Annotated in this window: 56 protein-coding genes and 1 pseudogene; 34 read left to right on the top strand and 23 right to left on the bottom strand. The window is 68.5% G+C overall.

Annotation, left to right across the window (positions count from 1 at the left end):
• On the bottom strand, positions 1-245 hold a 245-nt coding region (locus FCI23_RS37930), incomplete at its 3' end, for a helix-turn-helix domain-containing protein (RefSeq protein WP_136728720.1).
• A gap of 237 nt (positions 246-482) precedes the next feature.
• Positions 483-1,985 carry a chitinase gene (locus FCI23_RS37925; RefSeq protein ID WP_136728719.1) on the bottom strand — a complete coding sequence of 501 codons (1,503 nt, stop codon included), beginning with the start codon at positions 1,983-1,985 and terminating at the stop codon, positions 483-485.
• 216 nt (positions 1,986-2,201) lie between these two features.
• Here FCI23_RS37925 and FCI23_RS37920 point away from each other — a divergent pair, with 216 nt between their 5' ends.
• From FCI23_RS37920 to FCI23_RS37875, 11 genes are all read left to right on the top strand, one after another.
• A complete protein-coding gene (locus tag FCI23_RS37920; protein WP_211265635.1) occupies positions 2,202-3,080 on the top strand; it encodes a hypothetical protein in 879 nt (292 codons plus the stop codon).
• Positions 3,081-3,117: 37 nt separating this feature from the next.
• Positions 3,118-3,834: a Flp pilus assembly protein CpaB gene (cpaB, locus tag FCI23_RS37915; RefSeq protein ID WP_136728718.1), complete on the top strand. Its 717-nt coding sequence runs from the start codon at positions 3,118-3,120 to the stop codon at positions 3,832-3,834.
• A 43-nt stretch (positions 3,835-3,877) separates the two neighbouring features.
• The gene (locus tag FCI23_RS37910) at positions 3,878-5,476 is read left to right on the top strand and encodes an AAA family ATPase (protein WP_136728717.1); all 1,599 of its coding nucleotides are present in this window, start codon (positions 3,878-3,880) and stop codon (positions 5,474-5,476) included.
• On the top strand, positions 5,473-5,868 hold the full coding sequence (locus tag FCI23_RS37905; RefSeq protein WP_136728716.1) for a TadE/TadG family type IV pilus assembly protein: 396 nt from the start codon (positions 5,473-5,475) through the stop codon (positions 5,866-5,868). The genes FCI23_RS37910 and FCI23_RS37905 overlap by 4 nt, the downstream gene beginning before the upstream one ends.
• Complete coding sequence (locus FCI23_RS37900) at positions 5,865-7,199, top strand: CpaF family protein (protein WP_136728715.1); 1,335 nt, start codon at positions 5,865-5,867, stop codon at positions 7,197-7,199. The genes FCI23_RS37905 and FCI23_RS37900 overlap by 4 nt, the downstream gene beginning before the upstream one ends.
• Positions 7,196-8,125, top strand: coding sequence for a type II secretion system F family protein (locus FCI23_RS37895; RefSeq protein WP_136728714.1), 930 nt, complete (start codon positions 7,196-7,198; stop codon positions 8,123-8,125). The genes FCI23_RS37900 and FCI23_RS37895 overlap by 4 nt, the downstream gene beginning before the upstream one ends.
• Before the next feature lie 16 nt (positions 8,126-8,141).
• Positions 8,142-9,053, top strand: a complete 912-nt coding sequence (locus FCI23_RS37890) for a DUF5936 domain-containing protein (protein WP_136728713.1) — start codon at positions 8,142-8,144, stop codon at positions 9,051-9,053.
• A gap of 296 nt (positions 9,054-9,349) precedes the next feature.
• Positions 9,350-9,550: a hypothetical protein gene (locus tag FCI23_RS57040; RefSeq protein ID WP_169317110.1), complete on the top strand. Its 201-nt coding sequence runs from the start codon at positions 9,350-9,352 to the stop codon at positions 9,548-9,550.
• Positions 9,547-10,137 (top strand): pilus assembly protein TadG-related protein, encoded by a 591-nt coding sequence (locus FCI23_RS57035; RefSeq protein ID WP_265737797.1) that lies wholly within the window; start codon positions 9,547-9,549, stop codon positions 10,135-10,137. The genes FCI23_RS57040 and FCI23_RS57035 overlap by 4 nt, the downstream gene beginning before the upstream one ends.
• Before the next feature lie 14 nt (positions 10,138-10,151).
• Entirely contained in the window at positions 10,152-10,751 is a 600-nt protein-coding gene (locus FCI23_RS37880; protein ID WP_136728711.1) for a hypothetical protein, read from the top strand.
• 3 nt (positions 10,752-10,754) lie between these two features.
• Positions 10,755-11,420 (top strand): OmpA family protein, encoded by a 666-nt coding sequence (locus FCI23_RS37875; RefSeq protein ID WP_136728710.1) that lies wholly within the window; start codon positions 10,755-10,757, stop codon positions 11,418-11,420.
• 121 nt (positions 11,421-11,541) lie between these two features.
• Here the strand turns inward: FCI23_RS37875 and FCI23_RS37870 are convergent.
• The 3 genes and pseudogenes from FCI23_RS37870 to FCI23_RS37860 all read right to left on the bottom strand — a co-directional run.
• Positions 11,542-11,973: pseudogene (locus FCI23_RS37870) on the bottom strand (GNAT family N-acetyltransferase); the annotation flags it as partial.
• Between the two features lie 10 nt (positions 11,974-11,983).
• On the bottom strand, positions 11,984-12,376 hold the full coding sequence (locus tag FCI23_RS37865) for a hypothetical protein (protein WP_136728708.1): 393 nt from the start codon (positions 12,374-12,376) through the stop codon (positions 11,984-11,986).
• A 176-nt stretch (positions 12,377-12,552) separates the two neighbouring features.
• Positions 12,553-12,948 (bottom strand): ATP-binding protein, encoded by a 396-nt coding sequence (locus FCI23_RS37860; protein ID WP_136728707.1) that lies wholly within the window; start codon positions 12,946-12,948, stop codon positions 12,553-12,555.
• A gap of 188 nt (positions 12,949-13,136) precedes the next feature.
• On the opposite strand from FCI23_RS37860, the gene FCI23_RS37855 reads away from it, so the two are divergent.
• The 8 genes from FCI23_RS37855 (at position 13,137) to FCI23_RS37820 (ending at position 16,947) form a co-directional block, all read left to right on the top strand.
• Positions 13,137-13,991, top strand: a complete 855-nt coding sequence (locus FCI23_RS37855; RefSeq protein WP_136728706.1) for a helix-turn-helix domain-containing protein — start codon at positions 13,137-13,139, stop codon at positions 13,989-13,991.
• A 15-nt stretch (positions 13,992-14,006) separates the two neighbouring features.
• Positions 14,007-14,213: a DUF397 domain-containing protein gene (locus tag FCI23_RS37850; RefSeq protein ID WP_136728705.1), complete on the top strand. Its 207-nt coding sequence runs from the start codon at positions 14,007-14,009 to the stop codon at positions 14,211-14,213.
• Between the two features lie 57 nt (positions 14,214-14,270).
• The gene (locus FCI23_RS37845) at positions 14,271-14,477 is read left to right on the top strand and encodes a DUF397 domain-containing protein (RefSeq protein ID WP_136728704.1); all 207 of its coding nucleotides are present in this window, start codon (positions 14,271-14,273) and stop codon (positions 14,475-14,477) included.
• 57 nt (positions 14,478-14,534) lie between these two features.
• The gene (locus FCI23_RS37840) at positions 14,535-14,738 is read left to right on the top strand and encodes a DUF397 domain-containing protein (RefSeq protein WP_136728703.1); all 204 of its coding nucleotides are present in this window, start codon (positions 14,535-14,537) and stop codon (positions 14,736-14,738) included.
• A 140-nt stretch (positions 14,739-14,878) separates the two neighbouring features.
• A complete protein-coding gene (locus FCI23_RS37835; RefSeq protein ID WP_136728702.1) occupies positions 14,879-15,091 on the top strand; it encodes a DUF397 domain-containing protein in 213 nt (70 codons plus the stop codon).
• Positions 15,092-15,280: 189 nt separating this feature from the next.
• Complete coding sequence (locus FCI23_RS37830) at positions 15,281-15,694, top strand: VOC family protein (protein WP_136728701.1); 414 nt, start codon at positions 15,281-15,283, stop codon at positions 15,692-15,694.
• A gap of 51 nt (positions 15,695-15,745) precedes the next feature.
• A complete protein-coding gene (locus tag FCI23_RS37825) occupies positions 15,746-16,135 on the top strand; it encodes a VOC family protein (RefSeq protein WP_136728700.1) in 390 nt (129 codons plus the stop codon).
• 329 nt (positions 16,136-16,464) lie between these two features.
• Entirely contained in the window at positions 16,465-16,947 is a 483-nt protein-coding gene (locus FCI23_RS37820; protein ID WP_169317109.1) for a Uma2 family endonuclease, read from the top strand.
• Positions 16,948-17,001: 54 nt separating this feature from the next.
• Here FCI23_RS37820 and FCI23_RS64660 read toward each other — a convergent pair whose 3' ends face one another.
• Together FCI23_RS64660 and FCI23_RS37815 are read right to left on the bottom strand one after the other, a co-directional pair.
• Positions 17,002-17,157 (bottom strand): hypothetical protein, encoded by a 156-nt coding sequence (locus tag FCI23_RS64660; protein ID WP_169317108.1) that lies wholly within the window; start codon positions 17,155-17,157, stop codon positions 17,002-17,004.
• A 189-nt stretch (positions 17,158-17,346) separates the two neighbouring features.
• Positions 17,347-17,733 (bottom strand): DUF192 domain-containing protein, encoded by a 387-nt coding sequence (locus FCI23_RS37815; RefSeq protein WP_136728698.1) that lies wholly within the window; start codon positions 17,731-17,733, stop codon positions 17,347-17,349.
• Between the two features lie 103 nt (positions 17,734-17,836).
• Here FCI23_RS37815 and FCI23_RS37810 point away from each other — a divergent pair, with 103 nt between their 5' ends.
• The gene (locus FCI23_RS37810) at positions 17,837-18,496 is read left to right on the top strand and encodes a prepilin peptidase (protein WP_246144467.1); all 660 of its coding nucleotides are present in this window, start codon (positions 17,837-17,839) and stop codon (positions 18,494-18,496) included.
• A gap of 143 nt (positions 18,497-18,639) precedes the next feature.
• Here the strand turns inward: FCI23_RS37810 and mgrA are convergent, their stop codons facing one another.
• Positions 18,640-19,668: an L-glyceraldehyde 3-phosphate reductase gene (gene mgrA / locus FCI23_RS37805; protein WP_136728696.1), complete on the bottom strand. Its 1,029-nt coding sequence runs from the start codon at positions 19,666-19,668 to the stop codon at positions 18,640-18,642.
• 105 nt (positions 19,669-19,773) lie between these two features.
• On the opposite strand from mgrA, the gene FCI23_RS37800 reads away from it, so the two are divergent.
• The 4 genes from FCI23_RS37800 to FCI23_RS37785 all read left to right on the top strand — a co-directional run bounded on the left by FCI23_RS37800 (position 19,774) and on the right by FCI23_RS37785 (position 24,919).
• Entirely contained in the window at positions 19,774-20,535 is a 762-nt protein-coding gene (locus FCI23_RS37800) for an isoprenyl transferase (RefSeq protein WP_136728695.1), read from the top strand.
• A 369-nt stretch (positions 20,536-20,904) separates the two neighbouring features.
• Entirely contained in the window at positions 20,905-22,224 is a 1,320-nt protein-coding gene (locus FCI23_RS37795) for a PhoH family protein (protein WP_136728694.1), read from the top strand.
• Between the two features lie 445 nt (positions 22,225-22,669).
• Complete coding sequence (locus FCI23_RS37790; RefSeq protein ID WP_246144466.1) at positions 22,670-23,362, top strand: aggregation-promoting factor C-terminal-like domain-containing protein; 693 nt, start codon at positions 22,670-22,672, stop codon at positions 23,360-23,362.
• A 135-nt stretch (positions 23,363-23,497) separates the two neighbouring features.
• Positions 23,498-24,919: an AI-2E family transporter gene (locus FCI23_RS37785; protein WP_136728692.1), complete on the top strand. Its 1,422-nt coding sequence runs from the start codon at positions 23,498-23,500 to the stop codon at positions 24,917-24,919.
• Positions 24,920-25,318: 399 nt separating this feature from the next.
• Here FCI23_RS37785 and FCI23_RS37780 read toward each other — a convergent pair whose 3' ends face one another.
• The 9 genes from FCI23_RS37780 to FCI23_RS37735 form a co-directional block, all read right to left on the bottom strand.
• On the bottom strand, positions 25,319-25,843 hold the full coding sequence (locus FCI23_RS37780; protein WP_136728691.1) for a PadR family transcriptional regulator: 525 nt from the start codon (positions 25,841-25,843) through the stop codon (positions 25,319-25,321).
• Positions 25,844-25,988: 145 nt separating this feature from the next.
• On the bottom strand, positions 25,989-27,443 hold the full coding sequence (locus FCI23_RS37775; RefSeq protein WP_136728690.1) for a catalase: 1,455 nt from the start codon (positions 27,441-27,443) through the stop codon (positions 25,989-25,991).
• A gap of 513 nt (positions 27,444-27,956) precedes the next feature.
• A complete protein-coding gene (locus FCI23_RS37770; RefSeq protein ID WP_407646088.1) occupies positions 27,957-30,170 on the bottom strand; it encodes an ATP-binding SpoIIE family protein phosphatase in 2,214 nt (737 codons plus the stop codon).
• Positions 30,171-30,461: 291 nt separating this feature from the next.
• Positions 30,462-31,148, bottom strand: a complete 687-nt coding sequence (locus FCI23_RS37765) for a class I SAM-dependent DNA methyltransferase (protein ID WP_246144465.1) — start codon at positions 31,146-31,148, stop codon at positions 30,462-30,464.
• Between the two features lie 127 nt (positions 31,149-31,275).
• Positions 31,276-31,956, bottom strand: coding sequence for a cytidylyl-2-hydroxypropylphosphonate hydrolase (gene fomD, locus FCI23_RS37760; RefSeq protein WP_136728689.1), 681 nt, complete (start codon positions 31,954-31,956; stop codon positions 31,276-31,278).
• Positions 31,957-32,014: 58 nt separating this feature from the next.
• Complete coding sequence (locus FCI23_RS37755) at positions 32,015-33,409, bottom strand: class II fumarate hydratase (protein WP_136728688.1); 1,395 nt, start codon at positions 33,407-33,409, stop codon at positions 32,015-32,017.
• A 204-nt stretch (positions 33,410-33,613) separates the two neighbouring features.
• Complete coding sequence (locus FCI23_RS37750) at positions 33,614-33,961, bottom strand: GntR family transcriptional regulator (RefSeq protein WP_136728687.1); 348 nt, start codon at positions 33,959-33,961, stop codon at positions 33,614-33,616.
• Positions 33,962-33,978: 17 nt separating this feature from the next.
• Positions 33,979-34,248 carry a winged helix-turn-helix domain-containing protein gene (locus FCI23_RS37745; protein ID WP_136728686.1) on the bottom strand — a complete coding sequence of 90 codons (270 nt, stop codon included), beginning with the start codon at positions 34,246-34,248 and terminating at the stop codon, positions 33,979-33,981.
• 362 nt (positions 34,249-34,610) lie between these two features.
• Positions 34,611-36,272: a fumarate hydratase gene (locus tag FCI23_RS37735; protein ID WP_136728684.1), complete on the bottom strand. Its 1,662-nt coding sequence runs from the start codon at positions 36,270-36,272 to the stop codon at positions 34,611-34,613.
• Between the two features lie 191 nt (positions 36,273-36,463).
• Here FCI23_RS37735 and FCI23_RS37730 point away from each other — a divergent pair, with 191 nt between their 5' ends.
• Complete coding sequence (locus tag FCI23_RS37730) at positions 36,464-37,102, top strand: DUF1707 SHOCT-like domain-containing protein (RefSeq protein ID WP_136728683.1); 639 nt, start codon at positions 36,464-36,466, stop codon at positions 37,100-37,102.
• 298 nt (positions 37,103-37,400) lie between these two features.
• Complete coding sequence (locus tag FCI23_RS37725; protein WP_136728682.1) at positions 37,401-37,748, top strand: WhiB family transcriptional regulator; 348 nt, start codon at positions 37,401-37,403, stop codon at positions 37,746-37,748.
• Between the two features lie 29 nt (positions 37,749-37,777).
• Here FCI23_RS37725 and glpX read toward each other — a convergent pair whose 3' ends face one another.
• Entirely contained in the window at positions 37,778-38,809 is a 1,032-nt protein-coding gene (glpX, locus tag FCI23_RS37720) for a class II fructose-bisphosphatase (protein ID WP_136728681.1), read from the bottom strand.
• A 466-nt stretch (positions 38,810-39,275) separates the two neighbouring features.
• Here glpX and FCI23_RS37715 point away from each other — a divergent pair, with 466 nt between their 5' ends.
• Complete coding sequence (locus tag FCI23_RS37715) at positions 39,276-39,806, top strand: DUF4245 domain-containing protein (protein WP_246144464.1); 531 nt, start codon at positions 39,276-39,278, stop codon at positions 39,804-39,806.
• 18 nt (positions 39,807-39,824) lie between these two features.
• On the opposite strand, the gene FCI23_RS37710 is transcribed toward FCI23_RS37715, so the two are convergent.
• The 3 genes from FCI23_RS37710 to xseA form a co-directional block, all read right to left on the bottom strand.
• Complete coding sequence (locus FCI23_RS37710) at positions 39,825-40,418, bottom strand: malonic semialdehyde reductase (RefSeq protein ID WP_136728679.1); 594 nt, start codon at positions 40,416-40,418, stop codon at positions 39,825-39,827.
• Positions 40,419-40,612: 194 nt separating this feature from the next.
• A complete protein-coding gene (locus FCI23_RS37705; RefSeq protein ID WP_136728678.1) occupies positions 40,613-40,840 on the bottom strand; it encodes an exodeoxyribonuclease VII small subunit in 228 nt (75 codons plus the stop codon).
• Positions 40,841-40,849: 9 nt separating this feature from the next.
• Positions 40,850-42,064 (bottom strand): exodeoxyribonuclease VII large subunit, encoded by a 1,215-nt coding sequence (xseA, locus tag FCI23_RS37700; RefSeq protein ID WP_136728677.1) that lies wholly within the window; start codon positions 42,062-42,064, stop codon positions 40,850-40,852.
• Between the two features lie 82 nt (positions 42,065-42,146).
• Here xseA and FCI23_RS37695 point away from each other — a divergent pair, with 82 nt between their 5' ends.
• Together FCI23_RS37695 and ppgK are read left to right on the top strand one after the other, a co-directional pair.
• Positions 42,147-43,130, top strand: a complete 984-nt coding sequence (locus tag FCI23_RS37695; protein ID WP_136728676.1) for a 4-hydroxy-3-methylbut-2-enyl diphosphate reductase — start codon at positions 42,147-42,149, stop codon at positions 43,128-43,130.
• A gap of 67 nt (positions 43,131-43,197) precedes the next feature.
• Positions 43,198-43,935 carry a polyphosphate--glucose phosphotransferase gene (gene ppgK / locus FCI23_RS37690; protein WP_136728675.1) on the top strand — a complete coding sequence of 246 codons (738 nt, stop codon included), beginning with the start codon at positions 43,198-43,200 and terminating at the stop codon, positions 43,933-43,935.
• A 40-nt stretch (positions 43,936-43,975) separates the two neighbouring features.
• On the opposite strand, the gene FCI23_RS37685 is transcribed toward ppgK, so the two are convergent.
• Positions 43,976-44,380, bottom strand: a complete 405-nt coding sequence (locus FCI23_RS37685; protein ID WP_136728674.1) for a DUF6542 domain-containing protein — start codon at positions 44,378-44,380, stop codon at positions 43,976-43,978.
• A 262-nt stretch (positions 44,381-44,642) separates the two neighbouring features.
• Here FCI23_RS37685 and ychF point away from each other — a divergent pair, with 262 nt between their 5' ends.
• Positions 44,643-45,731: a redox-regulated ATPase YchF gene (gene ychF, locus FCI23_RS37680; RefSeq protein ID WP_136728673.1), complete on the top strand. Its 1,089-nt coding sequence runs from the start codon at positions 44,643-44,645 to the stop codon at positions 45,729-45,731.
• A gap of 673 nt (positions 45,732-46,404) precedes the next feature.
• Here the strand turns inward: ychF and FCI23_RS37675 are convergent.
• A complete protein-coding gene (locus FCI23_RS37675) occupies positions 46,405-46,953 on the bottom strand; it encodes a hypothetical protein (protein ID WP_136728672.1) in 549 nt (182 codons plus the stop codon).
• A gap of 458 nt (positions 46,954-47,411) precedes the next feature.
• Between FCI23_RS37675 and FCI23_RS37665 the strand changes: the two genes are divergently transcribed.
• The 4 genes from FCI23_RS37665 to FCI23_RS37650 form a co-directional block, all read left to right on the top strand.
• A complete protein-coding gene (locus FCI23_RS37665) occupies positions 47,412-47,789 on the top strand; it encodes a hypothetical protein (RefSeq protein WP_136728670.1) in 378 nt (125 codons plus the stop codon).
• 965 nt (positions 47,790-48,754) lie between these two features.
• Positions 48,755-49,135 carry a reverse transcriptase N-terminal domain-containing protein gene (locus FCI23_RS37660; protein WP_136728669.1) on the top strand — a complete coding sequence of 127 codons (381 nt, stop codon included), beginning with the start codon at positions 48,755-48,757 and terminating at the stop codon, positions 49,133-49,135.
• 37 nt (positions 49,136-49,172) lie between these two features.
• Positions 49,173-49,421, top strand: a complete 249-nt coding sequence (locus FCI23_RS37655; RefSeq protein ID WP_136728668.1) for a DUF5372 family protein — start codon at positions 49,173-49,175, stop codon at positions 49,419-49,421.
• 133 nt (positions 49,422-49,554) lie between these two features.
• A partial coding sequence (locus FCI23_RS37650) for a recombinase family protein (RefSeq protein ID WP_211265632.1) occupies positions 49,555-51,412 on the top strand: 1,858 nt, incomplete at its 3' end.

Below are 51,412 nucleotides of genomic sequence, written 5' to 3'. Positions count from 1 at the left end.
AGCTCGGCCTCCTGCGCGGCCAGCGACGACTCCTGCCCGCTGGTGCCCGAAACCCGCACATACAGCGCCTCACGACGCCCGGCCACATCCGGGCAGCCGGTCAGGACATCCAACGCCTCCCTGGAGAAGCGCCGTTCACGCCCCACCCACACCACCGGAACCCTGCCCTCGTTCGCCCACAACCGCAGCGTGCCAGGGTGCACACCCACCCACCGCGCAGCCACCGCCAACCGAAGAAGTTCCACGCGAGGAGCCTACGGCCCCAAGCGCACCCACCACCCCAAACCAGCACGAACATCACACCATCGCTGGAAACAGGGCAGAATTACCCACAGATCCACACACACTCCGCTACGCAGCATCCACAAGGCCCCCTAAGCGAAACCCCCAACAGTTGAAGACCCTGGATTGCCGGGACGTCGGAACACCGCGCCCCCCGTGGGGGTGGGGGCGCGGTGACCCGGCTGCCGGCTACTACCTTGCTACGGCAGCGTGCTGAGGTGCCCTCCGACGGTGTTGGAGAAGCTGTTGCCGTTCGACGCGTCCCAGTTGGTGGACCAGGTCATGGCGCCGCGAAGGGACGGCCACGTCGTGGACGGCTTGAACGAGCCGCAGTTGGTGCCCCTGGTGAGGCAGTCCATCGCGTTGTTCACGACCGACGGCGACACATAGCCGCTTCCCGCGGCGCTCGTCGAGGCGGGAAGGCCCAGCCCGACCTGCGACGGGGCGAGGCCGCCCTGCAACTGGATGCAGGCGAGCGCGGTGAGGAAGTCCACCGAGCCCTGTGAGTAGACCTTGCCGTCGCACCCGAGCATCGAACCGCTGTTGTAGTACTGCATGTTGACGACGGTCAGGATGTCCTTGATGTTGAGCGCCGTCTGGAAGTAGGAGTTCGAGGTCGACTGCATGTCGATGGTCTGCGGGGCCATCGTGATGATCAGGCTCGAGCCCGCCTTCGCGGACAGGGAGCGCAGCGCCTGCGTCATATAGGTCGCGTTGAGCCCGTTCTCCAGGTCGATGTCGACACCGTCGAACCCGTAGGTCTGCATCAGCGAGTACACGCTGTTGGCGAAGTTGGTGGCGGAGGCCGAGTCGCTGATGCTGACCGTGCCGTTCGCGCCACCGATCGAGATGACGACCTTCTTGCCGGCTGCCTTCTTCGCCGCGATGTCCGCTTTGAACTGCGAGACGGAGTAGCCCAGGCTCGGGTCGAGGGTGAAACTCACCGCGCCGGGCGTGGTGGTGGCGTCGGCGAAGGCCACGGCGATGATGCTGTATTGGCTCTGGACCTGGGCGATGGTCTGGACGGTCGCGCCGTTGTTGAAGTCCTGCCAGTAGCCGGTGAGGGCGTGGGTCGGTATGGATGCGCCGGGGCCGGTGGGCGTCGGTGTGGGCGTGGGGGTCGGAGTCGGAGTCGGCGTGGGGGTGGGGGTGGGCGTCGGGGTCGGGGTGGGTGTGGCGGTGCCCGCGGCTCCGCTCAGGGTCACGTCGTCCGCGTAGTAGGCCGGCTGCGCGTACCAGCCGTGCACGTAGACGGTGACGGACGTGGTGCTCGCGCCGGTGGTGAAGCTGGTGCTGAGCTGGGTGTACGAGGTGGCGGACGGCGTCCAGGTGGAGGGGTCGGTGGTGCCGGTGCCGCTCGCGCCGAGGTAGACGTAACTGCCCTGGACCCAGGCGCTCAGCGTGTAACTGGAGTTCGGCTGCACGCTGATGGTCTGCGAACACTGGGCGTTGTCGGAGCTGGACGGGGTGCCCTTCAGGGCCGAGGAGCCACCGTGCACCGGGCTGCTGACCGCGGTACCGCTGCCGGCGGTGCAGGTCCAGCCGGAAAGGGCGCTCTCGAAGCCGGAGTTGGTGACGAGGTTGGCGGCCGCCGCGGAAGCGCTGCCGGCCCCGCCGATGGCCATGAGCCCGGCGGCGGCGAGGGCGGCGGCGCCGGTCACCGCGGCCGTTCTCAGGGCAAGTCTCGAATGTGCCTGGTCCATTACTGCCTCCTGGGGGCGAGGAGTTGGCCGTGGAGTGGGCCGTACTGCGAGGCGCAATCGCAGTTTGGTCCAGACCAATCCAACGGTCAAGACCACCTGGCTCCCCGACTCCACGGCGGGGCAACGATCCGCACCCATTCCGCTACCCGCAGGGATAAGCTCTGCCCCGCAGGGGCATATGCGCGGGGAGGCCGGGAATACCGGGGAGGTCACGACGTGTCGAGCGTTGTAACGGTCACGGCGGACGATCTGGCGCTCCCGCTGGAGCAGCATCTGCTCCGCATAGTCGCGGGATTGGAGGCGCACGGGCATCTTGTGGTGCTTGTACCGCCCGAACCGACCGATCCGGTAAGGCGCCGGATGCACACCCTGCGAGCAGCGCTGGAGTCCGACCGCCTCGCGCTCGTGCCGGTAGACCTGCCGCCGCTGGCGACGGCCCTGCTCGGTGAGCAGCTGCGCCAGCTGTCGGCCACCGACCTGGGGCCGGGAGTACTGGCAGGGGCGGCCCGGCTGCTCTCGTACTACCTCTACTCGGGCGCGCTGCTGGGCTCGATCGCGAAGCTGGACCGCATCGAGGTGCCGGTGGGCGCGCACCTGAAGTCCCTGGTGCCGGGGCGGTACTTCGTGGCCCTCGCGCACCCCGAGCCCTATCTCGCGGAGGCCGACGAGGCGAAAACCCCGCCCGGACCGGCGTTCGTGACGCAGCTGGCGGTCGCGCCGGGCCATGGCATCGATCCGGGGTGGGTGACAGGACCGCTGGCGCGCGCGTGGCGGGTCCAGCATGTGCGCGAGGTGCCGTTGGCGCCGGAGGCGGGAAAGTGGTGGGGGACCGGGCGGTTGGTGGAGTTCGCGGCGTACATCGGGGATGTCGGGGTGCTGTACCAGCTGGTGACCTCCGTGCGGCGCGACCGCTGCTCCTGGTGCGGCCTTGAAGTCATCGGCGACCGCTGTCTTTTCTGCTCGGCGAAGGTCGACAATCGGATCCGGCCCCCGATGGAACCCAAAGGTCCGGGAGGACCGAACGGACTCAAGGGACCCAAGGGGCCGAACGGGCCCAGGGAAGTCGCGCACGCCAGCCGGCGAGCGCTCGAATAAGCAGCAAGCGAAGCGAAAGCGATAGGGCACCAAGCCGATGAACTCACGTCAGCGTCGTGGCGTCGTCCTCCTCGTGGTCTCCGCGCTGTGCGCGGTGGCCGCCTTCGCCGGCGTGCTGTCGGTCATCGGCGACGCCCGGTCCGAGGTGGGACCGAAGATCACCGCGTACCGCCTCACCCAGGACATACCCGCGTACAAGACCATCACCTCGCAACAGCTCACGAAGGTTCAAATCCCCAAGCGCTGGCTGCCGACGACGGCGGTACGGGACCTCGTGGAGCTGAACGGGAAGATCGCCGCGACACCACTCAAGAGCGGCTCGCTGCTCCAGACGGACATGGTGGAGGCCAGGCCCGCCCTCCAGGCCGGCCAGATGGAGATCGCCATCATGATCGACGCGGAGACCGGCGTCGCCGGCAAGATCACCCCGGGCGCGAAGGTCAACATCTTCGCCACCTTCGCCGGGAAGAAAGACACCGACCCGGACGTCTCCAGGATCATCGTCACGGGTGCGCCGGTCATCGACGTCGGCCAGATCAAGGCCTTCGACACCAGCGACAACAGCCTGCGGTCCTCCACCCAGGGCGTCCCCATCACCTTCGCCCTGGGAGCGCAGGACGCCCAAAGGGTCGCCTTCGCCGAGTCCTTCGCCAAGCACGTACGACTGGCCCTGGTCGCACCGGGCGACACGAGCAGCCCGCCGACGAGCGACCGCACGTACACCCTCGCGGGTGACACGGGGAGCCACGGATGACCACGTCGATGACCACCCCCACCGTGCTCCAGGGAGGCCGACCGTGATCGTACGGATCCTGTCCGGCGTCGCCGACCCCGATACCGCCCGCGCACTGGCCGGGCTGCTCCACCAACTGCCCGGCGTCGAACCGGCCCCCGCCGTCCCCGACTCCACCACGCTCCTGGACGCCCTCGCCCGCGCCGCCGAGGCGGGCCTCGACGAACTCCCCGAGGCCGTCGTCATCCACGACCTCATCACGCCCATGCCCGCCATGGAATTGGTCCGCGACATCGCGCTCCGCTTCCCGGCGGTGGGCGTGGTGCTGCTGACCGCCGACCCCAGCCCCGCTGTCCTCGCCGCCGCCATGGATTCGGGCGCCCGTGGCGTCGTCGGACTCCCGCTCACTTACGCCGACCTGGGCGCCCGCGTCGAGGCCGCCGCCAGCTGGGCGGCCGGCGTCCGCGCCCACCTCAACCCCCAGCGCGCCCTCCCCGTCATCCCCGGCGGCACGATGCTCGCCGTGGCCGGATCCAAGGGCGGCGTAGGGACCACCGTCACGGCCGTCCAGCTGGCCCTGGCCGCCCACAGCGCCGGACGGTCCACAGCCCTGGTCGACCTCGACCTCCAGGGCGGCGACATCGCCTCCTACCTCGACGTCCAGTTCCGCCGCTCCATGGCCGACCTCGCCGACATCGGCGACGTATCGACGCGGGTGCTCCAGGACGTCATGTACGTCCACGAATCCGGCCCCGCACTCCTGCTCGCCCCCGGCGAGGGCGAGCGCGGCGAGGAGGTCACCGACCGCGCCACCCGGCAGGTGCTGCACGCCCTGCGGCAGAGATACGAGGTCGTGGTCGTCGACTGCGGCACCCAGATGAACAGCGCCAACGCCGTCGCCGTGGAGACGGCGGAGGCGGCGGTGCTCGTGACGACGCCGGACGTCGTCGCCGTACGCGCCGCCAAACGCATGGTGCGGATGTGGGACCGGCTCCAGATACGCAAGCCGCAGGACATCACCGTCGCCGTCAACCGCTACACCCGGGGTACGGAGATCCAACCCTCGCTGATCGCCCGCATTACGGGGACCAAGGTCGCCACTTCCGTCATCCCGGCCGCGTACAAGGAGCTCCAGGCCGTCGTTGACGCGGGGCGGCTCCAGGACCTCGACAACCGGTCGACGGTGAAGCAGGGCATATGGGCGCTGGCGGCCGAGGTGGGTCTGGTCGCCCCGGCCGAGCCCAGACCGGCGGCGGGGCGGCGCGGCAAGCGCGGTGAGCGGGCGGAGCGGGGTGAAAGGGGCGAGCGGGGCGGCCAGGGTGACCGGGGGCAGGTGACCCTGGAGACGCTGGGGATGACCCCGATCATTCTCGTTACGCTGATCCTCATCTGGCAGGCGGTGCTTGCCGGTTACACCTTCACCCTGGCGGGGAATGCGGCGGACGAGGCGGCTCGGGCTCAGGCGGTCCGCAAAGACGCGCGGGCCGCCGCCCAGCAGGACCTGCCGGGCGCCTGGGACATGACCTCCTTCGACGCCGGGTCGGCCGGTGGCATGGCGACGGCGAACGTCGGCCTCAAGGTCCCCGTCCTCTTCCCCGGCATCAACTTCGGGCTCACGGTCACGGGGCATGCCTCGGCGGTGGACGAGGAGACGGCCCCGTGAGACGGCGGGCCCGCAGGCGCCGGGACCAAGACCGGGACCGGGGCAGCGCATCGCTGGAATTCCTTGGCGTACTGCCGATCCTGCTCCTCATCGCCCTGGCCGGCATCCAGCTGGGCCTCGCCGCCTACGCGGCCTCCGAGGCCGGGACGGCCGCCCGTGCGGCGGCCCGTGCCGAAGCGAAGTACAAGGCGGGGGTTACCGGCAAGGCGGCCGGTGACGCCGCCGTCAGCAGCTGGCTGCAGGTGACGATTTCCGATCCCAGTGCGGGAGCGGCGCCCCACTCCGTCCAAATGACGGCGACCATTCAGATTCCCGCAGTCATCCCGCTCTTCAACCCCGGCTCCGTAAGCCGATCCGCGACGATGCCCAAGGAGGACACGACCACCCCATGAGCCTCCGCGACCGCCTCGCTCCCGAGGAATCCGCTCCGCAGACCCAAGAGGGCAACCTCGTCGCCGTCTACCGCACCAAGCTGCTCCAGGAGATCGACCTCGCCGAGATGTCGGCCCTCGCCGCCGCCGAACGTCGGCTCCGCCTGGAGCGTGTCCTCGGCCACATCATCAGCCGCGAAGGTCCGGTGCTCTCCACCAAGGAGCGCACCGGCATCATCCGCCGCGTCGTGGACGAGGCCCTCGGCCTCGGCATCCTGGAGCCGCTCCTCGAAGACCCGACCGTCACCGAAATCATGGTCAACGGCCCGGACAAGATCTACGTCGAACGGGCCGGCCGTGTCGAGCCCGTCGCCGCCCGCTTCTCCTCCGCCGACCAGCTCCTCCAGACCATCGAACGCATCGTCTCGACCGTCAACCGCCGCGTCGACGAGTCCAATCCGATGGTCGACGCCCGCCTGCCCTCCGGCGAGCGCGTCAACGTCATCATCCCGCCGCTGTCCCTCACCGGCCCGATCCTTACCATCCGTCGCTTCCCGCGGGCATATACGTTGAATGAGCTCATCGCCCTCGGCACGCTGGACGAGCACATGCTGGTGCTTCTCGCGGCCCTCGTGCGCGCCAAGTTCAACGTCATCGTCGCGGGCGGCACCGGCGCCGGCAAGACGACCCTGCTCAACTCCCTGTCGGGGCTCATCCCGGACGGCGAGCGCATCATCACCGTCGAGGACGCCGCCGAACTCCAGCTCCAGCAGGAACACGTCATCCGGCTCGAAACCCGCCCCCCGAACGTCGAGGGCCACGGCCGCATCACCATCCGCGACCTCGTACGCAACTCGCTGCGCATGCGCCCCGATCGCATCATCGTCGGCGAGGTCCGTGGCGGTGAGACCCTCGACATGCTCCAGGCCATGTCCACCGGCCACGACGGCTCCCTCGCCACCGTCCACGCCAACTCCGCCGAGGACGCGGTGCTGCGGCTCCAGACCCTCGCCTCGATGAGCGAAGTGAAGATCCCCTTCGAGGCGTTGCGGGATCAGATCAACAGCGCCGTGGACGTCATCATCCAGCTGAGGCGTGACGTCGACGGCGCCCGGCGCGTATCCGAGATCGCCATCCTCTCCTCCCGGGGCCGCGACACCTTCCGGCTCACCACCGCCAGCCGCTTCCGCGCCGAGCCCCTGGGCGCCGACCGGATCGTACGCGGCTGGTACGAGCACTTCCCCGTACCCCGGGAACTGGCCGAGCGGATGTACTTGGCCGGTGAACACGTCCCGGCCGCCTTCGGCGTCGGCGACACGGAGCTGGAGCTGGCCAGCAGGGAGGCGAAATGAGTCTGGCTCTTGCCGCACTGGGGGCCTCCGCGCTGGCCCTCGCCCTCGGCGTCTGGGGCCTGCACGCCTGGGCCGGCGGCCGCGCCGACCGGGCGGCCCTGGTCGACCGCCTCGCCGACATCCCGGGCATGGAGCGCAGCACCGTCCCCTTCGCCGGGCTCGACCGCCGCGTACGCCGGACCCAGTGGGGCAAGCGCCTCGCCGGGCGCCTCGCCGCCACGGGGACCAACCTCACCCCGGGCCAGTTCACGGCGGCTGCGGTGGGGGCCGTGGGCGGTGCGTGGCTGGTCGCCGGCACACTCCTCGCACCCTTCTTCGGGCCCGTCGCCGCGATCCTGACCGGATGGACGGTCTCCTCCTTCCTGGCGTGGCGCCAACGGATCCGTACCGAACGCTTCATCGCCCAGCTCCCGGACTTGGCACGGGTACTCGCGAACGCCACCCACGCCGGGCTCGCCCTCCGCACGGCGGTCGGCATGGCGGCGGACGAGCTGGAGGCCCCGGCGGGCGAGGAGCTCAGGCAGGTCGCCGACGCGATGGCTATGGGCCACTCCGTAGAGGACGCTCTGAACGAGCTCCAGGCACGGCTGCCGAGCCGCGAGCTGATCGTCCTGGTCACGACCCTCGTGCTCAGCAGCCGCGCGGGCGGTTCGGTGGTGGAGTCGTTGCGCAATCTGACGGTGACTCTTGAGGAGCGCAAAGAGACCCGAAGGGAAATCCGCACCCAGCTGTCCCAGGTGACGGTCACCGCTTATGCGGTGCCGGTGATCGGCATCGGGTCCTTGTTCCTGCTCAACCAGATCCTGCCGGGCTCCCTGAGCGCCATGACCGGGTCCGGGACCGGTCGGATCGCCGTGTTGATCGCCCTTGGGCTGTACGTCGTCGGCTTCGTCCTGATCCGCCGTATGTCGCGGATCGACGTCTGAGGGGCGGGCACTCGTAATGAATTCCCTGAATCCGCTGATCGGGCTCGCCCTGGCCCTTCTCGTCGCGGCCGGCGTCGTCGGCATCGTCTACGGCGTGGGTATCTACCGCGCCGACGTCAAGCTCCCCAGCGACTTGCAGCTCGCCCTGGAGGTCGGCCGCACCCGAACGACCAGAGTCGGCAACGCCGTCGACCGCATGGGCATCCGCTGGGCGCCCGTGGTGCTCCGCATGCTCGGGCCCGCGAGGGTGAACAAGATCCGGGCCCGCATCGACCATGCCGGTCACCCGCACGGCCTGACGGTGGACAGGTACGCCGCCCGGCGCGCCGTGTACGGGATGCTGGGCGGGGCGGGTGCTTTGGCGGTGCTCTCGTCCGGGCACTGGTTCCTGGCGCTGCTGATGATCGGATACGCGTGGGGCTGGACGGATCTCGGCATCTGGCTGGCGGTGCGTAAGCGGCGCGAGGAGATTGAACGTACACTTCCGGACTTTCTGGACGTCCTCGCGGTCGTCGTCAGCGCGGGGTTGGGCTTCCGTCAGGCCCTGGAGCGGGTGGCGGCGGTCTACTCCGGGCCGTGGTCGGACGAAATCCGGGTCGCCCTGCGCCAGATGGATGTCGGCGTCAGCCGCCGCGACGCCTTCGACCAGCTGCGCCAACGGAACCGCAGCGCCCAGGTCAGCCAGTTCGTGACCGCCCTCCAACAGGGCGAGGAGCTGGGCGCGCCCATTGCCCAGACACTGCTCCAGATCGCGCAGGACATGCGGCGCACCGAAGCCCAGAACGCCCGGCGGCGGGTGGCCCGCACCGTGCCCCGTGCGACTGGCGTGATTACGACGCTGCTGGTGCCCGCGACCATGATCCTGCTGATGACGGGCACCATCCTCGGTTCGCGGGTCAACTTCGGTGACCTCTTCGGGAATGGCTGAGGCGGGTGGTGGGTAGTGACGGAAGCCGTCATATTGGGTGTGTCAGTTGGCTCGGAATGGGCTGCGGGAGCGAGCAGTTGCGGTGTACGTTTGCAGTCGCAACCGAATTTGCACCTGCAACCCCGAACGAATCGCTACGGGTCGGACCGGCGAGAGGCGGTGGGCCATGGCTGACGTCAACGTCAATGTCAAGGTCGCCGTCCAGGCCGACGGCCCCCGTAGCGGCAGCGAGAAGGCGGTACGCGCAAGGCGCGCGGCCGGCGTTCGTCGGGTGACAAGGGCAGGGAGCCGGAGCCATGAGCAGATGGGTTGTGAAGCGGATCACCGTGCTGCAGTTGTGGGCGCGGGACCGTGGCGACAGTGGGCAGACGTCCTTCGAATACCTGGGGATCGCGGTGGTGATCGCGATCATCATCGCGGCGCTGGCGACCACGAACATCGGCGGCACCGTGGGGCAGGCGATCCTCGACGCGATCGGGAAAATCGCCAAGATCTGAGCCGCTACGCCTGTAGGGACGAAGGCCAGACCCTGGGGATCTACATCGTTGCCGTAGCGGCGCTGTTCTTCCTCGCGTTCGCCTTCTTCGCGGTCGGCCAGGCATCCGTCTTGCGGAACAGCTCCCAAACCGCCGCCGACGCGGCGGCGCTGGCTGCTGCCCGTGGTGGCCGGGACGGCATTGAGGGGAAATTCCTGGACGCGCTGAAGGCAGGCGATCTCGGCACGTTGAAGGGACTCCTCAATGGGACCGGCATCGACGGCACTGGCGCGTGTGCCGCCGCCGGTACCTATGCCGCTGGCAATGGCGCTGAAGTGACCGGCTGTCCGGGGACGAACAGCCCGCTCAGCTACACCGTCGGAGTCCGTACGCTCGGAACTGTCGGCAAGTCCGTGGTCAAAGGCACTGAGGATATACACGCCACGTCCAAGGCCACTGCCGTCATTGCCCCCCGCTGCACGGACGTTCATAAAGGCCCCAACGCCATCATCTTTACTTGCACCGCTGGGGAGCTGTCCGTCGATCCGACGGCCAGTAACTTCAAACTGAACCTGGCGGAGTTCTTCTCCGTACATCTCAGCGAGTAAAGGAACGGGGACGCATGGGCATCCAGCAGACGGCGAGGGGCCGCAGGCCTGCGGTCGCTGTCGCACTCGTCGCCAGCGCAGCCTTGATGGTGTCCGGGTGCGGCGGGAACAGCGACAAGGGGACGAAGAGCCAATCCAGCGCCACGAAGTCCAGCAGCACCAAAAGCACCGGCAGTTCGACCCAGGACTCATCGCCCCCAACGCCTGAACCAACTGCAACACTGGCACAGATCAAGGGCGGCCAGGGCATCACCGTCACCATCAACTCGGCTACGCGTGATACCGGTGGCTTTGTCACGGTCAGCGGCACGCTGACCAACAACGGCCAGTCGGTCTTCAACGCCCTCGGCTGGAGGGGCCAGGAGGTCGCAGTCCAGAAGTCCGGCTCGTCGCTCGCTGGAGCAACCCTCGTCGACGAGGCGGGCAAGAAGCGCTACTACGTCCTCAGGGACACCGAGGGCCTGTGCCTCTGCACCATGGGGCTGACCCTCATCAGCCCCGGCGAGACGCGGCCCATCTTCGCCCAATTCCCCGCCCCGCCAAAGTCCACCACCGAGGTCGACTTCCAGCTCCCCACCATGCCCCCGGCCAAGATCACGATCTCGGAGGGGTGACCGATGCCTCGTACCGGTCGCCCGGGATCCGCCGCCGCCACGCTGGCGCTCGCCCTCACGCTGCTCCCGGTGTTCCCCGTCGCCGCCGCCCGCGCGGACACCGTCAACCCCACCGCCCTGCCCACATCCTCCGCCCCCACCAAGATCGACCCGAACGCCCCTGGCCTGAAGCTCCCCGCAGGGGCCACACTCGCCGCCCCCAAGGTCCTGGACATCGTCTCCGTAACGGACTCGTCCTCCTCCTCGACCGCCACCGCCAGCTCCGGCGAGGAGCGTCACCAGGAGTCCAATTCCACCATCACGTACGCCCTCCAGGCCGACGTCACCTTCGGCAAGGACAGCGCCAAGCTCAGCCCCACCGCCGCCGCCCGCATCAAGGCCATCGCATCCGACATCGCGACGAAGAAGGTCACCGACCCCATCCGCGTCTTCGGATTCACCGACAACCTCGGCAGCAGCGCCCACGGCGCCGTGCTCTCCAAACAGCGCGCCGACGCCGTCTACAACATCCTCGCCACGCAGCTCGCCGCCAGCGGCTCCAACACCGCCTACTCCTTCCAGGTCCGTGGCTACGGCGAGGACTACCCCATCGCCGACAACTCCACCGAACCCGGCCGCAAGCAGAACCGCCGCGTCGAGATCACCTTCACCCCGCCGTCGGCTTCCTGAAGGCAGCCCCGGCCTCGCCCGGCTCCTCGCGCTCCTACTCGGCCGAAGGATCGGCCGTCCCCTCGGCGATCATCCGCCGCATACGGTCAATGGCCGCCGGCCGGCGTTTCGGGGCGCTCATCGAGAACCGGTAGACCGTCGATTCCCGGGCCTCGAAGCCAAGGCGTTCGTACAACCGATTGGCCGCCTCGCGCGCTGGTCGCGACGTGAGGTCAACGGTGCCGGCGCCCGCCTCCCGCGCCAGCCGCAGGGCCTCCTGGGTCAGCGCAGCCGCGATTCCCTGGCCACGGGCCACTTCGTCGACGACCACGTCCTCGATGCGCGCACGCAGCCCGGAGGGCACAGGGACCAGCAGCAGCGTCAAGGTCCCGACGATCTCGCCCCCCGCTTCCGCGCGAGCGACCAGGACAGTGTTCGCATCACACGCCACGATCCGGTCAACCGCTTCGCGGTCCAAAGGCTTCGCGGACGACGACAACTGCGGCAGCAACCGCCCGAACGCCTCCACGATCTCCTGGCCGGCCTCGCGCACGATCTCAACCTCAACGTTCATGCACCGGAGCCTACCGATCCCGTGCTCCACGCCCCGCCCCGCTCAGCCACGGCCCGATCTCCTGCTGAGCCTCGGCGAGGATTCGATTGGTCGTGTCCATCGCGGCTCGGAATTGTTCTTGCGTGCTGCGGGGATCGCCTGAGATCTGCTCGGCCTCATGCAGCGCTGCAGCTCGGGCGGGCCAGCGCTGCATCGCCACGAAGGTTGCCCACTTGATCAGGAAGAAGCGCAGAGGGTTGGTCGACTGCGTCTGTACCGCCCGGTCGAATGCCTTCTCGCACTCCCGGTCCAGCTCCGCCAAGCTGGGCAGAGCGATCCGCTTGACCGCCTCCCGCAAGGCCTCCCGCGTCATGGCTGGCTGTGGGATCAGCGGTCCGTCGTGCTCCATGTGCTGCGCGGTCACGTCCGGATCCTTTCCCATGAAGCTCAGAGGGCGGTTTCGAGGGCCCTGTGTGCGTGCGGCCGAGTCTGCCAGAGCGGGATGACAGCGGGCTTCGGTGCGCTCGTTCAGCGCCCCACCTACTGGACCAGCGCCCTCACGCCTCCGACCACACGTCGGTCCTCGCGGCGTGCTGCCCCTCACCCCAACTCGAACCACACCACCTTGCCCGACCCCACCGTGCACGGCCGCACGCCCCATGACTTCGCGAAGCCGTCCACCAGGAGGAGTCCCCGCCCGTGTTCCTCCTCCGCCCCCGGCATCTCCTGCGTCGGGAACACCGGGCTCTCGTCGTGGACGACGACCCACAGTCTGCTGCCCTGCCACTGAGCCCGGACGGTGACCGGCGTCCTGCTGTGGAGGATCCCGTTTGTCGCCACCTCGCTCACCAGCAGCGCGGCCGTATCGGCCAACTCGGGCCGCCCGCGCCGCCGTAGTGCGGAGCCCAGTGAGTCCCGCACCAGCGCGACCATCCACGGCTGCGCGTCGATCCGTACGTCGTAGGACCAGTTCGCCTGATTGTTGCCGTCATTCACGGTGTCTCCCGTCGCCGGTGGTCGCCATCACGTACGCGGCGTCGCGTCTCGTGACGGAATCGGTACCGAAAGTAGCGGCGGCAGCGTTCAAAGGTGCACTGGTTCTCCTAGAACTGACCCGATTGGGTGACTAGACCCCAACTAGGTGCTTTGGGAAGACTGTTCACTCAGCTACGAAAGGGGAGGGCATGCCGCCGCGTAAGAGCCCTACAGTCCGCCAGAAGCGTCTGGGCGCCGAGCTGCGCAAACTGCGCGAGGCGGAAGGGCTGACCTTTGAGGCTGCCGCCGCCGTGCTGGAGTGCGGGAAGGCCAAGATCAGCCGGATCGAAACGGGGGTCAACGGCATCCGACCCGTCGACCTCCGCGTCCTGCTCAAGGCCTACGGCGTCCAGGACGAGGCCCTGACCGAGGCCTTGCTCGGCATGGCGCGCGAGGGCCGGACGAAGGGCTGGTGGAACCGGTACGGCGATGTGCTCAGCGACGGCTTCACCGACCTTGCCGAGATGGAGTCCAAGGCCGTGGCCCTGCACAGCTGGGAGACCACCCTAGTGCCGGGCCTGCTGCAAACCGCCGACTACATGCGCGTCCTCTTCCGGCGCGGTCGGCTCGACGTGGCTGACGAGGAGCTGGAGCACCATGTCGCAGGTCGTATGCACCGACAGTTGGCCCTGGACCGCGATAATGCGCCCCAACTGTGGGCGGTCATCTACGAACCGGTTCTGCAGGCCAAGTTTGGCGGGCCGTCCGTGATGCGGGACCAGCTTCTCCACCTTGCCCGCATGGCGCAGCGCGATCACATCACGATCCAGGTGCTCCCGTACACGACGGAGTCCCATCGCGGCGTGAATGGATCCTTCACCATCGTGAACACCCCTCCGCCGGGGATGGATGTCGTGCGTGCGGACACCATCGCCACGTCGTTGTACATTGAGGAGGACGCGCAAGTGCGCGCCTATAGGCAGGTGTTCGATCAACTGAGAGCAGCCGCTCTGGGGCCTACTCCCTCGCTGGAACTGATCCGTAGCAGTGCCGAGCGGCTCTAGCCCGAGGGGTGCACTGTGTCCGAACTCGCTTGGCGCAAGTCCAGCTTCTCCGGCGATGATGCGAACCGCGACTGCGTTGAGGTCGCTGCCGCCCCCGAGGGGCTCGTCCACTTCCGCGAGAGCGACACCCCGGGTGTGGTGGCCGTTACGACCCCCGCCAAGTGGGGTGCCTTCGTGAAGGGCGTGAAGGCGGGCGAGTTCGACGATCGTTTGACCAGCTGAGAGCGGCTGCTCTCAGGCCCGTTCCCGGCGAGCGTTTACAGCCAGGAGGAGTACATCGTGTCCGAACTCGCTTGGCGCAAGTCCAGCTTCTCCGGCGACGACGCGAGCCGCGACTGCGTCGAGGTGGCCGTCGCCAGGGATGGCCAGATCCACTTCCGCGAGAGCGACACCCCGGACGTGGTGGCCGTTACGACCCCCGCCAGGTGGGGCGCCTTCGTCAAGGGTGTGAAGGCGGGCGAGTTCGACGAGCGTTTGACCAGCTGAGAGCGGCTGCTCTCGGGCCCGTTCCCGGCGAGCGTTTCCGGCCAGGAGGAGTACATCGTGTCCCAACTTGCCTGGCACAAGTCCAGCTTCTCCAGCGACGACGCGAACCGCGACTGCATCGAGGTCGCTGCCGCCCCCGAGGGGCTCGTCCACTTCCGCGAGAGCGATGCCCCGGATGTGGTGGCCGTTACGACGCCCGCCAAGTGGGGTGCCTTCGTGAAGGGCGTGAAGGCGGGCGAGTTCGACGGCTGCGCTCTCTGAGCGTCGGAGCGCCTGCGCGGCTTCCATCCGAAATGCGGACGGCTCGCAGGTCGGAGCGTATAAGCTCGCGTTTGACCAGCTGAGGGCGGCTGCTCTCGGGCCCGTTCCCGGCGGGCGTTTCCAGCCAGGAGGAGTACATCGTGTCCGAACTTGTCTGGCGCAAGTCCAGCTTCTCGAACGACGACGCCGAAGCGGACCGCGACTACATCGAGATCGCCTTCGACTCCGAGGGCAATGTCCACCTCCGCGAGAGCACGAACCCGGAGATCGTCGCCGTCACGACCCCCGCCAAATGGGATGCCTTCGTCAAGGGCGTCAAGGCGGGGGAGTTCGACCACTTCGCCGGCCTCTGAGCGAGCGTCGCCGAAACCGCTCGCGCCGAGCACGCGGCTGTCGGCGGGAGGCGCCACCCGCGACCTCCCGTACCGGGACCTGAGACCTGAGGCCCAGGACTATCGGCCGATCGCGGATCCGATCATCCAGCGGATAGCTTCTTGGCGTTGAGCCACCAGGCGGTGAAGGCATCTCGCAAAGGGGAAGTCGTGACAACTTACGGCAGGGCTCACGCACGCATCGCCCGCCCGTCACGGGATCTGCGGATTGCCGAGCGATTCTGGGCCGACGGTCTCGGCCTTGTCGTGCTCTACCGGCACGATTGGGACGGTACTCCCGAGGAACATTCCCTGCTCATGGTCGGTTGGCCTGACGCCGACTGGCATCTCGAATTGGTCCACGCCGCGGATGCCCCGGTCCACCCGACGCCAACGCCCGAGGATCTTCTGGTTCTCTATCTCGATGACCAGGTACCGGAGGACCTTGTCGCGAGGCTGGAGCGACACGGTGGGCAACGCGTTCGCGCCCACAATCCGTACTGGGACAGGTGGGGGATCACCATCCAGGATCCGGATGGCTACCGCCTTGTTCTGTCCACTCGCGGCTGGTCCAACTCTCCATAGGGCCCGCGCTACTCGTCATATCTGTCTGCACACCCACCCGAGGGGACCACTATGCGCGTCATCGCCTTTGACCATCTGGTGCTCAACGTTGCGGATGTCGAGCGCGCCCTTGACTTCTACTGCGGTCCGCTGGGGCTTGAGCCGGTACGGGTCGAGGAGTGGCGGGCGGGCAAGGTCTCGTTCCCGTCGGTGAGGGTGAGCCCTACGACCATCATCGACCTGGTCGAGGGGGCCCGGGGGGAGTCCGGGGAGTCCAACGTGGACCACATCTGCCTCGTCGTTGAGCCATTGGACTGGCAGGAGGTCGTGGACTCGGACGTGTTCACCGTCGTGGACGGCCCCGGGCCGCGCTTCGGGGCGCGCGGCAGCGCCCAGTCCCTCTACGTCCTCGACCCGGACGGCAACACCGTCGAACTGCGCTGGTACCCGCAGGACGCCTGACCGGCCCGCGCGGGTGGGCCATCCGGGTAGGACCGGGATTAAAGTCCTGGGCAAATCGTCGGCACGTGCAGTGACGGTGCGCGCACTGTGCAGGAACGTTACAGCTGTCAAAATAAGAGCACACGGCGCAAATGTTGCAAATACGGACACCTGGATCACGGTTCTATTAAGAGAACCTTCACATCACCCTCATGACCCTGGTTCTGGGTTAGGGCTCCTACGCGGTACCTTGGAAGCCCCCCCTCGGGCCGGTTCGCTCTCCCCCCCTGCGAACCGGCCCGTTTCTTTGTTCGGCCCCGGGTGGGGGCGTGCGCTCATACGATGCGCGCGTGGAGATACTTGACGGCGAGATCATCGTGCAGGCCGGTCCGATGATGCTGCATGACCTTCCGGGCCGGAAGCTGGTGCGCGAGACCCCTGAGCCGTTTGAGGCGTGGAACGGGCGGCGGGTCCTCATCGGCGAGGAGGACAAGCCTCGGCCGGATGCGGTGGTCATCCGGGCGCGGGACTGGTCCGACGGGATGCGGGACGTGCCGTCGTCGATAGTGCTCGCGGTGTTCGAGGTCGTATCGGGCGGATGGGTTGCGGTCCGCCGGGACTACGAGGACAAGCGGGGCAAGTACCAGGACGCGGGGATCCCGGTGTATGTGATCATCGATCCCCGGATCGGCGAGTGGCTGGTGCTGCGCCTTGAGGGCGGCAAGTACGAGGAGTCCGACCGCGGGTTGTTCGGCGAGCCGATCCGGCTGCCGGAACCGTTGGGCTACACGGTGCCGACGCTCTCGTACCACCGCTACCCTGCGGGTTCATAGGTTCCACCGGGCGGGAACCGTGACGCTTTGCGCGCAGTCGATGATCGTGGGCGATCACGTGATGGTGGCGTACGTGCCGGAGCGGCCGGAGAAGGCGGCGGTGGCGCGGGCAGGGGACCGGCCGCCATATGTGCGTGCGGCGGCCAGGCTGGTGTTCCTGGGCGTGTTCATGGTGCTGGCGATCGGGATCGGGTTTGCCGGATCCGGCATAGGGTCCGATTTTCAGCCCGGGCACGTAAGCCCAATAGCGGGGGCCTTATGACCACCTGAACCGATTCAAAGTGGTCATAAGGCCCCCGTCATTGCAAGATCCGGGTGCGGGTGCCGTCCTGGGCCGCCCAGCGGCACAGGGGATCGTCGATGGTGTCCATGGTGTCGATGGCGGCAGCGGACATGACGTCAGCTGACGATGTCGAGCTGTGTGCCGGGCGCCAGGCCCCAGGCTTTCATCTTGCCGGCCTCTGACTCCAGTACGTGGCGGGAGCGGAGCCGCGGTCGGCCGAGGCGCCCGGGTGGCATGGTCCGTACGGCGAGGACGCGCAGCCGCCGGTCCAGGTACGCGACATCGATGGCGAATCGCATCCGGAGGGTGTGGACGCTGCCTGCGGGGGTGAGGAGCAGGGCGCCGTCGATGCCGTCCCGGCCGAGGAGGCCGCGGGTGCGGGCACGGTAGGAGGCGGCGATCTCCAGGGGGATCTCCAGGGCGATTTCCAGGGGGATTTCCAGGGGGACGGTGGTGGCGTCGGTGATGACGAGGGTGGCCGTGCCGTCCCGGTAACTGCCCATGAGCCCGCTCCTTCCGTCCGGTCCGTGTACGGTCGGCCCGGTGGTGCTTGGCTATCCGTTCCATCCGCATGTCTATCTGATCGTCGCCGCCGCCGTGTGGGGAATGGCCGCAGGGCTCGCGCTGCCGCGCGCCGCCTACCGCCTCGCGGTTGAGCCGGACGAGCCCTGGTGCGCGGCCGATGCGGCGGGCCGGCCCTTTCCGGCAGGTGTACGGGGCTGGGCCGGCCGGGGGGAGGGCGGGGCGCCGCTGGCGGTGCTGTGCGCGGTGGTGTGCGCGGGGCTGGCCTCCACGGTCGGCGACACGCCCGAGTTGGCGGTGTGGCTGCTCCTGGTGCCGTTTTGTGTCCTGCTCGGGCGTGTCGACCTGGCCGTTCAGCGGCTGCCGGATGTTCTGACGCTGCCGGCCGCGGTGGGCACGGGTGCGCTGCTCGGGGGTGCGGCACTGCTGCCGGGGCACGAGGGTTCCTGGGGGCGGGCTCTGGCCGGCGGGGGAGTGCTGGGGGCTCTGTACTTTGTGCTGCATCTGGTCAACCCGGGCGGAATGGGCTTCGGGGACGTGAAGCTGGCGCCGACGCTGGGGCTGGCGCTGGGCTGGTACGGCTGGAGCGCGGTCGTCGCGGGCACGCTCGTCGGGCTCGGGCTCGGTGCCGGCGTGGGGCTCGTGCTGCTGGCCATGCGCCGGGTGGACCGTAGGACGCCGATACCCTTCGGGCCGTTCATGCTCCTGGGGGCGCTGGCCGGGGTGCTTCTGGGGACGGCGTAGCGGTCCGTCATGCCGCCCCCGCCCCGGCCCCCGGCACCGGCACCGCCCCGCACCCCGGTCGGGTGCGAGGCCGGTCACCGGGCGGAAGTGCGGAAGTGCGGAACCGCATAAGAAGCGGAAGCGCAGAACCGCATAAGAAGGTGTCAGGCCCAGAGGTTGACGCCATCGGGCTCGATCGCGTGTTCGTCGATCTCGGCGAGTTCGTCGGCCGTGAGCGGGGGGGCTTGCAGGGCGGCGACGTTTGCCTCCAGTTGGGCGACGCTGGAGGCGCCGATGAGGGCCGAAGTGACGCGGGGGTCCCGGAGGACCCAGGCCAGGGCGAGTTGGGCCAGGGACTGGCCGCGCCGGGCGGCGATGTCATTGAGTGCGCGCAGCCGGGCTACGGTCTCCTCGTTGATGAGCTGCGGGTCGAGTGATTTGCCCTGGGCGGCGCGGGAGCCGGCGGGGATGCCGCCGAGGTATTTGTCCGTCAGCAGCCCTTGGGCGAGGGGCACGAAGCCGATGCAGCCCATGCCTTCCCCTTCGAGGACGTCGAGGAGCCCTTCGTTCTCGACCCAGCGGTTGATCATGGAGTAGGAAGGCTGGTGGATCAGGGCGGGGACGCCCATGTCCCGCAGGATCCGGGCGGCTTCGCGGGTCTGTGCCGGACCGTAGGAGGAGATGCCGACATAGAGGGCCTTGCCCTGGCGCACGGCGGTGGCGAGGGCGCCCATGGTCTCTTCGAGCGGGGTCTCGGGGTCGAAGCGGTGGGAGTAGAAGATGTCGACGTAATCGAGGCCCATCCGCTTCAGGGACTGGTCCAGGGAGGCCAGCAGGTATTTGCGGCTGCCCCATTCGCCGTAGGGGCCGGGCCACATGTCGTAGCCGGCCTTGCTGGAGATGACCAGCTCATCCCGGTACGGGCTGAAATCCTGCGCGAAGAGGGTGCCGAAGTTGGACTCGGCGGAGCCGTACGGCGGGCCGTAGTTGTTGGCGAGGTCGAAGTGGGTGATGCCGAGGTCGAAGGCGCGGCGCAGGATCGAGCGTTGCGAATCCAGGGTGCGGTCGTCGCCGAAGTTGTGCCACAGGCCCAGGGAGATGGCGGGGAGTTTGAGGCCGCTGCGGCCGGTGCGGCGGTACTCCATGGCGTCGTAGCGCTCACTGGAGGCGCGGTAAAGAGAACGGATGTCCATGGAACAGCACTATCACGTAGTGGCTGACCACCCGGTTCGTGTCCGTACGCCCGTGCGCAGTACGCTGACGGACGGGTGACGATCGGCGCAAGGGGCTGGAACGCGATGAATCTCCGCGACCTGGTATACGGGCTCTACGCCCGCCGGGTGGAACGCCGCCTCGACCTCTCGCAGGGCCCGAAGCATATAGGCGTGATCCTGGACGGCAACCGGCGATGGGCGAAGGCGGCCGGCGGTACCACCGAGCAGGGCCACCGGGCCGGGGCGGACAAGATCGCCGAGGTGCTGGGGTGGTCCGAGGAGACCGGCGTCGAGATTGTGACGCTGTGGCTGCTCTCGACGGACAATCTCGACCGCCCGGCGGAGGAGCTCGGCCCGCTGCTCGGCATCATCGAGGACACGGTGCGCGGCCTTGCCGAGACCGGCCGCTGGCGTGTGCATCATGTCGGCGCGCGGGATCTGCTGCCGGAGCGTACGCAGCGGGTCATCAAGGAGGCCGAGCGCGACACCGAGGGCATCAGCGGGATTCTGGTCAATGTCGCGATCGGCTACGGCGGCCGGCAGGAGATCGCGGATGCCGTCCGCTCGCTGCTCCATGAGCAGGCGGGGCGTGGCACCACGATCGAGGACCTCGCGGAGATCCTCGACGTCGAACACATTTCCGAACACCTGTACACGAGGGGCCAGCCCGACCCGGACCTGGTGATCCGTACCAGCGGGGAGCAGCGGCTGTCGGGTTTCATGCTCTGGCAGAGCGCCCATTCGGAGTACTACTTCTGCGAAGTCTTCTGGCCCGCCTTCCGCAAGGTGGACTACCTGCGGGCGCTCCGCGACTACGCCGCCCGCCACCGGCGCTACGGGGCCTAGGGCCTGCGCGGGGCGCGTCCAGGGGCCTGTTCGGCAGGGCTTATCACGAGAGTGGCTTGATTCCAGGTAGCTGTGTCTACGAACACGTGTCATATGCAGCCGCATGAGCCACCCCATTCGAGGGAATAGACCCGGAAGACCGACGTCCGGCCCATGGACGTCGGCCAGCAGCGGAAGGCACCAGGTCATCCGCCCGGGAGGCCCTTTGCACACGGACATGCTGTCTCCGACTGGTGGCACCGCCGCCAGTGATGGCATTGACCGCGTCGGTACGGAGGGCTGCGGACCGGCCCTCACGGCCGGTCCCGGCCCACTAGTAGCGCGCGACGTCGTCGCATCCCGACCTCTCCCGAGGGGGTTCGTCCACACGTGGTGACCAGCAAGAACCGCCGTGAGCACGACCGGCGCACTTACGTACTCGACACCAGCGTGCTGCTGGCCGACCCCAACGCCCTCACTCGCTTCGAGGAGCATGAAGTCGTGCTTCCGGTGGTCGTGGTGACGGAGCTGGAGGCCAAGCGCCACCACCCCGAACTCGGCTACTTCGCCCGTCAGGCGTTGCGGCTGCTCGATGAGTACCGGATCAGGTACGGGCGCCTCGACGCGCCCATCCCGATCGGCGAGCTCGGCGGCACCCTCCGGGTCGAGCTGAACCACTCGGACCCAGGGGTGCTCCCCGCCGGGTTCCGGCTCGGGGACAACGATTCCCGGATCCTGGCCGTGGCCCGGAATCTGCAGGCCGAGGGGTACGACGTCACTGTCGTCTCCAAGGATCTGCCGCTACGGGTCAAGGCCTCCTCCGTCGGCCTGCTGGCCGAGGAGTACCGGGCGGAGCTGGCGATCACCTCCGGCTGGACCGGAATGGAGGAACTGGTTGTCTCCGGGCAGGAGGTCGACGCGCTTTTTCAGGACGAGGCGATCGATCTGCCCGAAGTGTCCGATCTGCCGGTGCACACCGGTCTGGTGCTGCAGTCCGAGCGCGGTAAAGCGCTCGGCCGGGTGACGGAGGACGGCCGGATCCGGCTTGTGCGGGGCGACCGCGAGGCGTTCGGCATCCACGGCCGCAGCGCCGAGCAGCGGATCGCGCTGGACCTGCTCCTCGACCCGGACATCGGGATTGTCTCGATGGGCGGCCGGGCCGGCACCGGCAAGTCGGCGCTGGCGCTGTGTGCGGGTCTGGAGGCCGTGCTGGAGCGCCAGCAGCACCGGAAGGTGATGGTCTTCCGGCCGCTGTACGCGGTGGGCGGGCAGGAGCTCGGCTATCTGCCGGGCAGTGAGTCCGAGAAGATGAGCCCGTGGGCGCAGGCGGTCTTCGACACGCTCTCGGCGGTGACGTCCAAGGAGGTCATCGAGGAGGTCGTGGCGCGCGGCATGCTGGAGGTGCTGCCGCTCACGCATATCCGGGGACGGTCACTGCATGACGCCTTTGTGATCGTCGATGAGGCGCAGTCTCTTGAACGCAATGTCCTTTTGACCGTATTGTCCCGTATTGGGCAAGGGTCTCGGGTGGTGCTCACTCACGATGTCGCCCAGCGTGACAATTTGAGGGTCGGGCGGTACGACGGCGTGGTGGCGGTCGTCGAGAAGCTGAAGGGGCATCCGCTGTTCGCGCACATCACCCTGACGCGGTCGGAGCGGTCGCCGATCGCCGCATTGGTGACGGAGATGCTGGAGGACGGGCGCACGTAGTTTGTCCTCAAATGCCGGGCGGGCCTGCGTGTCAGGCCCGCCCGGCGTGTTTGGGGGCGCAGTACTGTAGTCGCGCGCCGCTCGGCTGTGGGGCCGTACCCGGAAAACCCGCTAAGCATTCGAGGTGTGAGCTTTGCCACGTAACTAAGAATTGCGTTAGTGCGTCCGGGTGGGGCAGGCTGTCGGTTCTGTCAGGCCCCGCATACGGCACACCCGCACCCCCAGCGGTGCGGAACAACATCAGAACTGAACAGCGAACGCCGTATGCCGCCCGAGACATCACGTGGACTTCCTGCATCAGGAAGCCCCCATCGGGCCCGTGCTTCTTGTGACCCGCCGGACCGTGAACGCGAGACGATCGCGGACCGGAGCAAGAGGAAGCCAGCGCCAGGGGCACGATTGCGTCCGCGAGGTCACCACGCGGGCGATGCTGGAAGGAAACCGTGTGAGCCGGATCTCGGTCCGGGGATTCGCGGTGGCTTCGGCCACTGCGGTCACCACAGTGGGCGCCGTCGTCGGCGTGGCCTCGGGTAGCGAGCAGGCATCTGCTCAGCCGGTCGAAGCTGCCAACGCGACTACCGTCCTGGCGGACATACCCGCTGGACAGGAAGTGCAGCAGGCTTCGCTGACGCAGCAGGTGCAGGCACAGTCCGACGCCGCAGACGCCACCGCGAGGAAGGCCGTCGAGGAGGCAGCCCGCAAGCAGGCCGCCAAGGACGCCGCTGCGAAGAAGAAAGCAGCGGAAGACGCGGCCGCCAAGCTAAAGGCGGATCGGGCGGCGGCGGCCAAGTTGGCAGCGTCCCGGTCTGCGGCTCGCACGAGCCTTGTGCAGCAGAGCTCGTACACTGTCGCCCAGATCCAGGCCATGGCGCAGTCGATCATCGGCGACTCCACCCAGTACCAGTGCTTCTCGAACATCGTGTCCCACGAGAGCGGCTGGGACTACAGGGCGGTCAACGCCGGCTCCGGCGCCTACGGCCTCGTGCAGGCCCTGCCCGGATCGAAGATGGCTTCCGCCGGCGCCGACTGGCAGACCAACCCGGGCACGCAGATCAAGTGGGGCCTGAGCTACATGGACAGCCGGTACAACAGCCCATGCGGCGCCTGGTCGTTCTGGCAGGCCAACAGCTGGTACTAGCGGCACATTCCTAAGCAGCCACGGCTTTTCCCGCAGCCCCCGGTCCGTACAGGCCGGGGGCTGTGCGCACCCCCAAGAGGGGCCCCGGGTAACGTCGATCCCCTCACAGGTGTTGGACAGGGGGGCTGGGAGACGATGTCGGAGAAGCGTCGGCTGGGCGCCGGGCTTGCTGCCGGGCTGGCGGCGATCGCGGTGCGCCTGGAGGAGCGGCGGAGAGCCGCCGCCGCTGCCGCACGGGCGGCCGAGGAGCGTGAGGTCAGGCCGGATCCGCCTGCCGTGCAAGCGTTGCCGCGGGCCACCGCCCGCCCGGCGGACGCGGGTGCCGTGGTGCCGTACAGCATGCGAGTCGCCGCCGAGATCGGCTGGCGGCTGCTCATCCTGGCCGGCACCGTGTGGGTGCTGATGAAGGTGATCGGCACCATCCAGCTGGTGGTGCTGGCCTTTGTGGCGGCGCTGCTCATCACGGCCCTGCTGCAACCCTTCGTGGCGCGGCTGAAGCGGGCCGGGGTACCGCGCGGGCTGGCGACGGCCATCACGTTCGTCGGCGGGTTCATAGTGATGGGCCTGGTCGGCTGGTTTGTGGTCTGGCAGGTGATGGAGAACATCGACAATCTCTCCAGCAGCCTCCAGGACGGTGTCGCCGAGCTGAAAAAGTGGCTGCTCAACAGCCCGTTCCATGTCACCGACGCCCAGATCAACCAGATCGCCAAGAACCTCCAGGACGCGATCGGCTCCAACTCCAAGGCACTCACCGACGCCGGACTGCAGGGCGTCACCTGGGTCGTCGAGCTGCTGACCGGGATCCTGCTGGCGATGTTCAGCACCCTCTTCCTGCTCTACGACGGCAACAACATCTGGAACTGGTGCCTTCGGCTCTTCCCCCAGGCCGCCCGCGGCGCCCTCGGCGGCGCCGGTCCGCGCGCCTGGCGGACGCTGACGCTATATGTGCGCGGCACGGTGATAGTGGCCCTCATCGACGCGGTCTTCATCGGCGCCGGCATCTTCGCCCTCGGTGTCCCGATGGCGGTGCCGCTCGCCGTCGTCATCTTCCTGGCCGCCTTTGTGCCGTTGGTCGGCGCGGTCGCCTCCGGGGTGGTCGCGGTGATCGTGGCGCTGGTGACGCAGGGCCCGGTCACCGCGCTGGCGGTGCTGGGCGTGGTGCTTCTGGTGCAGCAGATCGAGGGGCATGTCCTCCAGCCGTTCATCCTCGGGCGGGCGGTGAAGGTGCATCCGCTCGCCGTTGTGCTGTCGGTGGCCGCCGGGTCGCTGGTCGCGGGCATCGGCGGGGCGGTCGTCGCCGTACCCCTGGCAGCGGTGGCGAATACGGTGATCGGCTATCTGCGGTCCTATGGGCATGAGGCCGAGATGGCGGAGCTGGGCGACGCGCCCGATACTTCCGGCCCGGCCAAGGCACCCGACACACCCGGGACGCACGGGGTGGCGGACACAGAGACCGCGCCCGTCGACGCCTCGGGCGTGTCGCGGGAACGGGTCCAGGGGCCGGAGAAGCCGGCAGGGCCGAGAGGTCCGGAAGGTCCGCGGGGGAGCGCCGGCTGACGCGGTGGCCGCTCGTGCGGGCCCCGAAACCTCACGGCCGCGGACTGTCCGAAATCGCCGGAGTGGCTCCAAGGCCCAGCCTGTCCGGCGATTTCGGACAGCGCCGGCCCTCCGCCTTGCCAGACTTGCCCCTCGCCCCTCCCCCAGCTACCTCCCCCAGCCTTCGGCCGGGAGGTGCCCCCAGGAGGTGCCCCCACCTTCCTCCACCCCACCTATTCGCGCGGCCTCTAAGCTTGACATCTAACCTCGCCACTCGAACACGGCCCCCCAACCGACCCGAGCGGCCCGACATGCGAGCTTATGTCCGGTTGTTTGATCGCTTCGGAGGGCTTCCCGTGCGGCAACAAGTGCTGGTCAGTGCCGTTCGAATCGCGAGGTTAAATCTCAACTAAGCCCCGGTCATTTCCTTACCTCTGCCGCCAACTGGTCCAGACGGGCGGCGGTCAGCTCCAGCCAGCGCAGGTCCGCCTCCAGGTGGAAGAGCGCGTGGTCGCAGATGAGCTGGTCGGTGAGGTCGCCGTCGCGCTTGCGGCGGGTGAGGTCGCGCATGAGGCGCAGGTGTTCGGAGCGCTGGGTGTCGAGCAGGTCGGCGGCGCTGCGGTGGGTGAGCAGCGCGAGCACGACCTTGGTGTACAGGGTGCTCTGGAGGTACGGTTCCGGCTTCTCGGGCTGCGCCAGCCACTGCCCGACGTCGGTGACGCCGGCCTCGGTGATGGCGTAGCGCTTGCGCTCGGGGCCTTCGCCGGGCTCGATGCCCTCGACTTCGACGAGGCCGTGCTTCAGAAGGCGCGCCATGGTCGAGTACACCTGCCCGTAGTGCAGGGGGCGGTCGTGTCCGAAGCGTTCGTCGAAGGCCCGCTTGAGGTCGTAGCCATGGCGTGGGCCGGACTCCAGGAGCCCGAGCAGGGTGTGGCCGATTGGCATGGGGAAGAGTCTGCATCACGCGTATACATCAAGTGTATAGATGACTGAACGGCAGCCCCGGCGCACGGGACCGAAGTCACGTGTTCCGGGGCTGCTGCGCTTCACGGAAGGGCCGGAGGCGGCGCAGGAGCCGGGAGCGGCCGGATCAGCCGCCGTTGACGGCGTTGGCGATGCGGTCGCCGATCTCCTTGTCGATGTTGCGCCAGTACTGCAGGGCACGCTGCAGCACGGGGGCGCTCACCCCGTTCTTGAGGTGCCCCGAGACATTGGTGACCAGCCGCGCGCGGGCAGCGTCGTCCAGGACATCGCGCACCTGGGTGCCGGCCTGGCCCCAGTCGTCGTCCTCGCGGTGCAGCTTGTACGGCTCGCGCACCATGTTGCCCGCGGTTTCCCAGCCGGCCGGTTCGCCGAAGCGGTCGATGTCGGCGGCCGGGCCCCCGTAGGAGTTGGGCGCGTACGGCCTGGCGACCCGGGCGGGCTCGTAGCGCATCGGGCCGTCCTTGGCGTAGGAGTGCACCGGGACGTGCGGGCGGTTCGGCGGCAGCTGCGCGTAGTTGGGGCCGATCCGGTAGCGGTGCGTGTCGGCGTACGAGAAGAGCCGGCCGAGCAGCATCTTGTCGGGGGAGGGGCCGATGCCGGGCACCATGTTGTTGGGCTCGAAGGCGGCCTGCTCGATGTGGACGAAGTAGTCCTCCGGGTTCCTGTTGAGCGTCATCCTGCCGAGCTCGATCAGCGGGTAGTCGCCGTGCGGCCACACCTTGGTGAGGTCGAAGGGGTTGAACCGGTAGTCCGCCGCGTCGTCGAAGGGCATGATCTGCACCTTCAGGGTCCACGACGGGTACTCGCCGCGTGCGATCGAGCCGTACAGGTCACGGCGGTGCAGGTCGGCGTCCTCGCCGGCCAGGGCGTCGGCGTCGGCCTGGGTGAGGAAGTCGACACCCTGGTCGGTCTTGAAGTGGTACTTGACCCAGAACTTCTCGCCGCCGCCATTCACCCACATATAGGTGTGGGAGCCGTAGCCGTTCATGTGCCGGTACGACTTGGGGATGCCGCGGTCGCCCATCAGCCAGGTGACCATGTGCGCAGACTCCGGAGACAGGGTCCAGAAGTCCCACTGCATGTCGTTGTCGCGCAGGCCGTTGTCGGGGCGCCGCTTCTGGCTGCGGATGAAGTCCTGGAACTTGATCGCGTCACGTACGAAGAAGACCGGCGTGTTGTTGCCGACCAGGTCGTAGTTGCCCAGCTCGGTATAGAACTTCAGTGCGAAACCACGCGGGTCGCGCCAGGTGTCGGGTGAGCCCATCTCACCGGCGACCGTCGAGAAGCGGGCCAGCATTTCCGTCCGCTTGCCGGGCTGGAAGAGGTCCGCCTTGGTGTACTGGCTGAGGTCGTTGATGACCTCGAACGTCCCGTACGCGCCTGATCCCTTGGCGTGTACCACCCGCTCGGGGACCCGTTCGCGATTGAACTGGGCCATCTTCTCGATCAGGTAGTGGTCCTGGAGAAGTACGGGGCCGTCCGAACCGACCGTGAGCGAATGGGCGTCACTCTCGACCGGGATGCCTGCGTTGGTCGTGGTGTAGGGGGTGGGGGTACTCATGCGAGTTGTCCTCCCGTCGATCTTGGAAGAGTCCGTCGGGGGCTCTGGGCCGACAGTCGTCGTTCACTGCGACCACTCAAGCAGTCAACCTCGCTGTCGGCACGTGGGCAACCGCTTGGACTGAGTCCAACGCTGAACCGTGTACACCTCGGCCCCTGCCCGAAGCCGTCCCCGTCATGCGTGGTTCCGGGGACGGGGTTGAGGGGACCGCTCGGGGCTCCGGGGGTCGCCAGGGGTCCCCCTAGGTCGGCTGGGGTTCCTGGGGCCTCTGGGGCCTCTGGGCGGTGACGCCTGTTGTCCGGGGGGCTGGACTGCCGTAACCAGCACCGGATGACCCTCCGGGGCTACTCGTGGACCGGGACGGCCGGATCACGCATGAGGCCCCGTAGATCCACGTCAGCACGGACCCGCCGCCCGACGCGCTGGGGAGCCCCCTCAACTGGCTGCCCTGCCAGGGCCGGCGGGCGACCGGCCGGCGCTGCCCGGAGCGACGGGGCTGAGGCGGGGCGCCCGTCAGCCGCGGCTGCCTCCGGGGATGGCCATCTCGAACCACACGACCTTGCCGCTGCTCAGGCGGGTGGCGCTCCAACGCTGGGCCATGCGGTTGACGAGGTACAGGCCCCGGCCGCCCTCGTCCTGGGGCTGGGCGTGCCGCATGCGGGGCAGGGTGGGGACGTCGTCGCCGACCTCGCAGCGCAGGACGTCGGTGCGGAGCAGGCGCAGCGTGATGGGCCGTTCGGCGTACCGGACGGCGTTGGTGACGACCTCGCTGACCAGGAGCTCCACCGAGTCCTCCAGGGCCTCCAGGTCCCAGCGGCGCAGTGCCTGCCGCACCAGGCGGCGGGCGCGGCCGACGGTCTGGGCGCGGGGCTCCAGGAACCAGTAGGCGACATCGCGAGGGGCGATGCCGTCGAAGCGGGCAGCCAGCAGCGCGATGTCGTCGTCGCGGTCGCCGGGGCCGAGGATGTCGAGAACCTCGTCACACAAGGGTTCGAGTGGTGGCGGGGAGACCACCTGGGCGGCGGCGGTGAGGCGCTCGCGGAGCATGTCGATGCCGCCCCAGACGTCCCGGGTGCGGGACTCGACAAGGCCGTCGGTGTAAAGGAGCAGAGTGGCGCCGGCGGGGGCAGGGAGCTCCACGGCTTCGAAGGGCACGCCGCCGACGCCGATGGGCGCGCCCGGCGGGACGCGGAGCACCTCGGCGAGGCCGTTGGCGTGCAGGAGCACCGGCGGCGGATGGCCGGCGTTGGCGATGGTGACGCGGTGCGCTATCGGGTCGTAGACCGCGTAGATGCAGGTGGCCATGCGGTCGCTGCCGAGCCGCTGGGCCTGCTCGTCCAGGTGGTAGAGGACCTCCTGGGGGGCGAGGTCGAGCCCGGCGAGGGTCTGGACGGTGGTGCGGAGCTGGCCCATGATCGCGGCGGAGGTCATGGAGTGGCCCATGACGTCGCCGACGACGAGAGCGACCCGGCTGCCGGGCAGCGGGATGGCGTCGTACCAGTCGCCGCCGACCCGGGCCGATTCGGCGGCGGGGAGATAGCGGCTGGCCAGCCGGACGCCGGTGGGCTGGGGGAGGGAGTCGGGCAGCATCTCGCGCTGGAGCGAGTCCGCGATGTAAGCCTCGCGGTCGTAGAGCACCGCCTTGTCGACGCCCAGCGCGGTGTGGGTCGCCAACTGGGCGGCGACCAGCAGGTCCTCCGGGTCGAACGCGGGCCGCTCCGGGCGGCGCAGCAGCACGGTGGCACCGATCACGCGGCGGCGGCCGCGGAGCGGGGCGAGGATCGCGCGGCGGCCGGTCGGCAGGTTTAACGTCCTCATGGCGGGCGGCGACGATGTGTCCGGCCAGCTGTCGAGAAGCTCGCGCAGCGCCGCGGCGGCCTGCGGGGTCTCGGAGAAGACCGGGCGGACCCCGCGCAGCACCTCGGCGAGCGCACCGTCCATGGGTACGTCGATGGATTCGTTGGCCCCGCCGAAGTCCCCCTCCGTGCAGGGCAGGAGCGGCAGCAGGATATCCCGGCCGGTCTCGCCCGCCGCGAGGGCGGCGACCGACTGCTCCGGCGCCTCGTCGGGCACCCGGTCGGTACGCCGCAGCCGCAGGATCAACGGGCCGGTGGGCCGCTCGTCGCCCACGGGCAGCGGGTCCCGCAGATAGACCAGGATCGCGTCGGCGAAGGCCGGCACGGCGGACCGGCACAGCCCGAGCAGGATCTCGTCCAGGTCTATGCCGCGGGCGATCCGCCGGGTCGCGGCGCCCACATAGCGCAGCCGCTCGGTCTCCGGACCGCCCTTGCCCCGGCCGGTCTGCGGGCCGACGGCCTTCAACGGCTGCGCTCCACCGGTGTCCCCGTCGCCGGGGTGTTCCCCCGGGCCCTCGCCCGGTCGCGGTTCGCGCCGAGCTGCCGCGGTGCCCTTGGGCGGCGTGCTCACCATCGCGGCGTCCTGCGCGCGTTTGCGTCGCCCCGGCTCCGCGGGCGGCTGCTGCGCCGCGGCCTGAGCTGCTCCTCGGTCCCGCACCCCGGCCTCCGTCCCGCGTGGTGGCGCGGTGCCACCTCGCTTCGCTGCGGTCCCCGTGCCTGATGAATCCGGCTTGCGGCGGCGCCGCGCGGATCCTGGTTCCCGGACCGGGGCCTCGGTGCCGGACGACGGCGATCCCGCCGCCCCCGGATCCCGGCGGACGCGGCGCGGCCGCCCCGCACCGCGTCCGCCGGCGGACGGGCCGGCGGACAGGGCCTGTGCGGGGTCACTGCCCGGGGTGACTGTGGCGGCGCGGGTGGTCGGTGTGGTGTGGACCGCCGCGGTGCCCTCGCCGGGCACAGGCACAGGCACAGGCACAGGTGCCCCGGCCGGGCCGCCCGACAGTCGATAGCCGCTGCGGGGATCGGGGACGGGGCCCTCCACGGGAGGGCGTGCCGGGCCGACCGCTGCCGTGTGTGCGGCGGTCTGCTGTGGGGTGCGCTCCGTGCTCACGCTGGTGGTTCCATCCGTAGGGCGGGGTACTCGCTGACGTCCGCCGCGGTGTCAGACGCTTCGTCTGCAGTGCAGGAAGAGCTGCTCCTCCGGGGGCACATCGGCGCTCGCCGGGGCGTAGGCGTACGACTCCTCCTCAAGCACCTTGAAGCCCGCATCCGCCACAACCTGTCGCAATTCGTCTCGTAGATAACCCGATACCCGGACGGTGTTGCCAAGGAACGGAATCGCGAAGTCATCTATGTCGGCTTCAACCATCGAAAGGGCGAACAGTCCTCCCGGGACGAGCAGGTCGTGCACGGCGCCGAGAGCGTAGGGGATCTCGGTACGTGGCAGCATCAGCAGCGAGAAGAAGGCCGCTACCCCGTCGAAGCGGCCCAGGTCGTGCTTTCCTCGTGGTCCGTAGGGGCCACCGACCCGCAGGTCGGCGATGTCGACCCGGTGGAAGGAGGCCTTGGGCACATGTGTACGGGCCAGGGCGAGCATACCCGCCGACAGGTCGATGCCGGTCACCTGGTGTCCGGCGACTGCCAGCTGACGGCTTGTGGGCAAGCCGGTGCCGCAGCCGAGGTCCAGCACGCGCGACCCGGCGGGCAGACTGTCCGCGAGCCATTTGCCGGCCGCGAGCTGCCCGTCCTTGTGCGGGAACGCCTCGTCGTACCGGTCGCCCATGGCGTCGAACGCCTCGGCCTGGCCGGTCCGGTCCCGCTGTATGTCCTCGTAGCCGCCGACTCCCACGGTCCGGGGCCTCCTATGACCTTCAGTGACGTAGCGTCAAACCTTAATACGGGCTTGGTATTTGCGCAGTGATGCGAAGCACGATTCTGTGTTTGAAGCCGAACGGCCCCCCAACGGGCTCACAAGGTCACATTGCCTGACGGTCCCAGTCAACCGGAAGTGCCGGTACCGGCCACGCCGGATCCGGCCTCCAGTTCTCCCATCCGTCCCGGAAGGGGCGCCCCCACGCCCGGATGACCTCGACCGCCCGGTCCCCGGCCCCCCGTACCGCGTCGGCCGTCGCGGCGGGCATCAGCCCGGCGGCCTGCGCCTGCGCGAACTCGTCCTCGTCCAGCCAGTGCCATGAGCGGTCCGGGGCCACGGAGATGTCGAGGAAGTGATCCTCCGAGTCGATCCCGCCCGACCAGCGGCGCAGCGGCTCCTCCAGGTTCACGTACCAGTTCTTGAACCGCCAGTCCTGTTGCCAGAACAGCCACACCGACCATGCCTGCCCGGGGCGCGCCAGCTTCAGCACCCCGGCGCCCCACCACTGCTCGATGCTCGTGGTCCGCGGCTTTACGTAGCGTGTCTCCAGTGGTTCCCGGTCGATCGAGGACCCGTCGGCAAGTACTGGCTTCACGCATCTGGTGCCCGGCGCCATCCACGCCGCGAGCAGCTCCGCGTCGTCGCGCACCACTGTCACCGGGCGGCAGATGTGCACCCGGTCCGTCCCGTTGGCCCGGTATCGCCACAGGATCTGCTCGCCCGGCTTCCAGTGGCCGCCGCCGGTGCCGTGTCCTGTTCCGGGCAGAAGTGTTTCGGCTGTCATGAACGGATCTTACGCACCGTGTGTTACGGCGGCGTCACCCTTTCGGGTGTCCCGATGGCTATGGGTGTGTCATGCTCAGGACATCAAGCGCAGCGTCGAGCTGTTCCTCGGTGAGCAGCCCGCGTTCCACATAGCCGGATTCCAGCACGACCTGGCGGATGGTCTTCCGCTCGGCCAGCGACTTCTTGACGACCTTGGCCGCCTCCTCGTAGCCGATGTACTTGTTGAGCGGCGTGACGATCGACGGCGAGGACTCGGCGTACTCCCGGGCACGCTCCACGTTCGCCGTGATGCCGTCGACCGTACGGTCCGCCAGCACGCGGGAGGCGTTCGTGAGCAGCCGCACCGACTCCAGGATGTTCTTGGCGATGACGGGAAGCATCACATTGAGCTCGAAGTTGCCGGCCGCACCGGCCGCCGCGATGGTGGCGTCATTACCGGTGACCTGCGCGGCGACCATGAGCACGGCCTCCGGGATGACGGGGTTGACCTTGCCCGGCATGATGGACGAGCCGGGCTGGAGGTCGGGGAGGTTGATCTCGGCGAGGCCGGTGCGGGGGCCGGAGGCCATCCAGCGCAGGTCGTTGCAGATCTTGGTGAGGCCGACGACGATGGTGCGGAGCTGGCCGGAGGTCTCGACGATGCCGTCGCGTGCGCCCTGCGCCTCGAAGTGGTTACGGGCCTCGGTGAGCGGCAGGCCGGTCACCCGGGCGACCTCGGCGATCACCGCGGCCGAAAAGCCGGGCGGAGTGTTGATGCCGGTGCCCACCGCCGTGCCGCCCAGCGGCAGCTCCGCCAGCCGCGGCATCGAGGCCCGCAGCCGCTCGACGCCGTAGCGGACCTGCGCGGCATAGCCGCTGAACTCCTGTCCGAGCGTGACGGGCGTGGCGTCCATCAGATGCGTACGGCCGGCCTTCACGACGCTCGCGAACTCCTCCGACTTATCCTCCAGCGCCGCCGCCAGATGGCCGAGAGCCGGGATGAGATCGCCGGTGACGGCCGCCGTCGTGGCGATGTGGATGGAGGACGGGAAGACATCGTTGGACGACTGGCTGGCGTTGACATGATCGTTCGGGTGCACCTCGCGGCCCAGCCGCTCGGAGGCGAGGGTCGAGATGACCTCATTCATATTCATGTTCGACGAGGTGCCGGACCCGGTCTGGAACACGTCGACCGGGAACTGCTCGTCCCACTTCCCCTCAGCGACCTCGGCAGCCGCCTCCTGGATGGCCTCGGCGACATCCTTGTCCAGGATGCCGAGCTCCGCGTTGACCTTGGCCGCCGCCGCCTTGATCCGGGCCAGGGCCTCGATGTGCGCCCGCTCCAGCCGCTGGCCGGAGATCGGGAAATTCTCCACCGCGCGCTGCGTCTGGGCCCGCCACTTCGCGTGCGCGGGCACCCGCACCTCGCCCATGGAGTCGTGCTCGATCCGGAATTCGCCATTGTCGCTCATGCATATGAGAGTGCCCGGAAAAGGTGATCTGTTCCCAAGGTTGGCCCGGCTCATTTCGGCGCGTGCGCGCGTACGCATGCGCACGCCGTGGAAGAGAACATCAGCGTGGGGGAAGCGCTTGCCCACTGGGACCGGGCACTGGAAGATGCGGTCGACAAGCTGCTCGCCTGGGACGCGGTCCGGCACTTGGGCGAGCCCACCGTCTCAAATGGCCGAACTGCTCGCCTGCGTGTTCGCGCCGACGTCGCGTTGATTGACCGGCTCAGCGGGTCGGGTCCTGGCCGGTGCGCCGCCGTTGTCCGCCGGGGCGGTGACGAAAGTCCCCCGCTGGGGCACCGTGAACACGATCCCCTCCTGTACGAGCACGGCGATGGCGCGCCGGATGGTGGTGCGGGCGATGCCGTATTGCTGTACGAGCTGCGTCTCGCTTCCCATCGCACGTCCTGGTGCCCAATCACCTCGTGCGACGCGTGCCCGGAGGATCTCAGCGAGCTGCCGGTACGGCGTAAGCGGTGCGCCGTGATCAATCTCTGCACCGGGATCGTTGGCCATGACTCAGCTCTCCTGGCTTAAGGAGCCGCATCGCCGCTGTTAGCTGCTGGGGCAGCGATGTACGTCCCCTTGGCGGGGAGTGTCACCGCGAGCCCCCGGTCCCGCAGTTCCTGCACCGCTCTGCGTGCCGTGCCGACGGCCACGCCGTACTGCTCGGCCAATGCACGCTCACCCGGCAGGCGCGCGCCAGGGTGAAGCCTTCCCGAGGTGATATCGGCGGCCAGCGCGTCAGCAAGCTGCCGGTAGACGTACTCAGCCGCTGTCGGGTCGATAGGCGACTCTTCCATGATTCGAACATAGAGCTGGCCAAAGCTATGTGCACCACTGGGTAGCTCCATACAGCATCATGAAGCGGCATAGAGCGGTATGGTGCAGTTGGATTCAAAGGGTGCCCCGGCGACGCAGCAAACGTCCCGGGGCCGGCCGGAGCTGCAAGGGAGCACCGACATGGAAAAGCATGGCCGTCTGTGGATTCGGGTCAGTCGGGACAGCGGGAAAACGTGGGGGCCCAAGCTGACCGTCAGTACGGGAGACCCGCTGCCAGTCCGGGACGACGGCGTTGTCTACCCGCCCTGCGAGTGCCCCCGTTGTCGGCCCGAGCGCGAGGCCGAGCGGCGGACAGCTGCCCGGATCCTGGGCCGAAGGAGCTCTATGTGCCGGGGCGCACCGGGATGCTGGTGAAGGTCGGGGTCGTCGGGGCGGGGTCCTGGAAGAAGTCGTTGCCCTTGTCGTCGACGACGATGAAGGCCGGGAAGTCCTCGACCTCGATCTTCCAGACGGCCTCCATGCCGAGCTCCTCGTACTCGATGACCTCGACCTTCTTGATGCAGTCCTGGGCGAGGCGGGCCGCCGGGCCGCCGATGGAGCCGAGGTAGAAGCCGCCGTGCGCGTTGCAGGCGTCCGTGACCTGCTTGGAGCGGTTGCCCTTGGCGAGCATCACATGGGAGCCGCCGGCCGCTTGGAACTGTTCGACGTAGGCGTCCATACGGCCGGCGGTGGTGGGGCCGAAGGAGCCGGAGGCGTAGCCCTCGGGGGTCTTGGCCGGGCCGGCGTAGTAGACGGCGTGGTCGCGGAGATACTGCGGCATGGCCTCGCCGGCGTCGAGGCGCTCCTTGATCTTGGCGTGGGCGATGTCGCGGGCGACGACGAGCGGGCCGGTGAGGGCGAGCCGGGTCTTGACGGGGTACCTGGTCAGGTCGGCCCGGATCTCGTCCATCGGGCGGTTGAGGTCGACGCGGACCACGTCGTCGTCGGAGAGGTTCTCGTCGGTGGTCTCGGGGAGGTACTTCGCCGGATCGCTCTCCAGCCGCTCCAGGAAGACGCCCTCCGGTGTGATCTTCGCCAGCGCCTGGCGGTCGGCGGAACAGGACACCGCGATCGCCACCGGGCAGGACGCGCCGTGCCGGGGGAGGCGGACCACCCGTACGTCGTGGCAGAAGTACTTGCCGCCGAACTGGGCGCCGATGCCGATCTTCTGGGTGAGTTCGAAGACGTGTCGCTCCAGGTCCTTGTCGCGGAAGCCGTTGCCGAGCGGGGAGCCCTCGGCGGGGAGCCCGTCCAGGTAGTGGGCGGAGGCATACTTCGCCGTCTTCAGGGCGTACTCCGCGCTCGTGCCGCCGACGACGATGGCGAGGTGGTACGGCGGGCAGGCGGCCGTGCCCAGGGAGCGGATCTTCTCCTCCAGGAACTTCATCATGGAGGTTTCGTTGAGGACCGCCTTCGTCTCCTGGTAGAGGAAGGACTTGTTGGCCGAGCCGCCGCCCTTCGCCATGAAGAGGAACTTGTAGGCGCCGCCGTCGGTCGCGTACAGCTCGATCTGGGCGGGGAGGTTGGATCCGGTGTTCTTCTCGTCCCACATGGTCAGCGGGGCCATCTGGGAGTAGCGCAGATTGAGCTTGGTGTAGGCGTCGTACACGCCGCGCGAGAGCGCTTCCTCGTCGCCGCCCGAGGTGAGGACGTTCTGGCCGCGCTTGCCCATGACGATGGCGGTGCCAGTGTCCTGGCACATGGGGAGGACGCCGGCGGCGGCGATGTTCGCGTTCTTGAGGAGGTCCAGGGCCACGAAGCGGTCGTTGGGGGACGCCTCGGGGTCGTCGAGGATCCGGCGCAGCTGGGCGAGGTGGGCGGGGCGGAGGTAGTGCGAGATGTCGTGCATCGCCTCGGCGGCCAGCTTGCGCAGCGCCTCCGGGTCGACCTTGAGGAAGGTGCGGCCATCGGCCTGGAAAGTGCTGACGCCCTCGGCGGTGACCAGCCGGTACGGCGTGGTGTCCTCGCCGAGAGGGAGCAGGTCCGTATAGGCGAACTCGGGCATCGTTGGTTTTCCTCACTCCGCTACGTCGATGAAGCGGATCCAGCGTAGAACCTGCCGTGAGCAACGAATGTGTGAGGTGCCCCTCACCTGAGCGTGACGCTCTCTAGTCGCGATCTATCGCGTTTGTGTACGGTGGGCGGGTGGACGAGTCGTCGCTTCAGAAGCGAACCCCTGCCGAGCCCGATCTCCGCGTGTCCGAGACGTCCCTCCGCGCGTCTGAGGCGTCCCTCCGCGCGTCCGACGCGGACCGCGACCGGGTCGCTGACATCCTGCGTGACGCGTTCGCCGAGGGGCGGCTGACCACGGAAGAGCACTCCGAGCGGCTCGACGGGGTCTACGCGGCCAAGACCGTCGGCGAGCTGGAGCCATTCGTACGGGATCTGCCGGCCGGCCGTTCCTCCGCCACCGCCCCGGCCTCTGCCGCGCATACGTACGCGCCCGATCACTCCGGGGAGAATCCGAACCTGGTCGGCATCCTCGGCGGCGCCGAGCGAAAGGGGCGCTGGCGGGTCGGCCACCGGATCAACGCCGTGGCGATCATGGGCGGGGTCGTCATCGACCTCACCAACGCGACCTTCACCGCGCCGGAGCTGGTCATCAACTGCACCGCCATCATGGGCGGCATCGAGATCAAGGTCCCGGAGAACGTCACGCTGCGCGGCGGCGGAGTCGTCGGCATCATGGGCGGCTCCGACATCAGGGCCCAGGAGTCCGCCGACCCGGGCGCCCTGGTGCGTGTCACCGGCTTCGCCTTCTGGGGCGGGGTCGAGGCGAAGCCGAAGGCCGGAAAGCGGCTGAAACCGCGCGGCTCCGCCGAACTGGGCGATTGAGGCGATCGAGGGGATCGAACAGCGCCGGTATCGATGCTGTTGGAGGCCGCCCCGGCCCCGCCGTCAGCCGTGGAGGCGGGTGAGAGCCCCCATCTCCTGGCCTCTCCTGGCCTCTCCCGCGTCTTTTCCGGGAGGGAGGCGTCATGAACACCGTACGCATGAATGCACGTACAGCGGGTAGGGACGGGGGACACGTCGCGCGCCCGGCCGTCTCCGCCGACGGCCGCGCGGAAGCGGGCACGCGGGCTGCGCGACGGTCAAGGGTGACACCACGCCGAGCCGTCGTCAGGAGTATCCAGTGCTTCAACCGATCGAGCCCCCGGCAGTATCCAGCAGTGGCTCACACCCTCGGGATTTGGCCGGTCCATGGCACTCGGAAGCGGCCTGCCGCAGCGATGAGGCGGGGCTGTTCTTCGCTCCCTCGAAGGAGCCGACCGCGGCGCGGCTGTCCCGCGAGGAGGCCGCCAAGCGGGTGTGTGCGCGCTGCCCGGTGATGATCGAGTGCCGGGAGCACGCGTTGCTCCAACCGGAACCGTACGGCGTATGGGGCGGCCTGACAGCGGCGGAGCGCCGCGTCGTGCTGGCCCGGCGGCGCCGCAGGGACGCGGAGCTGCAGCGCACGGCGAGGATCGCCGCGGCGGGGTGACCCGGTCCCGTCACCCCGCCGCGCGTCCGTCAGCGGGCGCGGTCGAAGTCGATCGCGCTGTACGCACGCAGTTTGGACAGCCGGTGCGTGGAGTCGATCTGCCGGATGGTGCCTGACTTCGACCGCATGACGAGGGACGAGGTCGTGGCGGTCTCCGCGCGGTAGCGCACCCCGCGCAGCAGTTCGCCGTCGGTGATGCCGGTGGCGACGAAAAACACATTCTCGCCGCTGACCAGGTCGTCGGTCTCCAGGACGCGGTCCAGGTCGTGACCGGCGTCGAGCGCGCGCTGCTTCTCGGCGGCGTCCTTGGGCCAGAGCCGGCCTTGGATGGTGCCACCGAGACACTTGATGGCGCAGGCCGCGATGATGCCCTCCGGTGTGCCGCCGATGCCGAGCAGCAGATCGACGCCGGTGCCGTCGCGTACGGCCATGATGGCGCCCGCGACATCGCCGTCGGAGATGAACTTGATCCGGGCGCCGGTCTCCCGGATCTCCTTGGCCAGGGTGTCGTGGCGCGGCCGGTCGAGCAGGACGACGGTGACATCCTCGGGCGCGATGCCCTTGGCCTTGGCGACCCGGCGGACATTGACCGACGCGGGGGCGGTGATGTCCACGACGTCCGCCGCCTCGGGGCCGGTGGCGAGCTTGTCCATGTAGAAGACGGCCGACGGGTCGTACATCGTGCCGCGGTCGGCGACCGCCAGCACGGACACGGCGTTCGGCATGCCCTTGGCGGTGAGCGTGGTGCCGTCGACCGGGTCCACGGCGACATCGCACTCCGCGCCGGTGCCGTCGCCGATCCGCTCGCCGTTGAAGAGCATGGGCGCTTTGTCCTTCTCGCCTTCGCCGATGACGACGATGCCGTTCATCGAGACGGTGGAGACGAGGGTGCGCATCGCTTTGACGGCGGCGCCGTCGGCGCCGTTCTTGTCACCGCGGCCGACCCAGCGGCCGGCGGCCATGGCGGCGGCTTCCGTCACCCGGACGAGTTCCAGAGCGAGGTTGCGGTCGGGGGCCTCGGGGCTCACTTCGAGCTGGGGCGGCAAGTGCTGTTCGGTCATCACGGCGCACCTTTCTGTACGAGGACGGCCGGAAAGAGGGTTGGGAACTGCTTGTGCGAGTGGGTACGAGAACGCGTTACCCGATCGGGTGATTACCCGGTGTCGGGGCTGTGGGTGCCTGCGGGCTGGTCGGAAAGCTGTTTCGCTGCCCCCGTGTCACCGCAGTGATGGTCCGGGGCCCCGGCGTCGTCCAGATCCGGCCGGGCATCGCTGGTCGTGAGGGACCCTGCCCTCCTGGGGTCGGACCGCATGCAGGACATGCGTCGCTGCCCGGGAGCGAAAGCGGACGACCAGCGCGTCCAAAACCGTTCGGGACCTGCCATTGGGCGGGAATCCTCCTGCTCAGTGTTGAGGAACGGTAGTACGACCTTATCCGGTCGGCGCAAGAATGAGCAGGGCGCCTGTCACATGAGCGGTCCCCTACCCGGTTGCCTTCCGGGTTCCGGGTATGGGGGACCATGGGGTCGTGGCAAACAAGCGCGGCAGGCAGACGGTGTGGGACATGGTGCTCTCGATGGCGGCGATCGGCGTCGTCGTCGCGGTTATCTACCTATTCGTCCCGCACGACGAGAATCATGACCCGGTGCGGACGGTCAGCTACACGGTCGAGCTGGACCAGGCACGCCGGGACGCGCCGTTCAAGGTCGCCGGGCCGGTCGGCCTCGCCAAGGGCTGGCGCGCGAGCTCCGTGACGTACAACAGCGCCGACCCGAAGAACGTCCAGTGGCACTTGGGCTTCGTCGACCCGCAGAACCAGTACGCCGCGGTGGAGCAGAGCAATGCCCCCGCCGCGACGTTCATCGCGCAGAAGAGCTATGACGCGCGGCGGAACGGCACCCGGGTCATCGCCGGTGAGCGCTGGCTCCAGTACTACGGTACGAAGTACGACGCGCTGGTGCGCGAGGAGAGCGGGGTCACCACGATCGTCACCGGCACGTCCTCGCCCGCCCGGCTCACGCAGCTTGCCGCCGCGCTCGAGGAGCGCGGCGGCAAGTAGGACCGGGGGCGGGGGCGGTCAGGCGGTGGTGACGACCTCGTCGTAGGCCAGGCGCGGGCTGCGCGGGAACCAGGCGTCCTTGCCCGGCTTGCCGATGTTGACGACGACCAGCACGGAGTGGTCGCCGTCGGGGAAGAACTCCTTGGTGATGCCCTCGGCGTCGAAGCCGGTCATCGGGCCTGCCGCCAGCCCGGCGGCGCGGACGCCCAGGATGAAGTACCCGACCTGGATCGTGGCGTTGATCCGGGCCGACTCCTCCCGCACCGCGCGGTCGCCGAAGACGACGTCCTTGGCCTGCGGGAAGTGCGGGAACTGGCTCGGCAGCTCCTCGTGGAACTCATTGTCCGCGGCGAGAATCGCCACCAGCGGGGCCGTCGCGGTCTTCTTCTGGTTGCCCTCGGCCAGGTGGCCGACCAGGCGCTCGCGGGCCTCGGGCGAACGGACCAGGATGATGCGCAGCGGCTGCTGGTTCATCGAGGTGGGGGCGTACTTGATCAGGTCGTAGATGGCCTGGAACTGCTCGTCGGTCACCGGCTCGTCGGTGAAGGTGTTGGCGGTGCGTGCCTCGCGGAAGAGGAGGTCCTGGGCGGCGGAGTCGAGGACGAGAGTCATGGAATACCTTCGGGTGTCGCGGCTGCCGCGCCGGCCGGCGCAAGCGGGATCACCCTCTCCAACGTTCTATGAACGTTCAACAATTCCGTTGCCCAAAGTGACTCGGACCACTTGCGGTCCATCAATCCGGTCCATCAGAGCGGTCCATCCGGCGTTGGAGAACTGGGGGCTCTGGGGGCTCCCCGCGCGCAGGCCTACTCCTCTTCCTGCTTCGGCGCATCGCTCTCCTCAGGCGCCAGCGACGCGTCCAGCCGGGCTCTGGCGCCTTCGAGCCAGCGGCGGCACACCTTGGCGAGCTCCTCGCCCCGCTCCCACAGGGCCAGGGACTCCTCAAGAGTCGCGCCGCCCGCTTCCAGTCGGCGTACGACGTCGATCAGCTCATCGCGTGCCTGCTCGTAACCCAACGTGTCCTGGTCTGCCATACCGCAAGCCTAGGCGCGCGGTACGACAGTGACGGCAAACTCTCCGTCAGCCACCCGGGCCCGGAGCTTCTGCTCGTCGGCGACCTCGGCCGCGGTGCGCACCACGGAGCCGTCCTCGTGCTGGAGCACCGCGTAGCCGCGCTGGAGCGTGGCGGCGGGGGAGAGCGACACCACCCGGGCCAGGGTGTGCTCCAGCTCGCCGTCCGCCCGGTCGAGCCGATGCCGCAGGACCCGCCGCGAACGGTCGACCAGCGCCGCGATCTGCTCCTCGCGCTCCTCCACCAGGCGGTGCGGCCGGGCCATCCATGGGCGGCTGAGGGCCTGGGCGAGCCCGTACTCCTCGCGTTCGAGGAGACCGCTCACCATGCGGAGCGCGCGCTGCCGCAGCTGGCCGACCCGGGCCAGCTCCTCGCCCACGTCCGGCACCACGCGCTTCGCGGCGTCCGTCGGTGTCGATGCCCGCAGATCCGCCACCAGGTCGAGCAGCGGGGAGTCCGGCTCGTGTCCGATCGCCGACACCACCGGAGTGCGGCATTCCGCCACCGCACGCACCAGCTGCTCGTCGGAGAAGGGCAGCAGGTCCTCCACGCTGCCGCCGCCGCGCGTCACGATGATCACGTCCACCTCGGGGTGGGTGTCCAGCTGCCGCACCGCGTCGATCACCTGCGGGACCGCGTGCACGCCCTGCACCGGCACATTCCGCACCTCGAAGCGCACGGCGGGCCAGCGCAGCCGGGCGTTCTCCAGCACATCGTGCTCCGCCGCCGACGCGCGGCCGCAGACCAGCCCGATCAGCTGCGGCAGGAACGGCAGTGGCTTCTTCCGGTCAGCCGCGAACAGGCCCTCGGCCGCCAGGCTCCGCTTCAGCCGTTCCAGCCGGGCCAGCAGCTCCCCGATGCCGACCGGGCGGATCTCCGCCGCCCGCAGCGACAGCTGCCCGCGCGGCGCGTACCACTCCGGCTTCGCGTGCACCACGATCCGCGCGCCCTCGCCGACCGCGTCCGCGACCTGGTCGAAGACGGACCGATAGCAGGTGACGGACAGCGAGATGTCCTGCGACGGGTCGCGCAGCGTCAGGAAGACCACCCCCGCGCCGGGGCGCCGCGACAGCTGGGTGATCTGCCCCTCCACCCACACCGGGCCGAGCTTGTCGATCCACCCTCCGATCAGCCGCGACACCTCACCGACCGGGATCGGCGCCTCCGCCGACGTGTTCAGAGCCATACGGGCGAGAGTAACGGCCACCACCGACAGTGACGCCACTCGTGCCGCGCTCGGCAGTTGGGGCGCCCCGTACGATGGATCCATGACTGCTACCACAGGCCGCCGTGTCCTGCTCGCCGCTCCCCGTGGCTACTGCGCCGGCGTGGACCGTGCCGTGATCGCTGTCGAGAAAGCCCTGGAGCAGTTCGGGGCTCCCATTTATGTGCGCAAAGAGATCGTCCACAACAAGTACGTAGTACAGACGCTGCAGAAGAAGGGCGCGATCTTCGTCGACGAGACGGAGGAGGTGCCGGAGGGCTCCATCGTGGTCTTCTCCGCACACGGGGTGGCCCCCGAGGTCCACGATGAGGCCGCCGGGCGCAAGCTCGCCTCCATCGACGCGACCTGCCCCCTCGTGACGAAGGTCCACAAGGAGGCGCAGCGCTTCGCGGGCGAGGACTACGACATCCTGCTCATCGGCCATGAGGGTCACGAAGAGGTCGTCGGCACCATGGGCGAGGCACCGGAACGCATCCACCTGGTGGACGGCCCGGACGATGTCGCCAATCTGAAGGTGCGAGACGAGAGCCGGCTCGTCTGGCTGTCGCAGACGACTCTGTCCGTCGACGAGACGATGGAGACCGTCGGCAAGCTCCAGGAGCGCTTCCCGGCGCTGGTCAGCCCGCCGAGCGACGACATCTGCTACGCGACGCAGAATCGCCAGGTCGCGGTGAAGCAGATCGGCGCCGACGCCGACCTGGTGATCGTCGTCGGCTCGCGGAACTCCTCGAATTCCGTCCGGCTGGTGGAGGTCGCTCTGCAGGCCGGCGCGAAGGCCTCGTATCTGGTGGACTTCGCGGACGAGCTGGACGAGGCGTGGTTGGAGGGCGTGGCGACGGTCGGCGTGACCTCGGGCGCGTCCGTCCCGGAGATCCTGGTCGAGGGCGTCCTGGAGTGGCTCGCCGAGCGCGGCTACGGCGACGTGGAGATCGTGAAGTCGGCCGACGAGCACATCGCGTTCTCGCTGCCGAAGGAGCTCCGCCGCGACCTGCGGGCCGAGGCGGCGGAAGCCGCCGCCGGGAATTGACCAGGCAGGACAAGCCGGTGCGGGGTATCCGGGGGTAGGTGTCGGTGCCGTGGCTTAGCGTGTCTCTATGAACGTTTTCGGCGTGGACATCGGCGGATCGGGCATCAAGGGCGCCCCGGTCGACTTGGAACGCGGCGACCTCGCGGAGGAGCGGTTCAAGGTGCTCACCCCGCACCCGGCGACACCGGACGCGGTGGCCGACGGCGTGAAGCAGGTCGTGGATCACTTCGGCTGGTCCGGGCCGATCGGCGCGACCTTCCCCGGGGTGGTCACCGGCGGTACGACCCGTACCGCCGCCAACGTGGACAAGGCGTGGATAGGTCTGGACGCGGCCGCACTGCTGTCGGAGCGCACCGGCGCCAAGGTGACCCTGCTGAATGACGCGGACGCGGCCGGCATAGCCGAAATGGCCTTCGGCGCCGGGCGCGGCCGTGGCGGCACTGTGATCACCCTGACCTTGGGTACCGGCATCGGCAGCGCGCTCTTCGTCGACGGGCGGCTGGTGCCCAACACCGAGCTGGGCCACCTGGAGATGAACGGTCATGAGGCGGAGAAGCGCGCCTCCACCCATGTCAAGGACACTGAGCAGCTGAGCTGGGAGCACTGGGCCCACCGGGTCCAGAAGTACCTCGCCCACCTGGAGATGCTCTTCTCACCCGAGCTCTTCCTCATCGGCGGCGGGGTGAGCCGCAAGGCCGACAGGTTCCTTCCGCTCATCAAGGGCGTCAGGGCCGAGATACTCCCGGCCGCCCTGCAGAACAACGCGGGCATCGTCGGCGCCGCCATGGCCGCCACGAAGGTCTGACCCGTCCCGGACGGCGAAGCTGCGCTGCCCGGTCCTCATCTCATCCGGTCCGGTCAGCGCCGCGCCGCCGTCCGGCCAGCTTCCGTACGGCCACGACTACCGCCGCGCACAGCGTCCCGCCGTACAGCCAGCCGGTCTGCACCGCCAGTCCCGTCACCGTACCCATCACATGCCCGGCGACGCCTCCATTGCCGCCGCTCCCGGTCAGCGCCAGCGCCACGGTGAACGCGATCGGCGCGCTGATCGGCGCCGCCGCCAGGTCGTACGGCCGTACCCAGAGCCCCGCCCCGAGGCACACCGCCACGAAGGTCACTCCGAACAGCGTCCCGGGCTCGCCGGTGAGCATCGCGTCCACCGTCCCGCCCGCCACCGTGACCAGCGTGGTGACCACACCGGTGCCTAGCCCCGTCAGCACCGGCCGCGGCGGGGGGTAGGCAGGGTGCACCGCCCCAGGCTCTTGCGGCAGTGTCGTCCGTGCGGGGCCCACGCCCTTCCGGGGCTTCGTACGCGTACCGTATCGCTCCACCTACCCAACGTAGGCGCGGCGGGACGGGGAGGTGGGGAGAACAGGGCCGTAACACACCTTTTCGTCACCTGTGGGCGCGTGTTCGACAGTCAGGGCGAGCGAGGCCCCGCGCCCCGTAAACTGGGGGATCGGTCCCCTGGACGGACCGCTCCACTCACCTCTCGCTACGGGAAGTCGTCACGTGTCGCTCACGATCGGAATCGTTGGCCTGCCGAATGTCGGCAAGTCGACCCTGTTCAACGCCCTGACCAAGAACGACGTGCTGGCGGCCAACTACCCGTTCGCCACGATCGAGCCCAATGTCGGAGTCGTCGGTGTCCCCGACCCCCGCCTCGACAAGCTCGCCGAGATCTTCCACTCCCAGCGCAAGCTCCCGGCCACCGTCGACTTCGTCGACATCGCCGGTATCGTCCGCGGTGCCTCGGAGGGCGAGGGGCTGGGCAACAAGTTCCTCGCGCACATCCGCGAGTCCGACGCGATCTGCCAGGTCATCCGCGCCTTCAAGGACGAGAACGTCGTCCACGTCGACGGCAAGGTCTCGCCCAAGGACGACATCGAGACGATCAACACCGAGCTGATCCTCGCCGACATGCAGTCCGTCGAGAAGGCCCTCCCGCGCCTGACGAAGGAATCCCGCCTCCAGAAGGAGAAGGCCGCCGTCCTCGCCGCCGTCCTGGACGCGCAGAAGATCCTTGAGGAGGGGCGCACCCTCTTCTCCGCCGGCATCACCGCCGGCACCGAGCAGGGCAAGCTCCTGCACGAGCTGCACCTGCTGACCGTCAAGCCGTTCCTCTACGTCTTCAACGTGGACGAGGACGAGCTGACCGACGAGGCGTTCAAGGACGAGCAGCGCGCCCTGGTCGCCCCGGCCGAGGCAATCTTCCTCAACGCCAAGATCGAGTCCGAGCTGATCGAGCTCGACGACGACGAGGCCCTCGAACTCCTCCAGGCCATGGGCCAGGACGAGCCCGGCATGGCCACCCTCGGCCGCGTCGGCTTCGACACCCTCGGCCTCCAGACGTACCTCACCGCAGGTCCGAAGGAGGCCCGCGCCTGGACCATCAAGAAGGGCGCGACCGCCCCGGAGGCGGCCGGTGTAATCCACACCGACTTCCAGAAGGGCTTCATCAAGGCCGAGATCGTCTCCTTCGACGACCTCGTCGAGACGGGCTCCGTCCCTGAGGCTCGCGCCAAGGGCAAGGCCCGTATGGAGGGCAAGGACTACGTGATGCAGGACGGCGACGTGGTCGAGTTTCGCTTCAACGTTTAGTGCCCGCCATAGCGTTGGCGCGGTGATTTAGCGAATGTGCAGGTCAGATGGGGTCGGCCCGGTTGCGGGCCGACCCCGTTGCGGTGCCCGTTGCTGGATCCGCGCTGGATCGTCTGACGTTTCGTCACCTGTCGTCATCCCTGGTTCTCTGTACCGCTGCTGGATCGGTGCTGGATTGAAGTGACGGTGCGCCAGATATCGGTGCGGCTGGCCGGCCCGGGGTGCCGCAGTGGTGACGGCCCGTGGGCGGGCGCTGGGGGCGTGGGGTGCCGCGGTGCACCGATCCCCCGGAACGGTGGATTCGGGCCCGTTGTCGGCCGCGTGGGGAGAGCGATTGCTTCGGCTGGGATCGCGCGCCGGCCCGGGTGCGGGCGGAGGGGCGGATCATCCTGGGCTTCTATCGGCCGCCGGAGAGCGACGGGCTCGCGTTGTGTAGGTTCGAATCCCCGGCGGGGGACCCAGAACATGGAACGGTCGAACACGCCGGTCGGCGCGGGTGAGCAGGTCATCCGGGACTTCCCCCGCCATCGACCGGCTGCAGCACCAAGCGCGGACACGATCGCCGAGCGCTGCCTACTGTTCGTGGCATACACGCGCCCGCGAGGATCAGTACCCCGCCTTGGATGTCCCGGCCACGACGCACATGCAAGTGGACGGTCAGACCTAGGCGAGGTCAAGTAGAGACGAAACGTACTGGTTCGGCCAGCACCGCGATCGCCTGATCTGGAGCGGCCAGACGGGCCGAGAGGGTCGCTTCAGCCAGCCTCAGCGGCAGGGCCTCCGAGAACTTCAGTCCGCGCACGGCTCGTTCGTCGACACCAGGAAGACAGAGCAGGTCCGCCGCTCTGGCAGTCAGGCGCTTCCAGAGGGCGGGCGTCACATCCTCGCGTAGGCGGAGCCAGTGATCGTTAACGCGCTGCCCCGGCACCGTCACCTCATCGAGTGTGGCCGCCAGCGTGGCGTTGGCCCGGTGCCCGGCCCACGTCCACCAGCGCATACGGCCGTCGGGATCACGGATGATGAGGGTACCGCCCGGATGGACCCGCTCCAGGAAGTGCTCCCGCGCCTCGCTCAGTGACCGCGTGGCCCTCTGCGTGAGCTTGACGGACGGGTCGGTACCGAGGAGTACCTCGCGCACCGCACGCGACACCTCGTACGACATGCCCGGGCCGAACCCGGCAGAACTCCACTTCGCCTTGCCGCCTCCGTCCGCTGGTTCCACGAAGCAGCGTTTGCGCCTCCAGTCGATATAGGTGACCAGCCAGCTCCGCCGTCCAGCAACTCCACACGTACTATGTACTCTCAGGCACCACACCGATCTTGGTCCATAATTCGAATGGGGCAGCTTGTGGTGTCGGTCCGTATCAGGTGGGAACATATGCAGAGTTGAGGCGAGCATCCAAGCCTGGGGATGGTTTGGACCTCCACCACGTTCCTCAGGGCAAGCCCGCTGCACAGGCAATTCCGGGCTATGACTATCCGAACGCTCCTGCTATCGCCCTTCCCCGCGCGGAGCATGCGCTGATACCAAACCTTCGGGGCGTCTATAATGGAACATCACAGGATTTGATCGCGCAGGATCTCGACAACTTGGCGAACCTTACAAATACGCCACAGTCGTCAATCGATGAGCTAGCAAGACGTATCGATCAAATGTATCCGGGAGCGAGGTAACGTCACATGACGGAGCACATCACGGCTGATGAACTTGTTAGTGTGATCTATCGGGACGTGTTCGTCGCTGCAGTAGTGGACTCTGAGTCGATCTTGCGAAATCCTCCGGGACGAGCTCCGGGCGACGAGGCGCTCAGGCTGCAGCGGTGGTACCTCGACCTTCCCGAAGGTGATCGAGATAATCTGCAGATCATCATGCGCAAGGCTGCATTCAATGCAGTATTCGGGATGCTCTGCCTTTTGGATAACGTGCGTCCAGTTTCTGATGGATTCGAGCAGGAGCTTCGGCTCTCTATCGAATCTAGTGATGCCCGCACGGACATCGATCCAGATGAGCAACTTCACGAAATCTTCAAAGCTATGGTTGATGCGTCTGAGGATTAGGAAGTAGATACCCAGAGGCCCCACCGGATTGGTTTCCGATGGGGCTTCTGGGGTGTCTGACGGCAGTAGTTGACGGCAACGTCAGCGGACGGGTGCTGCACAAAGCGGTGGTTCGTCGCCGTCGTCGGGTCGGGTGGTGGGCTGGGCGGGGTCGCGGAGGGCGTTACCGAGGAGGTCGATGGCGTCGCGCTGGAGGCGGAGTCGGACGTGTAATGGTGACGTCGGGTATTGGAACTGTCTGTTGCGACATGAGGTCGCGTGTGTTGAGTGAAGACGTCGAAGGAGGTTCGACTGAGGTCGAAGGCGTAGTCCGGGCCGTATCCGTGGCCTGTCCCTACCCCGACATGCGTGGCTGGGTCCTGCTCAGTCGGGTGTGAAGCTCGGGGGAAAGCCCAAGAGTCTCTGTTCCGCCCGGGGGCCACAGGCGATGGGAAGGCTGGGTAGGGGGTGAATACCAGTGAATCCTTGCTGATGCCTCGTAATTCCAACGCTTTGTGGCGGTATGTATCACAAGGTGACAGGGGCCGGTCGTTGAAAGGCGACAGGTGGCGACCAAAGACTGATTTTGGTCGTGTGGATACCACCGCCCTCGGGGTATAGAGGACACCCAACCCCAGCCGCACCTCACACATGCGGAACATGGAAACCCCGTTAGAGTCCGATACGGGCGCAGTGCGCGAACGTAACGGTAAGCCGATCGTAAGAGGGGCCTAATTCTCTGGCGGGACAGGATGCCCAAGAAGCTAACGCCGGCCGCCGAAAGGCAACACGAAACGCGAGGCAGACATGACCGACTCTCTTCTGTCGGATGCCTCGCGAAAGTGGCCGGATACCCGGCCCGTGCCGGGGCGCGAAAGCGTGCTGACGTGTGGCAGGTGAGCCTTTGAAGACGAACTGTAGGAACTACCCCAATCGAAGGGCAAGTTAGACACCTTATGGTGAACGGACCTGAAGGCCCCTCGCATATGAAGCTGGACGCCGACGATTGGAACTGGATCGCCTGGCGCTCGGTTGAGCGGGAGGTAGAGCGGCTCCGGCAGCGAATATTCAAGGCGACGCAGGAAGGTGACTGGCCCAAGGTCAGGAACCTACAGAAGCTGATGCTACGTTCCCGGTCCAACACGCTTCTTAGCGTACGGCAGGTGACGCAGCGAAATGCTGGGCGCAAGACCGCAGGGGTCGATGGTGAGGTCGCACTGACCTCCGAAGCCAGGGCAGATGTGGCGGTGCGCGTGCACCAATCCATCTCGTCCTGGAAACCCCGTGCGGTGAAGCGCGTGTACATCCCGAAAGGATCAAATCCCGCAAAGCTGAGACCTCTCGGTATTCCGACGGACACGGCATAGTGCCGCGTCGTCCAGGCAGTCTTTGGGTTCTTTGACGGTGACCCACCCGTTCCACGCGCTGGCCGGTCAGCGACTGGACATTCCGTTCGTCAAGCGCCGCAGCGGTGCGCTGGTCTTCGTCTGTGCGTACGGCGTGGGCCGGAGTGTGACGTTGCCGCAGGAGTGGACGGATCGCGGCGGGGAGCCGGGTGGGGACCGGCTCGCGGTCGAGGGGCTGAGTGCTCTTCGTGCGCTGGTGAATGCCCTGGTGAGCCGTGGTGCCGACATGGGTGGGGGTGGATCCTGATGTTACGACAGTTGTGTCGCGCACCAGCCCCGGCGCGGGCGGAAGCGAGGGGCCGTGCCGTCATCACCGCAGTGCCGCGTGGAGATGGTGATGGTGCTGGCCAACATGGTCGAGTCCGCGTTGGGAGGCAGCCGTGATCGTGAACGGGACCTCGAAGATCACCGCGTCCCACCGCGCCCGGACAGCGGCGGTCTATCTGCGGCAGAGCACGTTGATCGAGGTGCGGGACAACACGGAGTCCACGTTGCGGCAGTACGCGCTGGGCGACGAGGCGGTCCGGCTGGGCTGGGACCGCGAGGACGTGCTGGTCATCGACGCCGACCTGGGACTGTCGGGCAAGTTCGGGCAGGTCCGCGAGGGCTTCCGCGACCTGGTGGCCAAGGTCTGCCTGGGCGAGGTGGGAGCGATCTTCGGCCTGGAGGTCTCCCGGCTGGCCCGGTCCTCGGCCGACTTCGCCCGGCTGCTGGAACTGGCGCGGTTGACGGACGTGCTGCTGATCGACGACGACGGGGTCTACGACCTGACCAACTTCAACGACAGGCTCCTGCTCGGCTTGAAAGGCAGCATGTCAGAGGCCGAGCTGCACATCCTGTCGAGCCGGTTGCAGGGCGCGAAGCGGGCCGCCGCCGAGCGCGGCGACCTGCGGTCCCCGCTGCCGGTGGGCTACGTCTACGACGACGAGGGGATGTGCGTGATCGACCCGGATATGGAGGTGCAGGCCGCGATCCGCGACGTCTTCGCCGCGTTCGCGGCCGGCGGCTCGGCCTACCAGGTCGTCGCGGCGTTCGTCGGCCGACGCTTCCCGCTGCGCGCCTACAGAGGAGCGTGGGCAGGTCAGTTGCGGTGGGGCAAGCTCACCCACGCCCGGGCACTGGGGGTGCTGAGCAACCCCTGTTACGCGGGCACGTATGTCTACGGCCGCAACATCACCCGGCGCCGGGTCCAGCCGGACGGCAGCGTGCGCACGAGCCTGACGCGGGTTCCCCGCGAGCAGTGGCCGGTGGTCCTGCACGACCACCACGAGGGCTACTGGACCTGGGCGGACTACGTGGCGGCCGAGGCGAAGCTCAAGGCCAACTGCACCCACGACGGCGCCCGCCCGGCGCGTGAGGGCCTGGCCCTGTGTCAGGGGATCATGTTCTGCGGATCGTGCGGGCGCCCGATGACCACCCGCTACCACGCGGGCGGCCAGGCCGCCTACGAGTGCTCGCTCTCACGCGCCGACCACGAGGCCACACCGACCTGCCGCTCGATCCTCGCCGACATCGTGGACGACGCCGTGGTCGCGGCACTGCTGGAAACCCTCAGCCCCGAGCAGATCGAGCTGGCCCTGGCCGCCGCCGACGAGGTCACCGGCCGGCACACCCGCTCGCACCGTGCCGCCGAGCTGGCGGTGGAGCGCGCCCGGTTCGACGCGGACCGCGCCGAGCGTGCGCACGCCGCCGTCGAGCCGGAGAACCGCATGGTAGCCCGCACCCTGGAGGCCCGCTGGGAAGCCAGACTCGCCGCACTCGACCAGGCCCAGGCCGCCTTGAACACCGCCCGCGAGGCCAAGCCGGCCCTGCCGGACCGCTCCGCACTGCAGGCGCTGGCCGCTGACCTGCCCGGCTTGTGGCACGCCTCCGACACCAGGGACCGCGACCGCAAACGCCTGCTGCGGACGCTGATCTCGGATGTGACCCTGCTACCCGAGCCCGACCGGGCCCGCGCCCGGGTGGGAGTGCGCTGGCACACCGGCGCCACCGACAACCTCGCCCTGACCCGGCCGCGGCTCTCGGCCGATATCCGGCGGACTCCGGCGGCGGCGCGGGAATTGATCGCCACCTTGCGTCCGGGCCACAGCGACGAGCAGGTCGTCGCCGCACTCGCCGACGCCCAGCTGACCACCGGGACCGGGCGCCCCTACGACGTGGCGGCCGTCAAATGGGTCAGCTACACCTACAAGATCCCAGCGCCGGTCCCGTTCCGGGACGGGGAGATCTGCGTCAATC

The organism is Actinacidiphila oryziradicis (assembly GCF_005047355.1).
In the GTDB taxonomy this organism is placed as follows: Bacteria; Actinomycetota; Actinomycetes; order Streptomycetales; family Streptomycetaceae; genus Actinacidiphila; species Actinacidiphila oryziradicis.
Note: the sequence above shows the minus strand (reverse complement) of the source record. Positions and strands in the feature narration are given on the sequence as shown.

Bases quoted from the DNA above. Each gene is read 5' to 3' on its own strand.
- FCI23_RS37815 (WP_136728698.1), bottom strand. From the start codon at position 17,733: ATGGGCAGTTACCGGGACGGCACGGCCACCCTCGTCATCACCGACGCC.
- FCI23_RS37735 (WP_136728684.1), bottom strand. From the start codon at position 36,272: ATGCCCGAGTTCGCCTATACGGACCTGCTCCCTCTCGGCGAGGACACC.
- FCI23_RS37900 (WP_136728715.1), top strand. From the start codon at position 5,865: ATGAGCCTCCGCGACCGCCTCGCTCCCGAGGAATCCGCTCCGCAGACC.
- FCI23_RS37880 (WP_136728711.1), top strand. From the start codon at position 10,152: ATGGGCATCCAGCAGACGGCGAGGGGCCGCAGGCCTGCGGTCGCTGTC.
- FCI23_RS37705 (WP_136728678.1), bottom strand. From the start codon at position 40,840: ATGGCAGACCAGGACACGTTGGGTTACGAGCAGGCACGCGATGAGCTG.
- FCI23_RS37775 (WP_136728690.1), bottom strand. From the start codon at position 27,443: ATGAGTACCCCCACCCCCTACACCACGACCAACGCAGGCATCCCGGTC.
- mgrA (WP_136728696.1), bottom strand. From the start codon at position 19,668: ATGGACATCCGTTCTCTTTACCGCGCCTCCAGTGAGCGCTACGACGCC.
- FCI23_RS37710 (WP_136728679.1), bottom strand. From the start codon at position 40,418: ATGACTCTCGTCCTCGACTCCGCCGCCCAGGACCTCCTCTTCCGCGAG.
- FCI23_RS57040 (WP_169317110.1), top strand. From the start codon at position 9,350: ATGAGCAGATGGGTTGTGAAGCGGATCACCGTGCTGCAGTTGTGGGCG.
- FCI23_RS37875 (WP_136728710.1), top strand. From the start codon at position 10,755: ATGCCTCGTACCGGTCGCCCGGGATCCGCCGCCGCCACGCTGGCGCTC.
- glpX (WP_136728681.1), bottom strand. From the start codon at position 38,809: ATGACCGAACAGCACTTGCCGCCCCAGCTCGAAGTGAGCCCCGAGGCC.
- FCI23_RS37750 (WP_136728687.1), bottom strand. From the start codon at position 33,961: ATGGCCAACGATCCCGGTGCAGAGATTGATCACGGCGCACCGCTTACG.
- fomD (WP_136728689.1), bottom strand. From the start codon at position 31,956: ATGACAGCCGAAACACTTCTGCCCGGAACAGGACACGGCACCGGCGGC.
- FCI23_RS37755 (WP_136728688.1), bottom strand. From the start codon at position 33,409: ATGAGCGACAATGGCGAATTCCGGATCGAGCACGACTCCATGGGCGAG.
- ppgK (WP_136728675.1), top strand. From the start codon at position 43,198: ATGAACGTTTTCGGCGTGGACATCGGCGGATCGGGCATCAAGGGCGCC.
- FCI23_RS37825 (WP_136728700.1), top strand. From the start codon at position 15,746: ATGCGCGTCATCGCCTTTGACCATCTGGTGCTCAACGTTGCGGATGTC.
- FCI23_RS37780 (WP_136728691.1), bottom strand. From the start codon at position 25,843: ATGCCAATCGGCCACACCCTGCTCGGGCTCCTGGAGTCCGGCCCACGC.
- FCI23_RS37800 (WP_136728695.1), top strand. From the start codon at position 19,774: ATGAATCTCCGCGACCTGGTATACGGGCTCTACGCCCGCCGGGTGGAA.
- FCI23_RS37895 (WP_136728714.1), top strand. From the start codon at position 7,196: ATGAGTCTGGCTCTTGCCGCACTGGGGGCCTCCGCGCTGGCCCTCGCC.
- FCI23_RS37890 (WP_136728713.1), top strand. From the start codon at position 8,142: ATGAATTCCCTGAATCCGCTGATCGGGCTCGCCCTGGCCCTTCTCGTC.
- FCI23_RS37660 (WP_136728669.1), top strand. From the start codon at position 48,755: ATGAAGCTGGACGCCGACGATTGGAACTGGATCGCCTGGCGCTCGGTT.
- FCI23_RS64660 (WP_169317108.1), bottom strand. From the start codon at position 17,157: ATGCCGGATCCGGCAAACCCGATCCCGATCGCCAGCACCATGAACACG.
- xseA (WP_136728677.1), bottom strand. From the start codon at position 42,064: ATGGCTCTGAACACGTCGGCGGAGGCGCCGATCCCGGTCGGTGAGGTG.
- FCI23_RS37855 (WP_136728706.1), top strand. From the start codon at position 13,137: ATGCCGCCGCGTAAGAGCCCTACAGTCCGCCAGAAGCGTCTGGGCGCC.
- FCI23_RS37785 (WP_136728692.1), top strand. From the start codon at position 23,498: ATGTCGGAGAAGCGTCGGCTGGGCGCCGGGCTTGCTGCCGGGCTGGCG.
- FCI23_RS37925 (WP_136728719.1), bottom strand. From the start codon at position 1,985: ATGGACCAGGCACATTCGAGACTTGCCCTGAGAACGGCCGCGGTGACC.
- FCI23_RS37745 (WP_136728686.1), bottom strand. From the start codon at position 34,248: ATGGAAGAGTCGCCTATCGACCCGACAGCGGCTGAGTACGTCTACCGG.
- cpaB (WP_136728718.1), top strand. From the start codon at position 3,118: ATGAACTCACGTCAGCGTCGTGGCGTCGTCCTCCTCGTGGTCTCCGCG.
- FCI23_RS37665 (WP_136728670.1), top strand. From the start codon at position 47,412: ATGACGGAGCACATCACGGCTGATGAACTTGTTAGTGTGATCTATCGG.
- FCI23_RS37810 (WP_246144467.1), top strand. From the start codon at position 17,837: ATGGCCGCAGGGCTCGCGCTGCCGCGCGCCGCCTACCGCCTCGCGGTT.
- FCI23_RS37695 (WP_136728676.1), top strand. From the start codon at position 42,147: ATGACTGCTACCACAGGCCGCCGTGTCCTGCTCGCCGCTCCCCGTGGC.